Source organism: Ruegeria sp. BHSB196 (assembly GCF_059613135.1).
On the sequence record NZ_JBXWRY010000027.1, the window covers coordinates 1 to 53211 of the forward strand.

Below are 53211 nucleotides of genomic sequence, written 5' to 3' on the forward strand. Positions count from 1 at the left end.
TACGGCGTTCGCTCAAGCTCAGTTGCGTGTAAACGGCTCCCATGCCATGATCTCCTATTAGATAACCCATTGGTTTCTAATAGGAGTCGCACTTCAGGGTAGCGCGCTCCCTACATCGGTTTCGCACCGGATAACATGGTCTATGACAAGAGTGCGCGGACCTATGTCCGCGGCTCGGACTTCAAGGCGCAGTTCCTCGAGCCCGATGCGAGCCGCTACCTCGCGCAGCTACGCTCACTCTCTGACGGGATCCTCGACCGGGAGGACTCCTGGATAGCCAATCTCCCGCCCTACGCGTCCGCCCCGACGCCAGTACGTGGCGTCAACCCGGTGACGCTCCGCTCGGTCGTTGGCGCCATACGCCGGTCCGAGGCGGTCGAGGTGAAGTACCAGTCACTGTCCAACCCGGAGCCGCGCTGGCGGTGGATCGCGCCCCACGCCATCGCCTTCGATGGCTTCCGCTGGCACACACGGGCGTTTTGCCTGACTGACGAATGCTTCAAGGACTTCCTGCTCTCGCGAATGCTCAAAATCCGTGGCTCGCGAGAAGCCGAAGTCTCGCCCGGCGATGATCGCGACTGGCATTCCGAGGTCACCCTAGAGGTCGGCCCCCACCCTGACCTCTCCGAGACGCAGGCCAAGGTCATCGCGCTAGACTACGGCATGCGAGGCGGCAAGGCGAAGATCAGAGTTCGGCGCGCGCTTCTCTACTATGCGCTCAGGCGACTTGGGCTGGATACTGACCCAGGAGCACGGCGGGCCCACGACCAACAGATTGTGCTTTTGAATCCGGAAATAGTTATGCGAAACCATAGCTAAAACGATGCATTCGCCAATGGTTTATCTCGACAATAACGCCACTACTCGACCGGCACCTGAGGTCGTGGCTGCTGTAATTCAGGCGCTCGAAACAGATTGGGCTAACCCGTCAAGCGTGCACGGTCTTGGGCAGACCGTGGCGCGGGCGGTGGCTTTATCGCGTGAGAAGGTAGCGGGGCTGCTCGGAGTGCGAGCCGAGCGAGTGGTCTTCACCTCCGGTGCGACGGAAGCAAATGAAGCAGTGTTGCGTCATTATGCCAAGCAAGGTGCGTCTCTAATAACCTCGAAAGCAGAACACGCGGCGGTGGCGGGGTATTATTTTCGACACATGCCACAGCTGGTGCACACGGTGCCATTGGATGAGTCCGGGCGATGGCGATTGGATGCACTCGAGACAGCGTTAAACAGCATAAGTGGACCGAAACTTATTGCTTTCGCTTGGGCAAATGGCGAGACAGGCGTTTTGCAGGATTTGGCTGCGATCAAGGTCGTGGCAGAACAGTATGGCGCAGTTTGTCTAGTCGATGCCTCTCAAGCGGTGGGGCGGGTTAGTTTTGAGGCTAACATTGCAGCTTTTATCACCTTCTCCGGCCACAAACTGCACGGGCCGAAAGGAGTTGGGGTTTTGGTACAACCGGAATCCGTGCAACCTGTGGAAATTGCGGTTGGCGGCGGGCAGGAACGCGGTTGGCGGGGCGGAACATTAAACGTGCCCGGAATCGTTGGTCTTGGCGTCGCATGCGAGCTCCGACATCGTAACCTGAGCAGCGCGATCATACGGATGGCTCAACTACGCAACCAGTTTGAGGCCCAAGTGACTGCGGCGCTTCCTGGTGTGCGCGTAAATGGCGCAGATGCGCCGCGAGTGCCCAACACGAGCAATCTGACCGTTCCGGGTGTGGACGGCATGGCGCTAGTCGCCCGACTTGAGGCGCGCGGTATTCTCTGCTCTCAGGTCTCGGCATGTTCGTCTGGGCAACCAGAGCCGTCGCGCACCCTCTTGGCGATGGGAAGGACACCAGAGGCCGCCTTTGCCAGCCTCCGAGTAGCCGTTTCTGTCGACACTTTGGAGGCGGAAGTTGAAACTGCGGCACAAGCGATGGTGGATGAGGTCTTGTTTCTCCGAGAGACGATGGGTGGTTTGGTATGAAGCTCGGTGGGCATGAAACCTTCTATCCGCGCCCGGGATGGTTGACGAAAGGCCTCCTGCACCTCCGTGATGGTGGCATAGGTGTCTTTTCGGCGCCCGAGACAGCGGACCGGCTTGGGGTCGGTCGCAACATGGCCAAGTCGATTGGCTGGTGGCTTGACGCGACTGGTCTCGGGACACGGTCGAGTCGAAATAGCCCACTGGAACTGACGCTCTTTGGTGCCGTCGTAGCAGAGTACGATCCGTACATGGTCCGGCTGGGCACATGGTGGCTGGTGCATGCCAGCGCCATGACATGTGGGGCGGAGACGTCGTTGCCTTGGTTCTTCTCGCCTCGAAGACCAGAGCGCTGTAATCGAACAGTGTTGGCCGAAGCACTCACGCGCGACCTCTCACCGAACCGAGGGAAGACGCCGTCCGTGAAGACAGTGCAACGCGAGGTGGCGGCCGTGATGCAGACTTACGCCGTGCCGGTACCGCGGCCGCTCAACGACCCGGAGGATAATCTCGGGTCGCCAAACCCGCCCGCACCGGAGACGAGCCGGGTGAACTGGTGGACGAGCTCGCCCGCGCCGACGATCAGCGCGCCGATGCGGGTCCGGATCAGCGCGCCGCGCAGGACGACCAGCGCCGTGGCGAGGCCGCGAACCGACAATGCTGCGGCGGCCATGCCAGCCACCCACCGCCCCGCGAGGAAGGCCGCAAAGGTTGCGGTGTAGGTGGTCAGGCGGCCGATGTTGTCGAAGAGCCCGCGGATCGCGATGCCGAGCGGGCCCGTGCGGCTCGCGACCGCAGCCATGGCATCGGCGACGGCTTCGAGTGCTGGTGCTGCGGCGACCGCGAGCTGGTTGGACAACCCGCGCCAGATCAGCCCGAGCCGGGAGATGGCGTCGTTCGTCCGCTCGATCTGGTCGGCGTCCTGCTCGGAGACCACGACACCGAAGGCGAGGACGTCCTCCGTCGCCTGGCGCAGCGTCGCGGTATCGATGCGCGACATGGCGATGGAGCCTTCCTCGCCGAAAAGCTGGCCCGCGACGGCAGCGCGTTCGGCAGCGGGCACGAAATCCTCGATGGCGGCGTTGATCGCGCCGACGCGCTGGTCCAGCGGCAGCGCGATCAGGTCGGTGGCGGAAAGGCCAAGCCGGTCGAGCGCGTCGGCGGCCGGGCCGGTCCCGGCGGCCGCCTGGCTGAGACGGCGCGTCAGATCCTTCGTTGCCTGTTCGATGCCAGACATGGATACGCCCGCAAGCTCGCCCGCGCGCTCCAGCGTCTGGATCGAGGCGACAGTGGTGCCGAGGGACTGCGCCAGCTTGGCCTGCGCATCGACCGTCTGCAGGCCGGAGCGGATCATCGCCACGCCCGCGGCGGTGGCTGCGGCGACAGCGGCGGCGGCCGCCACGCGCGCCCGGCGCGAGAAGGCCGCGAGCCGGGCGTTGGCCGCCTCCATCTCACGGCTCAGTCGCCCGAAGCCGCGCGACCCGGCCTCTCCGACGCCTTCCAGCTCGGCGCGCACCTGCCGTCCGCCCACGGCCGCGAGGCGGACGCTGACCCGTTTTTCCGCCATGGCTCAGGCTCCTTGCGTTCGCCACGCGGGCGTCTTACGTTTTGGGTATCGATAAGGTGGAAGTATGATCATGGCTGAGACCGCGACCCTGTCCTCGAAGTTCCAGATCTCGATCCCCAAGGCGATCCGGACCGCTCATCATTGGGAGGCCGGGCTCACCTTCGCGTTCATCCCGAAGGGCACGGGCGTGTTGCTGGTCCCGATCCCGGAGAAGCAGAGCCTCAGGGGACTCGCGAAAGGCGCCCGGCCCGAAGACTTCCGCGATCGGTCGGATCGCATCTGATGATCCTCGTCGACACCTCGGCCTGGATCGAGTGGCTGATCGACTCCAGGACTGGGGCCCAGGTCGCCGAGCACCTGCCGGAACAGGCCGAGTGGCTGGTCCCGACCATGGTCCAGCTCGAGCTTTCCAAGTGGCTGACGCGCGAGGTCGGCGAGGACAAGGCGGACCAGGTGATTGCCTTCACCCAGGTCTGCAATGTGGTGCCGCTCGACACCGAAATTGCCCTTGCAGCGGCCGAAGCCTGCCGCGAGCACAAGCTTGCCACCGCCGACGCCATCATCTTCGCCACCGCCCGCGCACGCGGCGCGACGGTGCTGACCTGCGACAAGCACTTTGAGGGTCTGCCGGGTGTGACCCTTGTCGAGAAGATCACGCCCTGACCGCAGAGCCTGAATTCGCGGCCAGTTCTTCGTTCACCTTGCGCACCATCACCGCTTCGATGACGGGGAGCAGTTCAGCCGCGACGGCGGGCGGCACCGCCTCGACCGCCCGATCACTGCGCGTCGCGACCATCAGGGCGGTGGTCAGCGGACGCAGTTGCACCCGCACGTCAGGCGCGAGGTCGTGCCAGCGCGCTTCATTCGTCAGGTCGAGCGTCAGCATTTCAGTAGGTCTCCACATCGTTCACAAGGGTGGCAGTGCACATCCGGCCCACGACGCTGTCGCGGGCGGCCTGCCAGTCGAAGGTGGCCTGCACGCCCTGCGGCCCGGAAATCTCGATCCGCGGGCGCGGCAGGTAGACGGCATGCACGGTGAACGTGAAGCTCTCGCCCGACGGCAGAACGTAGGCGAATTCCATCTCGCAAGCCTCGCCGTTGATGGCCTGCGTCACCAGCGTCTGGTCGGCGAACCGCACCTCGATCCGCCCCGTGAGCGCGGCGATGGACGGGTCCGCGCCGTCGATGCGCCCGTCCGAGCGGATCGTCTCGATCCGGTCGAGGTTGTTGGCATAGGTGATCTCCGCCGAGACCACATTGCCGAGGGCGGTGCCGTTGCGGGTGATCGCCCCGTTGAAATGGCCAAAGCGCTTCAGCTCCAGTGCGGCGGGCGTTCCAACGCTGGTGGTCGTACCCACCGTTTCGCCCTGCGCCACCAGACGCGCGGTCGCGGTCAGGAGCCCCGAGCGCTGCATCTGCCAGGTGATCTGGTCGAGCACGCAGCCCGAGTACATCGCATAGCGCGGCACTTCCGGCATGCCGGTCTCGATCGACATCGAGGGCAGCGTCCAGGCGCCTGACTGGAACTCGTGCGTCCATGGGCCGGTGCCCGTGGTGGTCGGCGCACCGAAGGCCGCCTTCAGCCAGAAGCCGAAGGCCTCGGCGTCGAGCGGCACGACGACATCGCCATCCGCCGTCACCGCGTCCTTGATCGGCGCCAGCGGATCGCGGCCGTAGCCCAACAGCTCCGAGTTCAACAGCGGCTGCTCCGCCCCTAGCGAGGTGCTGGCGAAGGGCATGCGGGTGAAGCCGCTGACGGGCGGCGTTCCATAGGTCGTCTCGAACGCAAGCGCCATCAGCGCCCGCGCCCCCTGGGCTCGTGCCATGGTGTTCTCCTAGGGTTGTCGGGGTCAGGCCAGTTGGTCGGCCGTGGAATAGTGCAGCACCACCGGGATCACCGCCGCCTTCAGGCTGGCCGCGCCCTCGACCGGCAGATCGACCGGCCGTGGCGCTTCCGCCTCGATCCAGTCGCACAGCCCGCCCAGCGTGCGGTCGGCGGTGAGCGACGAGCCGATGCTGGCGCAGAGCGTGTCGAAGGCGGCGTCACGGTCGGTGCCCTGCACGACCGCCTCGATCTCGGCGCGGTGCTGGTAGTGGTAGGCCAGCGGCGAGAGCGTGACCTCGGGCTCCCCCGGCTCGCCATCGCGCAGGATCAGCAGTCCCTCGGCCGGAACGCGCTCGGGCAGCACCTCACCGCGGAGCGCGGTTGCGGGCATCGCCGAGAGCCGCGCGTGCAGCGCGGTGAGGATGGTCTCCCGGGGGGTGGGCATCACGATCAAGGCACCTCTGCTATGGAAAGCTTGGATCGAACATCGGATGCCCGATGGACTTTCTCGTGGACACAACTGAAACTGGCATAGGCCAAGTAGAGATGTGGAACTGCCGATGGAAGCATTTACGATAATAATCGCAGTCCTCACTCTGATGCTCACAGCAATTGGAATTCGAGTTGCAATAAGCATTGCAAAGCGGCAGGGCGCATTTCGACGTGAACGCCTACTGCTGACAGTTTCGATACCCCAGCTTCTGCCAATTGGAAATCGAGGGCCAGCATTTTCGAAGACCCTTGGGCCTCCGGGAACCGCCCGGATGGGATCAGTCTATCCCGTGGTGATGCACCCTCCACCATGCGTGGCGATCAACATCTCCCAGAACACTGGTAAGCACATCTTTTTTCTTCCAATCACCGTTTGCAACAACGGAGACAAACCTTCCAATGAAGTCACCCTTCGTCTCGTGACTTCAAGCAATCTCGCCGCAGAGAAGATAACCGAACTCGGGGAAATCAAAGGAATTGATACGGATAGGCGGATTGTTGAAGACCATGGCGAGATCCAGATCACTCACGATATGGGAACGATCAAGGCATTCAACTGTGAACTTATCGGTGAAGTTTTCTCCATCGACCCTGAGGAGCATGACATTGGAGAGCGAGCCATTCGGGTTCTGATGAACCTTCACGTTCAGAGCAATGACGCCTACGCGCAAGCTCAAATCATCCTCTTTCTGGTTAGGGCGGAGTCGAAAATCGATCTAATGCAAAGTCTTGCGTACCATGCGAAAATGGAACATCGAAATCGTACGACGGCACTTGGGCGGCTGCTCAGTTTTGGTCGTGCAAACAAAGGAAGGCCTTCTTTGTGGATTCTTCCAGATTATGAGACGATGCCGGATGGAGTACACGTCCATAAATTCAATCAATCGGGCGATAAAACTGAAGCAGGGCTGCTCCTTCCTGCACCATTTGGGCAGTTCATGGAGATCTAGAAAGAGCTCGCAGAATCCGTTCACCTGATTACAGATCGGCCCTCCACCCAGTTCGCCACAATCAGCCCCGGCACGTTGTCGAGCGCCCGCTCGGCGTCCCGGCCGAGATCCAGCCGCTTCGGCAGCTTGACCTGCGAGACGAGCAGGAAGATCGGCACCGTCGTGCGCCCTCGGCCGGTCTTCGACCGTGACGCGACGCCGAGCCCGCGGCTGTTCAACCGCCCTTCCGCCACCAGCAGGCTCGGGCCCCGTCGGCGATAAACGAAGCGCAGGCGGAGCCCACGGCGACGCTCCCATTCGCCGGGTGTTATATTGCCACCGCGCAGGCCACGGCCTGCAGCCTCGGTCGGGATCGCGAGCCAGAAGCCGTCTTTCGACCGGATCAGCGGGCCGGTGTCGTGGGCGCCGACAATGACCGGGGCCTTGGACCAGACGAGCGCTGCGGCGTTCAGGCTCTCGCCAGCCTTCGGGTAGAGCTGGCTTCGGATCGAGTTGGCGAGTCGTCGGCCGAGCCCCGCGCCGGTGATCTGGCCGCGCCAGGCGGTCTTGAGCCCGGTCCCCGCCTCGCGCATTGCCGCGGTGACGGCCTTCTCGCCCGCCTTCACCTCAGCGGCCATGGCGGCGACGAGGTTCGGCGTAATGTCGAGCTTCAGTTTCACGCGGGCCTCAGATCCACGGTCCAGACGAGCCGTTCACGGTCGCGGACGGGCTCGCCCTGGATGAGGAAGGCCTCGCCGTCGATTTCGATCCGGTCACCGGGACGCGGGCTCGCCACCTCGGTGAGGCGCAGATCCAGCCGGGTGGTCTCCGACCAGATGCGCGCCTCCCCGAAGTTGGTGACGTCGTCCGGCCGGCGCAGGATGGCGCGGAGCAGCGCAGACGCTCCGCCATCGGCGGTGTAGACGACGTCCCGCGCGAGGTTCTCGTCCGCAAAGAGCGCGTCGAGCGCCAATTCCAAAGCCTGCGGCATGTTCACTCTTCCCTGTGCAAGGAATGGTGTCTATCTTTCCACATGACAGGAGGACACCATGACCCAACCCCGCCATCTCGCGCCGGCGCCGGATCGCGGCACCGTGCTCACCAAGGCCGCCCTTCGCGCAGCCGAACGCCTCGGGATCTCAGGCCGTCAGCTTGCGGACATCGTCGGCGTATCGGAGGCGACCATTTCGCGGTGGAAGCGCAACGAAGCCGCCCTCGAAGCAGGCTCGAAGCCGTTTCAAATGGCGGCCCTCTTCGTTCGCGCCTTCCGATCGCTCGACGCCATCACCGGCGGCGATGACTCTGTCGCGCGGACCTGGATCAAGGCGCCGAACACCGCGCTCTCAGCCCGCCCGATCGAGCGGATGGTCACGGTTCAAGGACTCGTCGATGTCACCACCTACCTGGACGGCCGACGCGCTCCGATCTGAGGCACGCCCTTACGCGGCCTCGGCATGGCGCCTCGTCGAAGCCCAGCACATGGTCTCGACCATGAAGCTTGTGGACAGCACCGCGGAGCAGGCGATCCTTGAGGACATCCTCGAGGAGACCAAACCTCCGGTGCCCGAAGAGTGTCGTCATCTCGACTATCTGCTCTCGACCTCATTCCGGTATCGACCCTACCCCCACGGCTCGCGCTTTCGCCGGGCAGGGCTGACACCAGGTGTCTGGTATGGAGCCGAGCATCCGGAGACGGCCGCCGCGGAGATGGTGTTCTACCGCTTCCTTTTCTACGCCGAGAGCCCGGACACGCCGTTCCCTGACGATGCCGCGGAATACACCGCCTTCGCCGCATCGATATCGACGCCGGTTGCGATCGATCTGATGAACGGCCCGCTTGCCCTGGACGAGCCCCGTTGGGCCCATCTGACGGAGTACGGCCCCTGCCAAGACCTGGCAGATACGGCCCGCGTCATCGGAACCGAGGTGATCAGCTACATGTCCGTCAGGGACGCAGATCGGCGCTCGAACCTCGCCGTCCTGTCCTGCCGCGCCTTCGCGGACGCCCACCCGGTCGAGCGCCAGACCTGGCGGATCCGTATCGGACAGACCGGCGCCCAGGCCTTGCGTGAGCATCCGCGACTTGGCCTCGACTTCGGGCGAGACGCCTTTGCCCCGGACCCAAGGCTCGAGGGGATGGTTTGGGACAGGCCTCAGCCGCGCTGAGGCCTCACCCTCACGTCCGCCTTGCCGAGCGCAGCACCTGCGGCCGGGTGCAGATCGGAAGCGGGTTGCTCTCGATCTCGAGCCGCACCCACTCGTCGCGATCGCGGTCGGGGATCGTGCGGGCATAGAGCGGCTGGCCGAGCGTGTTCACCGTCTCGAAGGTGTCGGCGGGAGCATAGTAGATCTCGAAGAGCCCCTCGATGCCTTCGGGATAGAAGAACGCCTTGTCGGTCGGCACCGTGAAGCCCACCCCGCCCCGGTAACGGCGGAAGGTGATCCCGCCGAAGCTGACCTCGTCGGCGACGCGCCCCCGCAGATCGGCCGCCGCAGCGGTGTTGAGGTAGGTCTCCCGTACCTCCTTGTGCGCCACGAGATCGGCGAAGAAGGCCGAGCCGCATTCCGCGCGCACCTGCACGGCGCCGGCCGAGAGCCCCCCCATCGAGTCCTCGACGCTCTCGATCAGCGCCTGGCAGCGCTTGCGCAGCGCCCCGGAGGCCGGGCTCGCGTTGTCGAGGTCGAAATCGATCTCGGCCGCCGGCGTGATGCCGAACTCGGTGAAGTAGTTCACGACCGTCGCGTGGTCCTTCGGATCCTTCACCAGCCCCTGGATGCCGTTCAGGAGGTGGTACTCGAAGGTGGTCTCGGCGTCCTGGCGGAGCTTGCGCAGACGGTACGCCACCTCGGTCTGTACCTGCTGGGTAGCACTTTCCGAGCCGAAGTCGCGGACGGACTGGATCTCCGAGGCCCAGAGCACGTCCTGCTTCTTGAACTGACGGCAGACGAAGGCGCGCATCTCGCGCCGGTCGGGTACCTGCTGTTCGTAGGCCGAACCGCGCTCGGAAAACGGGATCAACGAGAGCGTGCCGTCGCGGCTCTCGATCACGACGGTGCGGGAGCGCACGCCTCGGGGGCTGAAGAGGGCCGAGCCCGAGAGCAACGCGGGCTTGTAGCCCCGGTCTTGCCCATCAGATTGTCAGAACCGCAGAAGCGCTTACCTATCGCCAACTGTGTTTGCTCAAGATCGCGGCGCTACGAGAGAATTATCAGCTAAGAGCAGGCGATTATCGGGGTCAACAGCGCTTCGATAAATCGCTATACGAACTTCTCTACGAGTGTCTCGATCTCTATCACCGTGCTCTTGTGAACTTTGGGGGCAACGTGGCCTTTGGTCCGACCGACATCAAGCCGGGTAGCATGACCGTACAAGGAATGGGTGCGGATCTTTTCAACCAAATGGGCCTCGTCACGATTCCGCAACCTGATCTCGATCCGATTATCGCTGAACTCTCGAAGTGATTTCGTTGGCTCGAAAGGCTTCGAACAGCCGCCGCAGGGCGAAGGACCGCGCGATGCTCACCACCGTGAACACCGCCCCCATCCCGCCCCGGCATCGACCGGCTGGCAGAGGTCGCGCGCGTTCTCAAGGTCGACCGCGAGTGGCTGATCCACGGGATCGGTGACGTCGAGGGAACGCCGCCCTTCATCGAGAACCCGGACGAGGCTTTCGTCTCGATCGCGCATGCGAGCCCCCGCCCGTCGATGGGCGGCGGCGCGGTGGTCGAGGAGCACGACGATCCCGCCGGCCGCGCCTACCACTTCCGCCGGTCCTGGATCCGGCACAGCCTGAAGGCCAGCCCCTCTCAGCTGCGGATCATGCATGTCGAGGGCGATAGCATGGCGCCCACGCTGCTCGACGGCGACACCGTGCTGGTCGACATGGCGCGCCGCGCGCCGAACCCGCCGGGGATCTTCGTGCTGGACGACGGGATGGGGCTGGTCGCCAAGCGGCTCGAGCACATCCCCAACAGCGACCCGCCGGCCGTGCGCGTCATCTCGGACAACGGCTTCTACAGCCCCTACGAGCGAACGGCCGAAGAGATCCACATCGTCGGCCGCATCCGTTGGTTCGCGCGGGAGATTTGACGCTCCGGCGTATTACTCTGACGCGCAGATCAGCTCACAAGCCGGCGCGAAGCTGTACCGATCGCCCTAACTCGAGGGTCCACATACAGTAAGAATTCATCGTTGTTGCGCAACCGCGCGGGCGCTAAGCTCCTGCCCGACAGACCTGCGAGAACGTGATGAGCGAATTAACACACACCGGCCTTCAATTTGAGGATGAGGTGCGCAATATCGCGCGCAATCTATATTCCAATAATCTCGGACAGGGCAGCCAAATAGTTGACGGCCGGGAGCGCGACGGCGTTTTCTTCAATGGGAGCTTTTATACAGTCGTTGAAGCCACCACACTTAAGACGAAAGCCAAAGCAGAACAAGATGCAAAGAAAACTCACGAGCTAGTTACAAAGCTGCGCCAGCAGGGAAACATGGCCCAAGGCTTTCTTGTGACCCTGCACGAGCCCACTGCAGACCAGAAAGCCGTCATTACCTCCAAAAGGTATGATCGCACCACAAAGATTATTAGCTTTGATGAATTGCGCTCACAATTATTTGACGCGCTATCTTACATAAACAATCGTGAGAAAAAGCGCTTCGGGAGTGTATATGATCATGTCGATAATAGTTTCGAAATTCCCCTATCAGACTTTGTGGAGCCAACGTTAACGCACATTGATTCGGGCGAATACCGCACCTTCGAGAGCCTGGCTGAAAGGGTGCAAAATGGAGATCGCCTAATCCTGGTAGCAGAGTACGGCGTGGGCAAGAGTATGGTGCTCCGACATCTTTTTCATCGACTAGTTCGCGCCGTTCGAACCAAGAAGCACTTCAGAACGCCTGTAGCCATCAATCTCCGCGAGCACCTTGGTCAATCGGATCCGATTGAGCTTCTCGAAAGGCATGCCAGAGCAAATGCAGCCAATCCCCAAAATCTAGTCGCCGCCTGGAATGCTGGATATGTAGATCTTCTAATTGACGGCTTTGACGAGCTTTCAACACGAGGATGGACCGGAGACATAAAGAGGCTGAAGGAGTATCGACGAAGCTCGCATTCCGTCGTTCGAAAGCTCATTAAAGAGACGCCGAAAGGATGTGGCATTGTTGTAACTGGAAGAGACGCTTACTTTGACTCCACAAAGGAAATGCGGGAGGCGCTTGGCGCGCCTGATCCAATGTTTTCGATACTGCAGATTCATCCGTTTGACACCAATCAGGCGATAGAATTCCTCAGAAAGAAAGACTTCAACGAAACCCTTCCTGAATGGATCCCAACCCGGCCGTTGTTGCTCACATACCTAGCCACAATGGGGCTGCTTCGTTCAGTTATGCAGGCGGAGGTTGCGGGAGACTTTCCGAAGGGGTCTGCATGGCTTTCGCTTCTTGACATGATCTCTGCCAGGGAAAGCGAGCAGTCGGAAGGTATCGACAAAGAGGCGCTAATTCAGTTCTTTGGTGCCCTTGGGATTCAAGCCCGCCATGTACCTGACAGCATGGCTAGTTTCTCGCCTCAACAAATGGAGAGCATATTTTTCAACATCAACGGCACGTCGATAATGGAAGATGAAAGAAATCTTCTACTCCGGCTTCCTGGGCTTGGTGCGGCGCAGGACAATGCACTTAATCGCTCATTCATAGACAAGGACTTTATGAATGCGTGCTGCGCTCTTCCCGTCCTCCGCTTCGTTGAGGATCCATACTTCGATTATTCCTCGACTTACGGATTTGAATCGATCCAGGCTCCAATGAATGAGGTCGGAATTGAAGCGCTTGCAACGGTCTTCACACGTAGGAACATTCAATGCGGCGTTCTATCTGCAGCGATGCAGCGCGCATTGTCACAAGAACAAGCGCAGTTGGCCTTTGATATCTTTCGAGCTTCGCGAAACATTTGCGAGCACTCAGAGTTCCTCACTTTTGAGGGAATTGAAATTGAAGAGATTGACCTCTCGAGCTCAGAGTTTGATGGCGTGAAAATTGACTTCTCGGGGTGCATTGTAAACCGAGTGACACTTCCGAGGCCGGAGGAAACAAATGAAAGTATAATTTTTTCGGAGTGTCTTATTGGGACACTTGAAGGGCGAGTGTCAATCGACGACTTGAACCCTGATCAGTTTATCCAATGCGAAATCAGTGAGCTTACCGACAAATATAGCGTGAACAGTGAGGTTCTGGATACTAGTCTGCCTCTTGGTGTCAGGGTACTTGTCGTTACCTTGCGTAAGCTATTTACACAGCACGGGTCTTCTCGACTTGAAAGCGCTTTGTACCGCGGGCTTGACCAACGGTCTAAACTCATTGTTCCGAAAGTGATTGATCAGTTGCTGCGCCATGGGTTCATAGTTCCCACTGGCAGAAAGGGCAAAATTACCTATTCGGGCACGAAGGCAAAGCGCGGGGAGGCTCTTAAGATTATTCAGTCGCCAAACACGGCGAATTCGGCTATTGTAAAGGATTGCTTTGACCTGGCGTAGCGAAGTGACTTGATCGCCCTACAAGACCGTCAAGGTTGAAAGACAGACGAGAGCATCTGTGCTGGACTAGTCTGTCACTCCTATTCTGTTTGCCGTAGCGGAGCCAAACCCGATCTTCTTCTCTCGGCTACGACGCGTTGCGACAACTACATGATTATCCTTGAGAATGGTGATCTTCAGAGGCGAACACGGAGCAAGCCGCCTCAGGAGGTTCGCTCCCCATGCCCAACGACATCACCTTCGCGCCGCCCGCCGACACGCTCAACACCGATGAGCGGCTGGCGGAACTGGCCGACATCCTCGCCGGCGCCATCGCGCGCACCAACCCAAGGGAAACGATCGAAAAACCTCCGCTCGACGGAGACAGTTCGCTGGACATCCTCGCCCTGAGACGCCGTCGTCGAAGACAGGTTCGTAACCGAGTTGGAGATGATGCATGAGGAAAAACGCAAGAAAATCAGGCGCGAAGGCCTCGCCCGCGCTTCAGGCGACGGGGATCGACGTCCTGACCGAACTGGCGGCGCTGAGGGCGATGACGGTGCCCGAACTGCAGGAGAAGTGGCAGGCCATCTTCGGGGAGCGCGCGCCGAACGCCAGCCGCGGCAACCTCGAGCTTCGGCTGGGCTACCGCATCCAGGAACTGGCCCATGGCGGGCTGCGCCGCGAGACGCGCCGCACGCTCGATGCGCTGGCCGACGAGGTCATGAACGGCAAGCTCTGCGGCCTAGTGGCGGACCCGCGCAAGCCCGCGACCGGCACGAAGCTGGTCCGCGAATGGGGTGGCGAGGAGCACATGGTCACCGTTCTGGCGGATGGCTTCGAATGGCAGGGCAGGCGCTTCAAGTCTGTGTCGGCCGCCGTCCGGGCGATCACCGGGGCGCACTGGAATGGCTGGCGCTTCTTCGGGCTCGACCAGACCGGAGGCGCCCGATGACCCGAAAAAGCCAGACCGAACCCACGCGCCGCCTGCGCTGTGCCATCTACACCCGCAAGTCGAGCGAGGAAGGGCTCGACATGGAATTCAACAGCCTCGACGCGCAGCGAGAGGCCTGCGAGGCCTACATCGCCAGTCAGCGCGCCGAGGGCTGGGCCTGCCTGCGCGAGCGCTACGACGACGGCGGAGTCTCCGGCGGGACGCTGGACCGCCCCGCGCTCAAGCAGCTGATCGCGGATGTCGAGGACGGGCTGGTCGACGTGGTCGTGGTCTACAAGATCGACCGTCTCAGCCGGGCGCTGATGGATTTCTCGAAGCTCGTCGAGATCTTCGACCGCCACGGCGTGACCTTCGTCTCGGTCACGCAGTCCTTCAACACCACGACCTCCATGGGCCGGCTCACGCTGAACATCCTGCTGAGCTTCGCCCAGTTCGAGCGCGAAGTGATCGGCGAACGGATCCGCGACAAGGTTGCGGCCTCGAAGAAGAAAGGCATGTGGATGGGCGGCTACGTCCCGCTCGGCTACGACGTGGTCGACCGCAAGCTAATCGTGAACGAGGCCGAGGCCGCGCAGGTCTGCACCATGTTCGAGCTCTTCGCGCGATCGGATTCCACCGCCGCCGTGATCCGGGAACTGAGCGCCCGCGGCATCCGATCCAAGCGCGGTCGGCCCATCGACCGCGGGGCGCTCTACAAGCTGCTGCACAACCGCATCTACCGCGGCGAAATCACCCACAAGGACAAGACCTATCCCGGCGTGCACGATTCCATCGTCGATGACGAGCTTTGGGACGCCGCCCATGCCGTGCTGGCCGGCAACCGCAACCAGCGGGCCGGACGCACCCGGAGCACCGAACCGGCGCTACTGCGCGGGCTGATCTTCACCGAGACCGGCGCTGCGATGACCCCGCACCACACGAAGAAGGGCAACCGGCGGTACTGCTACTACGTCTCGATGGACGTGATCCAGAAACGGCCGACAGCCGAGCTGCGCGGGCCCCAACGGCTCCCCGCCGCCATGGTCGAGGAAGCGGTCATCGGAGAAATCCGGCGACTGCTGCGCACGCCGGAAATCATCGCGCACACGGCGCGCGCCCTGAAGAAGGAGCGGCCCGATCTCGACGAGGGCACCGTGACCGCGGCGCTCACTCAGTTCGACGATCTGTGGAAGGCGCTGATCCCGGCCGAACAGGCCCGCGTCGTCCAGCTGCTCGTGGCGCGTGTGACGGTGGGCGAGGATGGGCTCGACATTGATCTGCGCCATGATGGACTCGGCGCACTGGCGAGCCTGATGACGCCCGCGCGGGAGGACGCCGCCTGATGCCCGGCACCAACACGATCCGCGTCCACGTGCCGCTCACCTTGCGCAAGCGCGGCGGGCGCCCGCGCATCCTGCCGCCCAAGGACGTGGAGGCCGCATCGCCCTCGGGTCAGGATCCCCGCCTCCTGCGCGCCATCGGACGGGCCTGGGGCTGGCGGAAAATGCTGGAGAATGGCGAGGTCGCCACGCTCGCCGATCTCGCCGCCGACGAGGGCCTCTCCGACCGCTACCTCAGCCGCCTCACACGCCTCGCCTGGCTGGCGCCCGAGGTGCTGGAACGCCTCGTCATCCACCGCGAACCCTGCGCGATCACCATCTACGATCTGTGCCTGATCGCCTCGCTGCCGTGGGAGGAACAGGTGGAAAGGGTGTTCGGCTGAAAGTCACCCAATTTAGTCCGAACTACTGTCGCCCTCACAGCACGCGTTGCATGCGAAAGCGGAGTATCTTGCCATTTCGACACGAGATGAACTCCACGCGGTAGGCGTCTTTCTTCTGCTCATCCTTTCGCAGCAGGAATGATGGCGCATCCCAGAAATCGTCTATCTTCACGCCTCCCTTCGCCATCGCCCTCTTCGAAAAGGATAGGTCCAGCCTAGCTCGTGTTCTCGAATTCCGAAACGTGAAGACATAGCGGCCCGGTTCATCCTGGAGGTCATCTAGGTCATATATGTCCAGAGTATGCCCGTGACGATCTTTTATGACGATCGAACCCCGGACAGCTCGCGGCGCCTTCAATGGACGGTTGCTGTTGTCGGTACACGGATGCTTCGGCCACGGCCAGCCGAGGTCGTCAAAGAATACCCGACCACCGTAGCGGCTCTGGTAGTAGAACACCTTCTCCCCGCATACCGGACAATATGCGTTGGGATTGACGTAGGACTCAACCGATCTGAAAGGCGCACTGGACAGAGGGCTGGACACTGCGCCCGAGCACCAGCCCCCATTGAGGTGTATCGGCTTGAGAACCCCATCTACGTGCCGAAACACGATTGGTTCGCCGCAAGTCCAACAAGTCGCCAAAGTCTACCTTTCAACCCAACTCCATATTTCCCAATGATACCGATGACTTATCTTTGCTGTCCACATTCGCAAAAATTATTGCCCGCCCTTCAATGAAAGCTCGCCTGAAATGTCGTCGGCGTCAGCGAGACATGGGCATCGAGCGGTGGGCGGAGTTCGAAGGCCTTCGGCTTGCGTGAAAACCGGTAGAGCCGGAATAGGCACCATTCCTTGCGCCGCTCCTCGGCCACGGCCAGTTCGTTGCGGCTGATGTAGAACGGCGTGCGCTCCCAGCCATTCGTCGTCTTCACCTCGATCAGACGGGGACGGCCATCTGGCGCGAAGCTGGCAATATCATAGCCCGCACCGTCGCCATCCTCCTCCGAAACCCAGCGCACCCTGCGCACCAGGTCATCCCGCCCGGCGGCCTTGAGTGTGGCCCGCTCGTGGGCCAGCACGCGTTCTTCGCCAGCACGACCCAAGGCCCGGTTGCGCTCGTCGCGGTCGGCGACGTCGAACTTCGCGGCCACATGCAGCATCTGCTCCAGCTCCTGCGGTGGCGGCTGGTTCGAGAGCGTCGGCGCCGGACCGACCCAGAGCGGCGCGGCCTCGCGCAATCCGGCGGCGGTTTTCGGCAACCGCCCCAGCCAAGCCGGGTTGAGCGCCAGCCACCGCGCCACCGCATCGATCAGGGATGTCTGGAAATTGAAGGCGGGCTTGTAGCCTGGGATCCAATCCTCGCCGAGGCCCTTCAGCACCGCGCTGATGTTCTGGTGCTTGAACTCGACCGATCCCTCGGACCGGCCGTTCAAAAGAGGCAGGAGCGCGCGGCGATGTTCGGCCTTGTTGTAAGGCCGTCCGGCCAGATCATCGGCCAGCATCGCGAAGTAATCCGCGACGATCAGGTCGTTTTCTTCATCGGTCCAGGGCGCTTTCGACATCGCGGCCAGGCTAAAGACGGAATACGCGTTTGTCATCAAGGCTTTCGCGGTCGGACGGGTGACATATGCCGTCATTCCTACGCACCAGCCTGCCATCAGCCCCAGCCACTACGCCTCCTGATTGTTCGGGCCATGTTCCGCTTGTAGGCATTGGAAACAGGGGGCGAAGTTTTGGCGGGATTGAAACTCAGGCCATTGAAAATGCTTGTGAAAATTACACCGAACCGAATTGCGCGAGGTTCGCTCGACCAGAGACTACGGGCGGTTCAGAGACCGAAATGGGGGGTGCGGCCTGTCTCAGAGGTTCGCACCCATCACGCAAACCCCTTTGAAAACAGGGAAAATTCCGGCGCTGGCCGGGGGCGTTCGATGTTTCGCAATGGTGATGGTGGCGGAGACGAAGGGATTCGAACCCTCGAGACGGTTTCCCGTCTACTCCCTTAGCAGGGGAGCGCCTTCGACCACTCGGCCACGTCTCCGCCGACCCGTTTATGGGGTTCGACGCTTGAGGACAAGAGTGAATTTCCCGATGGTAGCGATCCGCGGCAAGGCTGCTACCTGCTTGGATCATCTTCAGGAATGGCCAGCTTCTCCATGCTCGAGGACACCTGCGCCAGAAACTGTTCTCCGATGGCCGAGATCGGGCGGCCACGTGCCGTGACGATCACGACATCCAGCGCGATCTGCGGTTCGAACCTGCGCAGGACATAGCCAATACGGTCATCGCTCGACAGGGTGAACGGGTCGACAAGTGTCACGCCCAACCCCTGCTTGACCAGGTTCAGCGCATTTCTGAACAGATCCGTGTGGCAGCGGACGCGCATGTTCGCCCCTTCGCGGTGAAACGCCTCGCGCGCGCGCCGTGTCACCATGTGATCGGCGCCCATGACGATGAACGGAACGTCGTCCAGCAGCGTTGGCGTCAGGGTCTCATGCGCGACCAATGGGCTCTCTGAGGGAACGGCGCAGAGGATCTCGAAGAAGTAGGGGACATGGTCCAAACCGTCCTGGCGCAACGGCGGCTCGCAGATGCCGATCTCGAACAGCCCGGCGGCTACCCATTCCTGGATCTTCGACGAATACTGCGACTGGAAGGCGATGGTCAGGTTCGGCTTGTTCGCGGCAAAACGGGAAATCTCCTCGGGCATGAACCCGAAGGCCATGGCGTGGCTGGTCGCCACCTGCAACTGTCCGGCCTTCTGGTTCTGAAGATCGACGACTGCCTGGTTGACGTGATCGAGGCCCCGCACCACGGTGTCGATTTCTTCGTACAGAACCATGGCTTCAGGCGTCGGCGCAAGGCGCCCCCGGCTACGCTCGAACAGCTTAAGCTTGGTGTGCCGCTCCAGCTGACCCAGCAGATTTGAAATGGCGGGTTGGGATACCCCAAGCTGTTCGGCCGCCCGTGTCACCGTGCCGGTTTCGATGATGGCGTGAAAGGCCTGATAGTGGCGAAAGTATGAGACCATGAGTGACGAATATCATTTTTTCTAATGTATCGCAAAAATATTAGTATTGGAAATGATGTTACCGACTCAGCACACTGTCATTGCTTTCTGGGGAGGATGGCGTGGACCTGCTGCAAACCATCACCGGGTTCGATCTGTGGCATCTGGCGTTGCCGGTGGTTTCCGCCCGGGATCACGGTATCGGACGGGTCGAAGGTACCTGCGAGATCGTGGTTCTGCGACTGACCGCCGAGGGAGGCGCGCAGGGCTTTGGCGAAGCGTCACCCTGGTCGGTTTTCACGGGCACGCCCGAAGCGACCTACGCGGCACTGGACCGTTACTTGCGTCCGGTGGTCGCGGGCCGCAGGGTGGGTGATCGCGCGGCGATCATGACCGACGCGGCGCGGGCGGTTGCGCATTGCACCGAAGCCAAGGCGGCCCTGGAAACCGCCCTGCTGGATCTTACCGGCGTCATCACCGGGCAACCGGTCTGGGCGCTGCTGGGCGGGAAGCACCGCGACAGGATTCCGCTGAGCTGCTCGATCGCGAACCCGGATTTTTCCGCAGATATCGACCTGCTGGAACGGCTGCGGGCCGACGGTGTCGGCCTGATCAAGCTCAAGACGGGGTTCCGGGACCACGCCTTCGACATCATGCGGCTGGAACGGATCGCGCTGGACTTTCCCGAATTCAGTGTCCGTGTGGACTACAACCAGGGGCTTGAGATCGACGAGGCCATGCCCCGGGTTCTGGATGTCGCGCAGTTCAAGCCGGATTTCATCGAACAGCCTGTGCGGCACCATCACTTCGACCTGATGGCGCGGCTGCGGGATCAGATCGACGTTCCGTTGCTAGCCGATGAAAGCGTGTTCGGACCCGAGGACATGGTGCGCGCGGCGCGCGAGGGGATCTGCGACGGCGTGTCGGTCAAGATCATGAAATCCGGGGGGCCGACACGGGGTCAGACCGTCGCGCGTATCGCGGCGGCGCACGGTCTTTCGGCCTATGGCGGCGACATGTTCGAAGCAGGTCTGGCGCATCTGGCCGGCACCCACATGATCGCCGCAACACCCGAAATCACGCTGGGGTGCGAGTTCTACCAGACCTCCTATTTCCTGAAGGAGGACATTCTGGAAACACCCTTCGAGGTTCGCGGGGGACAGGTCATCGTCCCCGACCGGCCGGGGCTTGGCGCACGGCCCGACCTGGACAAGCTCGCGCATTATTGCGTCAGGGGCTCGCCGTGAAACGGCCGGTCTCAGTAGGCGGTGGCGGCACGCGCGGCCTGATCGTACTGGCCGGACATGAGCCGCATCAGACTCGACACGCGGCCAAGCTGGTCGGGTTCGACACCGATCTCCTGCATCGCCTCCAGCAACAGGGCTTCGCGAATCTCCCGGTACCGGCTGCACGCCGCGACACCCTCGGCCGTGGCCTCGACCGTCTTTTCCTTGCCTTCGCGGCCCTCTTTCACAAGTCCGGCCTTGCCCAGCTTCTTGATCGCGTAGTTGACGGTGTGCGTGTCCTCGACATTCAGGACAAGGCAGATGTCGGCCAGCTTCTTGGGTTTGTCCCGGTGCCTCACTGTGTGCAGAACCAGAACGTCCAGAGAGGACAACCCCGAATGGCCGGCAGCGGCCATCGCCCTTACGGTCCAGCGGGCAAAGGCATGACCCGCAATGATCAGGCCGAATTCGAACTCCGACACCTCGGGAAAGGTGCCTTCCGCAAGGTGGGCCGAAGAGACGACAGGGCCGAGTTTGGTGTGTGACATGGTGGAATCCTACAAATCAACAACACTATGTCAACAATTTGTTGACGTTTTGTTATTATGTGCCACTCTATGCGTTATCGAATCGCTGTCCGCGCCCTTGTTCGGCGCTGGGGGAAGGTCATGACGCAAGGCCGCAAGACCATAGCCATCATCGGCGCCGGAATTGTCGGCGTTTCGACGGCCATATGGCTGCAGCGTGACGGGCACGATGTCATTCTCATCGACCGAAAGGGGCCGGCCGAGGGCGCATCTTATGGCAATGGCGGCATACTCGCGTCCTGCTCGATCGTGCCGGTGACGGTTCCGGGCCTTCTGTCAAAGGCGCCGCACATGCTGTTCAGCCCGGAACAGCCCCTGTTCCTGAAATGGGGATACCTGCCGCGTCTGGCACCCTGGCTTCTGAAATACATCAGCAACGCAAATGCCGACGGGGCCAACCGCGCCGCGGCGGCGCTGGCGCCCATCGTCGGCGACAGTCTGCAGGACCATCTGGCGCTGGCCGAGGGAACCGGAGCGGAAAAGTGGATCGTGCCGTCCGACTATCTTTTCGTCTACGACGATCGCGCCCATTTCGAGCGAGACTCGTTCGGTTGGGGCCTGCGCCGCAAGCACGGGTTTACCTGGGATGAGTTCAACGCGCAGGAATTCCAAGACTACGATCCGGTCTTCGCGCCGGAGCTCGGGTTTGCCGTGCGGCTCAGAGATCATGGGCGGATTCGGGATCCCGGCCAATATGTCCGGGATCTGGCCGGGCATTTTCAGGCGCAGGGCGGGCAGTTGGTCCGGGCCGCAGCCGAAGACATCGTGCACGAGAACGGTCAAGTCGTCGCCGTGCGCGCGGCAGGGCAGAGCATCCGCTGCGACACGGCGGTGATCACCGCGGGTGTCTGGTCGGGACCGCTTGCCAGTAAGCTGGGCCTCAACGTGCCGCTCGAGGCCGAACGCGGGTACCACATCGAGTTTTGGGATCCGTCCCTCATGCCCAAGGCGCCGGTGATGGTCGCGGCGCGCAAGATCGTCGCCACCCCTATGGACGGTCGCCTGCGCCTGGCCGGCGTGGTCGAGTTCGGCGGCACCGAGGCCGGCCCGTCGGAGGCTCCGATCGAACTGCTGCACAAAAGCGCCAAGGCCGTTTTCCCGGATCTCAAGGCAGCTCATGTCACCGAGTGGCTCGGCCACCGGCCCGCGCCTGCGGACTCGATTCCGGTCATTGGCGAGCTGCCGCACGTCAAGGGCGCCTTCACCGGCTTTGGTCATCATCATGTGGGCCTTACGGGCGGGCCCAAGACGGGCCGTATCCTTGCCCAGCTTATCTCGGGGCGACAACCGAATGTTGACCTGAGCGTCTATTCACCGGCACGTTACACGAAGGCCGGGCTTCAAAGATCAGGCACATGAGAAACTCAACCAGGGAGAAAACCATGAAAAAACTTGCTCATCTGATGTCAGCCACCGCTCTCACGGCAGCGGCCGCAATGCCGGCAGCCGCTGAAAAGTGGGATATGCCGATGGCCTATTCCGGATCGAACTTCCATTCCGAAACGGGGGCCGCCTTCGCCAATTGCGTGACCACCGGCACTCAGGGCGAGATCGAAATCGTCACACATCCCTCGGGCTCGCTTTTCCCAGGCGCCCAGATCAAGCGTGCGGTTCAGACCGGGCAGGTGCCGATCGGCGAACGCCTGCTTTCGGGCCACCAGAATGAAAACGCGATCTTCGGGTTCGACTCGGTTCCGTTCCTCGCCACATCGTTCGACGATGCGGAGAAGCTGTGGAAAGCCGCCAAGCCGACCTTGGAAAAGGTGCTGGCCGACCAGAACCTGACCCTGCTCTATTCGGTGCCTTGGCCGCCGCAGGGTCTCTATTTCCGGGACGAAGTGAATTCGGTCGCGGACATGGAGGGGATCAAGTTCCGATCCTACAACAACGCCACCGCGCGTCTGGCCGAACTGACCGGTATGCTGCCGGTGACGATCGAGGCCGCCGAAATCAGCCAGGCCTTCGCCACCGGCGTGGCCGACTCGATGGTCAGCTCGGGCGCGACCGGCTATGACCGCAAGGTCTGGGAAAGCCTGAACTACTTCTACGAAGTGGATGCATGGCTGCCGCGCAACTACGTGATGGTGAATTCGGACACCTGGTCGGGCGTATCCGACAAGAACAAGGCCGTGATCCAGGGGTGCGCCGAACTGGCCGAGTATGCCGGCACCTGGCGCGCGATCCAGTATACCGACTTCACCCTCAAGGGCTTGCGCGATGGCGGAATGACCGTGGCCAAGGCCAGCGATCAGATGAAATCCGAGTTGCAACAGATCGGCGAAACCATGACCGCCGAATGGCTGGAAGCCGCCGGTGACGACGGCAAGGCCATCGTCGAAGCCTTCCAGGCGTCCAAGTCGGAATAATGTCGGACCGGGGCGGGCCAGGCGCCTGCCCCACTCCCAATCAGAACTTACGGGGGGCATCATGACAATGGCCCAGCGGCTTCGTTCCGCCCTAGATTTCCTTTACCTCGGCGCCGGCGTGCTGGCCGCGCTCTGCCTGATCGCGATCCTGGCTTTGATCGTGGTCCAGATGGTGGCCCGCTGGACGGGCGAGGTCTTTCCCGGTGCGCCGGACTATGCCGGCTACGCGATGGCCGCGGCCTCGTTCCTGGCCTTTGCCAACGCCTTGAATCGCGGCGCCCATATCCGCGTTTCGATCCTGCTGAACGCGGTGGGACCGAAGGCACAGCGCCTCATCAACATCTGGTGCTTTGCGATCGGCACCGCCATCGGTTGGTATTTTGTCTGGTACTGCGCCAAATTCGTCTTCTGGTCGTGGAAATTCAACGACATCAGCCAGGGACAGGACCGGACGCCCCTGTGGATCCCGCAATCCATCATGCTGATCGGCGCCGTGATCCTCGCCATCGCGCTCACCGATCACCTGATCAGCCTGATCCTGAAGGGCGATCACCGGATCAAGCGCGACCTTGTCGATCAGAGCTTCGGAGAGTGAGCCATGGAAGACTTCTCGATCATCGTCCTGTTTCTCTTCGTCCTCTTCCTTCTGCTGGGCACCGGCGTCTGGGTCGGCCTTGCGCTGATGGGTGTCGCCTGGGTGGGAATGGAACTGTTCACAACCCGGCCCGTGGGCGACGTGATGCTGACCACGATCTGGACGGCTTCCTCCTCGTGGACCCTGACCGCGCTGCCCCTGTTCATCTGGATGGGCGAGATCCTGTACCGGACCCGACTCAGTGAGGACATGTTCAAGGGTCTGGCGCCATGGATGGCCGGCCTCCCCGGTGGTTTGGTGCATACCAACATCGTCGGATGTACCGTGTTCGCGGCCGTGTCCGGTTCGTCGGCCGCGACATTGACCACTGTCGGCAAGATGTCGATCCCGGAACTGCGCAGGCGCGAATACCCCGAGCCGATGATCATCGGTACGCTGGCGGGGGCGGCGACCCTGGGCCTCATGATCCCGCCCTCGCTGACGCTGATCGTCTATGGCGTGACCATCAACGAGTCGATTTCCAAACTGTTCTTTGCGGGTATCCTGCCGGGCCTGGTGCTGGCGGCGATGTTCATGGCTTATGTGGCGATCACCTCTCGCGTGTCCCGGCAATGGAACCCGGCTCAGGAACCGCCTCTGACCTTCGGTCAGCGGCTTTCGAACTCGCGCTTCCTGCTGCCGGTGATCTGCCTGATCCTCGTCGTGATCGGGTCGATGTACCTGGGATACGCCACCGCGACCGAGGCGGCCGCCTTTGGCGTGATCGGCGGTTTGATCCTCGCCGCGTCGCAGGGCTCGCTCAACTGGAAGACGTTCACCGAAAGCCTGATGGGTGCGACCCGGACCAGCGCCATGATCGCGCTGATCCTGGCGGGCGCAGCGTTCCTGTCGCTGTCGATGGGCTTTACCGGACTGCCGCGCGGTCTGGCGGATCTGATCGCGCAGCTGGAACTCAGCCGGTTCGAATTGCTGATGGTTCTGCTGATCTTCTACATCGTGCTGGGGATGTTCCTCGACGGCATCTCGTCGGTGGTGCTGACCATGGCGGTGGTGGAACCGATGGTCCGGCAGGCGGGTATCGACCTGATCTGGTTCGGCATCTTCATCGTGGTGGTGGTCGAGATGGCCCAGATCACGCCGCCGATCGGGTTCAACCTGTTCGTACTGCAGGGCATGACCAATCATGAGATGGGCTTCATCGCGCGTGCCGCCTTTCCGATGTTCCTGATCATGGTGCTGATGGTCTTTGTTCTCATCGCCTTCCCCGAGATCGCCACCTGGCTGCCCGAGAACATCCGGCAGGCCCCCGGCGGCGGGTAGCCTCTTGAACCCGGTGTCGGCCCTTGCGGGCCGACGCCAGATCGCTGCGCCTATCGCACTGGCTGACACAGGCTCATGATCCTCTCCGCTCTCACATTCCTTGCGCGCCACGGCAAGCTGGTGCTGATCCTCGGTCTGGTGGCCGGTATCGCCTTGCCGGGGGTTGCCGGGGTGCTGCGCCATTGGATCCCCGAGATGGTGGCACTGTTGCTGTTTCTGACCGCCTTCCGGATCGGGCCGCGCGACACGGTGGAGAACCTGAGCGCCGTCGCGCGCACCTCGGTCACGGCAGTGGCGCTGCAACTTGCCTTGCCGCTGGGTTTTCTTGCGGCGCTGGCCGTGTTCGATGTGCCGCTGTCGCCTCTTGTGCTGGCCATCGTGCTGATGCTTGCGGCCCCGTCGGTGACCGGATCGGCCAATTTCTCGATCCTGTTGGGTCACGACCCGGCCCCGGCGCTGCGCCTGTTGATCCTTGGAACGGCGATCCTGCCGCTGACCTGTGTTCCGGTCTTTGCCCAATTGCCGCAGTTCGGCGCGTTGTCCTCGGTCCTCCAGGCGGCGGGGCGCTTGCTGGCCGTGATCCTGGCGGCGGCGGCATTGGGTTTTGCGCTGCGCCACTGGGGCATTCCGCGTCTTGGCGACCGGGGGCGCAGAGCGACGGACGGGCTGACCGCGCTGGTGCTGGCCGTGATCGTGATCGGCCTGATGGCCGCCGTCCGGCCTGCTTTCGTACAAGACCCCGCAGACCTGGCATTCTGGCTCGCCGCGGCCTTTGGCGCAAACTTTGGGTTGCAGGGTCTGACCTTTGCGATCCTGCGTGCCCTTGGCCATCCGGACGCCGTGCCCACCGCGATCGTCGCCGGCAATCGCAACTTTGCCCTGTTCTTCGTGGCGCTGCCCCCTGCGGCCACCGATCCGCTGTTGATCTTTCTTGGATGCTACCAGTTCCCCATGTATCTGACGCCGACCCTGTTGCGGAGGCTTTATGACCCACGCTGAACCCTTCCCCATCGTGCGCAATGTCGGCCTGGACGGGATGCTCGTGACCTTCGCGGACACCATGACCGAGCCTTCCAACCGCGCGGCGCTGGCCTTTCGCGGTGCCGTGGAAGCCGCCGGTTGGGACGGAGTGACCGAGACGTCGACCTCGCTGGCGTCGACCTATGTCCGGTTCGACTTTGCAAGGCTCCCCCATGTCGAAATCGAACGGCTTTTGCACACTCTGCTCGCGTCGCGCGACTGGTATGCCGCGCCTCTGCCGTCCGGGCGCAAGCTGTGGCGCGTGCCGACGGTGTATGGCTCCGACCTGGCCCCGCAATTGGACGAGGCCGCGGCGGCCGCCGGACTGTCGCCGGCTGAAGCGGTTCACCGCCTCAGCCGGACCCAGGTGCGGGTGCTGACCATCGGCTTTGCGCCGGGGCAGCCGTATCTCGGCCCGCTTGGTCCCGAATTCAACATCCCCCGGCTCAAGGAACTGAACCCGATGGTACCCGAAGGCGCGCTGGTGCTGGCCATATCGCAATTCGTCCTGTTCTCGGGGCCGACTCCTACCGGCTGGCGCCATGTCGGCCAGACCGCGTTCCGCTGCTTCCGGCCGGAGATGGAGCAGAGCTTCGTCCTCAACCCCGGCGACGAGATGTTGTTCGAACCGGTCTCGCGCGATGATCTGGAACGTATCCGCGCTGAAAACGACGACGGCACCGGTGGCGCCACGGTCGAGGAGATTGCGGCATGACGCTGATCGTTCGCCGCATCGGACCCGCCTGCACCATTCAGGATCAGGGACGCGAAGGGTTTCTGGACCAGGGACTTTCGCGGTCGGGGGCCGCCGATCCGCTGGCGTTGCACGAAGGCGCCGCGCTGCTGGGGCAAAGCCCCACGCTCGCCGCGCTGGAAATGGCCGGCATGGGCGGCGAGTTCGAAGCCACCAGCGACACCCGGATCGCCCTGACCGGCGCCCCGATGCAGGCCAGCATCGACGGCAGTCCGATCCTGTGGAATGCCTCTCACCTGTTGCTGAAGGGGCAGCGCCTGACCATCGGCGCGGTCCTGTCCGGAAGCTACGGGTATCTGCACCTTGGCGGCGGACTCGCGACGGAGCCAATGCTCGGGTCGCGCTCGGTCCACCTGACCGCCAAGCTCGGGCGGGCGATCGCGGCCGGGGACAGCTTGCCGTCCGGCCCGGACACCGGCGACGCGGGAAAAAAGATCGCCCCGACGGACCGGTTTTCCGGCGGCACACTCAGGATCGTGCCCAGCTTTCAGACACCGCTTTTCGACAATGAAACACTGGACCGGTTCAGTCAGACGGAGTTCCGCCGCGGCGCGCGGGCCAACCGCATGGGGATGCAACTGGAAAGCACGGGCGATGGGTTTGCCGCAAAGGGTCAGCTCGACATCCTGTCCGAAGTCATCACGCCCGGCGACATCCAGATGACGGGCTCGGGCAATCCGTTCATCCTGCTGCCCGAATGCCAGACCACTGGCGGCTATCCCCGCATCGCCACCGTCCTGCCCTGCGACCTGCCGCGCGCGGCCCAGACCCCGGCGGGCGGCAGGATCCGCTTCCAGTTCGTCACGCTGGATGAAGCTGCCGCGCTGCAGATCGCCCACCTCAAGGAGCTTGCCCGTCTGCCCCTGCGGGTCGAGCCGATGGTGCGCGACCCACATGACATTCCGGACCTGCTGTCCTACCAATTGATCGGCGGAGTGATCTCCGCCACCGACTGAGGAGGTACATCCATGAGCCGCGTCGATCTCAACGCCGATATGGGCGAAAGCTTTGGCCCCTGGAAGATGGGGGACGATGAAGCCCTGCTGAAGATCATCACCTCGGCCAACATCGCCTGCGGTTTTCACGCCGGCGACCCGGACGTGATGGCCAAGACGATGCGGCTCGCGGCGGAAAACGGTGTCGGCATCGGCGCGCATCCCGGCTTTCCGGATCTCCAGGGCTTCGGCCGGCGCAACATGAAAATACCGCATGAAAGCCTGCGAAACCTGGTCCGCTTTCAGTTGGGCGCGGCGCGGGGCATGGCCGCGGCGGTCGGCGCCGAAGTACGGCATCTGAAGCTGCACGGCGCGCTGGCCAACATGTGCTCGGCCGATGCCGACATGGCACGCGCCTGCTATCAGGGCGCGCTCGACGTGGATCCGGAGATCATCGTCATGGTTCTGGCCGCCACCAAACAGGAAGAGGCCGTGCGTGGCCTGGGCTGCAAATGGGTGGGCGAGATCTTTGCCGATCGGGCCTACAACGACGACGGAACCCTGGTTGACCGCTCCTTGCCGGGCGCGGTGATCCACGACCCCGAAATCGCGGGGCCGCGCATCGCGAAAATGGTGCAAGCCGGTGCGATCATCACCGAAAGCGGCAAGCGGCTGGAAACGTCCATCGACACCATCTGCCTGCATGGGGACGGCCCCACCGCTGTTCAGATCGCGACATCGGTGCGTGCCAGCCTAGTCGCAGCAGGCATCAACGTCACTCGGTTCGAGCGATAACCGACCGCGACACGCGTATCCAATCGGCGGCTCCGCCGTTTTTGGCCGATACGCGCAAGGTTTTGGCCGTTCATGACAAGCCCGGCGGGTCATGCCCGATCACATCGGCGGCAGGACAGATCCTGATCTGATTGCGGAGTGACCCGATGAACATCAAGGCGACACTGAACCACACCGAAACGCGACCGGCCAGCAGGGCCAAGGCTCTGGCCTGCCAGCCGCACAACCTGCGTGAAAAACTGGCGCTGGTCCGGCTTTCCGACGCCGAGGCCGGGCAATTGGCCGAGGGCGACATCGTCCGGCTATCGGTCGAAGCGTCGGCCGAAGAGATGAAGTCGCTGCGTCTTCATTCACTGCCCGCCTGTTGGCGCATCGTCCTGATCGAGGATCGCACCGACGGGCGTTTCGCCTACTGCCTGCCGGAGGCGCCGAACTGTGGCCGGCCCCTGTTGATCCTCTGACGTTCCGCACAAATCGGCCCGCCCTGCGCGCAAGAAAAAAGGCTGCGAAATATCGCAGCCAATCAGTCCGTGAGTGAGCGCCGGTCCTTAAGATGGCCCGATCATGAAACAGGTGACATTCCGTGCCTTGAGACGCCGGCAGGCCAGATCCGCCTGTTCCCGGGTCATGCCCTGGAATGTGGCGTCAAAGCCCCGTGAGCTTTGGTTGACCTTGCGCAGCGTTCCTTCCAGCGTGGTCATTTCCGCCAAGGCCGTCCTCAGCAGGATCTTTTCCGCCTCGTACCGCGTGGTGTAGCGCCCGACATTGATACCCCAATGATGCCCGCCCGAGGTGGACAGGCGCGTGACGACCTCCTGCTCGGGTTCCGGTTCCGGCTCGTCGGCAGGCGACACCGAAACGAGTACGAGGTTTTCCGGGCGCAGCGCGGGCCGGGTATCGGCAACTTCGACCGGCGGTGCGGTGGAGGCGAGGCTTGCCTCGGCGATCGCGGCTTCGATGCTGTCCTGGATCGCGTCGCGATTCCTGGCGGCATTCTCGGCGATTGCGCTGGCAACCTGAACCGCTCCCGCTCCGGGCCGCACGATGGGGCGCAGGCTTTTTTCCGGCGCACCGGCCAGGCGGATCGTCTTGCTGGTGACATCGTCGATGCCGGTGTTGCCCGCATAAAGCGGCCGCGGGGGCTTGCGGATCGGCGCCCGCGACGGAGCCTTGCGGAACCCGAGGTCGAGCAATTCAGCCACCTTGGCATTGCGCGAGGCGGTGGACTTGCCACCAAAGACGGTGGCGATGATGCGCTTGTCGCCACGCTTGGCCGACGCAACCAGGTTGAAACCCGCCGCGCGCGTGTAGCCGGTCTTGATCCCGTCGGCGCCCTTGTAGGCCGCTAGTAGGCGCCGATTGGTGTTCGAAACGGTCTTGATCCCGGCATGTGTCGATTGGCGGGAAAACAGGTTGTAGTACTGCGGGTAATCATAGAGCAGATGCCGCCCCAGCGTCGTCATGTCCCGCGCGGTCGAAAGGTGCCCGGATTCGGTCAGGCCGTGCGCGTTCTTGAAGGTGGTCCGGGTCATGCCCATCGCCTTGGCGGTTCGGGTCATGCGTCGGGCGAACGCGGCCTCGGAACCGCTGAGCGCGATGCCGATCGCCGAAGCGGCGTCATTGGCGGATTTGACCGCCGCCGCCCGGATCAGATAGCGGAACGCGATCTTTTGCCCGGCCCGCAATCCCAGTTTCGACGGCGGTTCCGCTGCGGCCTCCGCCGATACACGCACCATCGTGTCCAGGGTGATCTCGCCGTTTCGGACCGCCTCGAAGGCGATGTACAGCGTCATCATCTTGGTCAGCGATGCGGGGTGAAGGCGTGTGTCGGCGTTGCGGGAATGCAAGACCTCACCAGTTCTCGCGTCGATGACCATGGCCGCATACGGTGCCGCGGCCAGGCTGATCGGCAACAAGAAAAACAGCCAAAAGAATGCTAACGCATATAGGCCCATACGGGCCGGTAATCTACGCCGAACCTGCACGATCTTTGCCTCTGTCTGCCTCACGCCGCCGGTTTTCCGGTCGGCCAAATTCTCTTTATTTTCAGTCAGCGTAACACAGGCGAGTCTCGAAAGAAACCATGAGCTTGCGGCGGATCAAGTTGAACCACACAGGAAGCCTTGGCATATATAGCGGCCGCCGACCAACCAGACGCTAGATATGGAAAACCGGCAATATTGCGTCAAAACCGTCCGAGAATTTTCGGGATGTGGCGCTTATCTGCAACAAACCCATCTATTCCAGGGACTGCACCAGACGAACCAACCCGCCCAGGTCGGACAGTTCCCGATACCGGGCATTCTGCTCGGGCGGGTCGGCCTCTTCGTGGGTCCATACGAAACCGTGCGGAACATGAACCCCCCAGGCCCCTGCTCCGATGGCCGGCAGCACATCCGACCGCATCGAGTTTCCGACCATCATGGATTTTTCCGCGCCGTCGCCGTGGCGGGAGAAGACCGTGGCGTAGACCTCCGGCGTCTTCTCGGACACGATTTCGACTCCGTCAAAAAGCTCTCCCAGTCCTGACTGCGCAAGTTTTCTTTCCTGGTCGATCAGATCGCCCTTGGTGATGAGCAGAACCCGATGCGTCTCGGCGACGGCCTCGACAGCTGTCCGCGCATGGGGCAGCAGTTCGATCGGGTGGGCCAGCATTTCCTGACCCGCGGCGACCAACTCCCGGATCACCGAGGCGGGCACACGGTCTTCGGTCACTTCCAGTGCAGTTTCAATCATCGACAAGGTAAAGCCCTTGACGCCATAGCCATAGTGACGAATGTTCCGCTTTTCCGCCTCCAGCAGGCGCTGCATCAGATGATCCTTGTCCGCATGGTCGGACAACAGATCCGCAAAATGCGCCTGGGTCATCTGAAAGAACCGTTCGTTGTGCCAAAGGGTGTCGTCGGCATCGAAGCCGACCGTCGTGAGCATTTGTCCCATGCGAATTCGGGTGCTTCCTCTTTTGCATCGCCGCACTAACGTTATATAAGCCTTCTATTGAACCGGACACTGAATCGGAACACAGCGCATTATGGTGACGGAACCCCTGTTGATGTCGGACAAGTCGGACGAGGATGGCGACACCTCGGTCCTCGTTCAGACGCGTCCGAAGACCAAGCGCCCGCCGCTCTACAAGGTTCTTCTGCTGAATGACGACTACACGCCGATGGAGTTCGTGGTCCACGTGCTCGAACGCTTTTTCGGCATGAGCCATGCGCAGGCGTTCGAGATCATGCTGACCGTGCACAAGAAGGGCGTGGCCGTCGTTGGCGTCTTCAGCCATGAGATCGCTGAAACCAAGGTCGGGCAAGTCATGGATTTTGCCCGTCGCCATCAGCATCCGCTGCAATGCACCATGGAAAAAGAGGATTGACAGGCCGACGCGTGCGCTGGACCTGAAAGTTCCCGCGCAGGTCCGCGCCCGGTCTTCATCGGCCGCAATCGCACTGGAAGGCTGAATGTCCCCCCGCTTGTCTCTTGCCCTGCAACACGGTCTGGTCCTGTCGGAGTGCGTTTCGATACTGCTCCCGACGCCCGGGCACGATCTGTCTGACCTGCCGGATGGCGCCGAGGTGGTACAGCCTTTCAAACCCTATCACGACCACTTCGCGGCGCTCGGATATGCGGCGACGCCCGAAGCGACTGCGCCATGCACCGACGCGATCCTGTTCCTGCCCCGCTCCAAGGCACAGGCGCGCGCGCTTGTCCGGGCGGCCTGCACTCGGGAATCGGGTACCGTCGTGGTGGACGGGTCCAAGACCGACGGCGTGGACAGTCTGCTGAAGGAGATTCGCAGGACTCTCCCGGTCCAAGGGCCGATATCGAAGGCCCACGGCAAGATCTTCTGGTTTCGGGCCGACAAGAGCGCGTTTGCGGAATGGGAGCCTCCTCAGGACCAACGCGCAGACGGCTACGTGACCGCACCTGGCGTCTTTTCCGCCGACGGAATCGACCCGGCATCCGAACTGCTGGTCGCGGCGCTCCCGCAGACGCTTGGGCGGTCAATCGCGGATCTCGGCGCCGGCTGGGGATACATTTCGGCCAACCTGCTTGACCGGAGCGGGATCGAAACGCTCCATCTGGTCGAGGCCGACCATACCGCCCTCACCTGCGCGCGCCGCAATGTCCGGGACGCGCGGGCGAGATTTCACTGGGCGGACGCGCTGAGCTGGCAGGCGCCGGAACCGTTGGATGCGGTGGTGATGAACCCCCCGTTTCACACCTCGCGCAGCGCGGACCCGTCCCTAGGCCAGGGATTCATTGCCGCCGCTGCGCGAATCCTGAAGCGGTCGGGGCAACTGTGGATGGTCGCCAACCGGCACCTGCCCTATGAAACGGCCCTCGACGAAGCCTTTTCCAGTGTCGAAGAAACTGCCGGTGACACCCGGTTCAAGGTGCTTCATGCCTCTCGCCCCCGCCGCTGATCCCGGTTAACGTGCGCCGCAACCCAGGAGGAAAGACATGTCCTTTTCCATCGCAGGCAAAACCGCCATCGTCACCGGCGGGGCAAACGGCATCGGATTGTCGATTGGCCGCCAGTTCGCCGAAGCCGGTGCGAATGTCATGTTCGCGGACATGGACGAAGACCGCCTCGCCGACGAGTTGGGCGAACAGAGCGAGGACGGCAATATCCGCTATTTCGCAGGCGATCTGCGCGAGAAGCTGACCATTGCCAACCTCTTGTCCGCGACCATCGACGCCTTCGATCAGGTGGACATTCTGGTGAACGCCTCCCGGCAGGTCCTGCCAACCGATCCCTTGGACCTCGACGACGACTCGGTGCGCATTCTGCTGAACCAGAACCTCATGCCGGCCCTGCGGCTCAGCCAGCTGGTGGCCAAGCGGATGATCAAGCAGGCGGAAAAGGACGAAGAGGGGCAAGCGGGGTCGATCATCAACCTGTCCTCGATCGCCGCGCGGCGCACCCACCCCGAACTCATGGCCTATTCGGTCTCGACCGCCGCGCTGGATCAATTGACCCGTTCGCTTGCCGTGGCTCTCGCACCCCATCGCATCAGGGTCAACGCCATCGCGATGGGCTCGGTGATGAGCGCGTCGCTCCGTCAGGCCCTCAAGGACAATCGCGAATTCCGGTCGGATATCGAAAAACACACGCCGCTCGCCCGGATCGCGGCCCCCACGGAATTGAACGAGGCGGCGCAGTTCCTCGCTTCCGACGCGGCCGGTTTCATGACCGGCCAGGTTCTGACCATAGACGGAGGCCGGTCCCTGCTCGATTCCGTCGCAGCCCCGGCACATTGATCGATATGTTCGAAACGGAAAAATCCACCGCCTCTGCCTGGTTCCGCCAGTTGCGTGACGACATCGTTGCAGCCTTCGAAGCCCTGGAAGACAGCCATGACACCGGGCCGTTTTCCGACATGGCCGCGGGCCGGTTCGAGATCACGCAAACCCAACGCCAATCAGACGACGGGTCGGATGCGGGCGGCGGGCTCATGTCCGTCATGCGCGGCGGGCGCGTCTTCGAGAAGGTCGGGGTCAATGTCTCGACGGTCTACGGCAGTCTGGGCGAAACGGCACAGGCCGCGATGGCGGCGCGCAAGGGAATTCCCGGAATGGCGGAAGACCCGCGGTTCTGGGCTTCGGGGATCAGCCTGGTCGCCCATATGCAGAACCCGCACGTTCCCGCCGTGCACATGAATACGCGCATGTTCTGGACACCCCACGCCTGGTGGTTCGGCGGCGGATCGGATCTGAACCCCTGCATCGAATACGATGAGGACACCGCGCATTTCCATGCCACGCAAAAGGCGTTTCTGGACCCGCACGGTCCCGGCCACTACCCGCGGCTCAAGGAATGGGCGGACGAGTATTTCTACATTCCGCATCGGAAACGGGCGCGCGGTGTCGGGGGCATCTTCATGGACGACTATTGTACCGGCGACTGGCCGGCGGATTTCGCCCTGACCCAGGACATCGGCCGCGCCTTCCTGCCCGCGTTCCTGCCTTTGGTCGAAAAGCGGCGGGTGCAGCCGTTTACGGAAGAGGACAAGACCACCCAGCTGATCCATCGCGGACTCTATGCGGAATACAACCTCGTCTATGACCGTGGGACCAAATTCGGGCTGGCCACCGGGCACGACCCGGACGCCGTATTGATGAGCCTGCCGCCCCTCGCCAAATGGGTCTGACGGCTATTTCAGCCAGATTTCGTCGGCCGTGTTGTCATAGCAATAGTTCTGCGCCATCGACGCCGGCATGTTGTCGCCCACCCGTTTGACGGACACGGTAAACCCCGGAGTCGTATCGACGCCGGCAGGCGCGTTCAGCGAGAACTGTACGCCTTTCTTTCCGGGTTGCGACACCGAGGGCCCGACCGCTTTCCAAAGATAGATACGCTCGGATCCTTTCAGGCGCAGCTCGCGAATTCCATAGTCACCCGCGCCGCACCAATAGTCCCTCGGCACCGAGCCGAAGTAGTTCACGACCTCAAAGACGCCGTCACCGATCGGCGTCACGTCCGCGCGGTTCCAGGCGCGGAACGCCTGCGCAAGGCCCGGTGCGACGATCAACGCGGAAAAAATCGCTATCTTCACAATGCCTTTCATTCGGATCTCCTGAAATGCTGGCCATCTTGGGTTGAGATAGGTTCGCCACCTCGATTCTCCACGACGCAAAGCCTTGGGCCATTCAAATGCGATCACATGACTGCGCGGATGCGCTGAGGTCAGGCTGGCGTTCGCTTCGGCCACATGCCGCCCATCCATGCGATATGGGCGAAGCCTAACGCGATTGTTCGTCAGTGTATCCGGAAAATCACCACTTCGGAGGCGATCCACGTTATTGTGATGCCGGGTCAGAGGAGTGAGCAAGGAATACGTGTCGCAGAAGTTTCCCGAGGGCTGGTTCGACCTTACGCCCCAGACATATGCGGATTTCGGCGTGATGTTCTATTTGGCCTCGCTCACGGCGCGGCACAGATCGCGAACGCTGGGCCAGGTGCTCTATGCCTTCGAAACCCCGCTGCGGCTTGGTCAGTACCACATCTTTCGGCAAAACGGATTCCCGCGCGGTTTCGTCACCTTTGCTGGATTGAACCCCGAGGCCGAACACAGGTATGCCATTCAGGACAAGCCGTTGGAGGACAGGGATTTTGCCAGCGGCTCCTCGTTCTGGATCATCGACCTCGTGGCGCCGTTCGGCCAGACCCGGCAGATGGTCGAGATTCTCAAACGCGACATCCCGCACCCGCGCGTGCGCACCAACCGGATGGACAGCGATCTGGACAACAAACGTATCGTCGAGTGGACGCGCGATGCCGAAGGTAGCGTGCATATGCGCCTGTATCGTCCCAGAGACTTCGAGCGGCAATTGAAAACGGAAGGGCTCTAGCATGGTTTCAACCGTCATTACCGGAGATACCACCGGCTTTGTGACCGGCAACCCGCCGAACATGGCCACCGGGGACCTGGATGTCGAGGCAAACTCGGTGATCGGTACGTTCCAAGGCGCGCTTTGGGAAATCTCCACCGATCCCGGTCTGGGCACGGCCTCGATCGACCCGGATACCGGCGAATGGACCTATACGGTCGATCCCGCCGAGTTCGACGCGCTGGACGATGGGGAACTGGTTCAGGATACCTTCGAGGTGACGGTCACTGCGTTTTTCGACGGCCCACTCGGCCCCTTCACGGACACGGCCACGCAAACCATCACCATCGATATCGAGGGGGTGTGTTTCGCGGCTGGAACCCTGATCGAAACCGATGCAGGGGCCAAGCCCATCGAGCGGCTGGGAATCGGCGACCTTGTGGCGACAGTGGATCACGGCCTTAGACCCATCCGATGGATCGAAGGCAGCCGGATCAGCGCCGCGCAACAACGGCAAAACGCCGCGCTTCGCCCGGTCCGCATCCGGGCCGGGAGCCTTGGGCCGGGCACGCCGAAACGGGACTTGCTTGTCTCGCAACAGCATCGGATCCTGATATCCGGCCCCAAGGTCGAGCTTTTCTTCGGATCGGACGAAGTGCTGGTCGCCGCCAAGTCGCTGTGTTCCTGGCCCGGCATCTCGATCGAAGACCCGACGGAGCCGGTCGCGTACTATCACATTCTGCTGGATGACCACGAGATCCTCGTTGCCGACGGCGCGCGTGCGGAAAGCCTGTTTCTCGGCGAGGAGGCGTTGCAGACGATGTCGTCGGACGGCCTGCAGGAGTTGGCCGTCATCTTTTCCGATCGCGGGAACACCTCCAAGGCAGGATTCGGCACGGCCGCCCGGATGATCCTGCGCGATTTCGAGGCGGCCGCGCTGGTCTGACCGCAGGGGTTGGCACCCAGCGGCAACGCAGTCACCCCGCGCCGCTCCCGAGACGGCCACCGACGTCTTCGGGCGCGATGGCCACCGTCTTGACGATGGCGTGGCATTCGACCCCGACCGCAAGGCCCAGCGCGGACGCCGAGCGGCGCGTGACACGGGCCAGAACCGTCCCCGCCTCGGTCCGGACCGAAACGATCGCACCCGGCCCTTCTCCGGACCGGATGCCCGATACCGTACCCTTCAGAACATTCAGCGCCGACAACCCTTCGGGCCGGCGGTTGGACAGAATGACCTCCTGCGCGGCGATCCTGACGCGAAGGAACTCGCCGACGCGATGCGGAACTCGCGGCAGGAACAACCGGTCATGTCCGGCTTCCAATTCGGTCAGGCCGTCCGCGTGATGGGCCAGAACCCGCGCGCGCAACACGGCGCCGACGGCCCGGATTCCTGCTGGCGCGACCTCGGGATCCGACAGCACCTCTGCCGCGGGTCCGTGCCGGGCAACCTTGCCATCCTGCAAGGCAACAACCGACGTGGCGAGCCGGGCCACTTCGGCGGCGGAATGGGTCACGTAAAGGATCGGAATCGAGATTTCGTCCCGCAACCGTTCGAAATAGGGCAGGATCTCGGCCTTTCGGGCATCGTCCAGCGCCGCGAGCGGTTCGTCAGCAAGGATCATGCGGGGGCTTGCCAGCAAGGCGCGACCGATGGCGACCCGTTGCTTTTCCCCGCCTGACAGCCGGGCCGGCCGACGTTCCAGAAGATGTCCGATGCCCAGCATGTCGATCACGCGGTCTTCGTCTTCGCGACGCGCGCCACGCGGCGCAAACCAGCGCCCATAGGCGAGATTCTGACGTACCGAAAGATGCGGAAACAACCGGCCTTCCTGAAAAATGTAGCCCAGCCTTCGCCGATGCGGCGGCAGCCAATGGCCCCGATCCGTATCGAACAGCACCCAGTCTCCGACCGCGACCCGGCCGGCATCCGGTCTGAGCAACCCGGCCACCGCATTGACGACGGTCGTCTTGCCCGATCCCGAGCGTCCGAACAGCACCGTCACGCCCGGCGGCGCATCGAAGGCTACGTCCAGCTCCATCTCGGGAAGCTTGTGGGCGATGCGGACGGACAGGCTCATGCCCCGGCCACCCGTGTCGCGATCCGTCGACCGACATATTCCGACAACAGCAAGGCACCCATGGCCACGATGATCGAAACGACGACCAGCCGCATGGCCGCGGGTTCGCCGCCCGGCACCTGCAAGAAGGCGTAGACAGCCGAAGGCAGGGTCTGGGTCTGTCCGGGTATGTTCGACACGAAGGTGATCGTCGCACCGAACTCGCCCATCGCCTTGGCAAAGGCGAGTATGGCGCCCGCGATGATCCCCGGCATGATCATCGGAAGCGTCACCGTGGCAAACACCATTGGCCGGGACGCGCCGAGCGTGGCGCCCGCTTGTTCCAGCTTGGGATCGACGGCCTCGATCGACAGGCGTATGGCCCGAACCATCAAGGGAAAGGCCATGATTCCGGCGGCCAGGGCTGCACCCGTCCAGCGAAACGCGAACACGACCCCCATCCGCTCCAGAAACTCCCCGACCGGTGCCTGGGTGTTGAAGGTCAATAGCAGCAGGTAGCCGGTGACGACCGGCGGAAGGATCAGTGGAAGATGCACCAAACCGTTGACTAGCTGCCGCCCCGGAAACCGCCAGCGCGCCAGGGCATAAGCGACAAAGACACCAAAGGGCAGCGCGACCAGCGTTGCCCAGAACGACACGCGCAGCGACAGCTGCAATGCCGCCAGCTCCTCCGGCCCGAGCCAGCCCATGTCCTATTCGCCCGGCAGGGTGAACCCCTGCTCTCGGAACACACGGCGCGCGGTCTCGCCTTGCAGATGGTTCAACAGGCTTCGCGCCGCCGCGCCGCCCTTTGCCGTCACGGCCGCCGGATAAAGGATTTTCGGGTGGGTATTCGCCGGGAAACGACCCACGACCTGAACAGCCTCTTCCGCCTGCGCGTCAGAGGCATAGACAACCCCCAAGGGCGCAGCGCCGGAGGCCACCAGAGCAAGGGCGGCACGCACATTGTCCGCCTGCGCGACGCGATCGGCGACGGCCTCCCACAGCCCCAGATTCTCAAGCGCCGCCTTGCCGTATACCCCGGCCGGAACCGCATCCACCAACGCCATGGCAAGCCGGCCCTCGCCCAGGCGTTCCAACAGATCGAAACCCGCCCCGATTTCGACCGGCGCCTCTCCCGACGGGGCGCCGATCAGCACCAGGCTGTTTCCCAGCAGATCGACCCGGGAGTCGGGGTCGATCAAGCCCCCGGCTTCCAGAACGTCCATCCATTCGGCACTTGCGGAAATGAAGACATCGGCAGGCGCGCCAAGTTGGATCTGCCGGGCCAGAACCGAAGACGCGGCATAGGACACCACGACCTCCTGGCCCTTGTTTGCCTTGTATTCAACTACGATCTCTCCAAGCGCGGTCTTGAGACTGGAGGCGGCAAAGACCAGAACCTCCCCGGCGCTTGCAACGACGGGCGCGGCCAGCACGGCAAACAGACTACAAGCTGCGGCGCAGATACGGAGCATGGGCACAAATCGGATCTCGTTATGTTTCTTCGGAAATATCGGGGAGTTCCCATACAGGCAAGCCCTATTTTTGCGACCCGCGCGGTGCCAGCATGGCCTGCAATTCGGCTATTCCCGGTTCGGCCGCAGTACGCGCCTCGGATTCCAGCGAACGATATGCCGACAGAACCTCTCGCCCGGTTTCGGTCAACTCCGCCCCGCCACGACTGGCCCCGCCCCGCGTGCTGAGCACGACCGGTTCGGCGAACATCTCGTTCATCGTTTCCACCAGTTGCCAGGCGCGTTTGTAGCTCATCCCCATCTCGCGCCCGGCCGCCGCGATCGATCCGGTCCGGGAGATCTGATCCAGCAAATCGGCCTTTCCGGGCCCGATCATCTCTCCGGGTCCGAACACGATGCGCAATCGGAATCTGGGCTCAGGATATCGTTCTGTCATCTGGTGATATTGCTGGGTCAACACGTCGCCATCAACACGCAACCGTACCAAAGACAAAAGGCCCAGGCGATTTCGCCCGAGCCTTTTTGCCAAGTGGCGGACCGAGGAGGATTCGAACCCCCGACCCCTTGATTCGTAGTCAAGTACTCTATCCAGCTGAGCTATCGGTCCGCTTGGTGAAGGGCTATTTAGACCCAGCGCCAATAGGGCGCAACCCGAATCTTGAAAAATCGCTCAAAAAGTCCCGTCGCCGCGTGGAAGCCTTATTTCAAAGGTCGTTCCGTCCGGTCCCGTGCCTTTGAGAACCAGTTCGCCCCCGTGACCGCGAATGATTTCCGACGAAATCGCAAGTCCCAGACCCGATCCGCCCTTGCGCACGCCGCCCTGAAACGGGGTGAACAGGTTTTCCTGTGCCTTGGCGGGCAGCCCCGGGCCGGTGTCGCGCACTTCGATGCACCAATCGGTGTCATGTTCGCAGGCCGCGACCGTGATCGTTCCGGGTCGGCCCGACGCCTCGATCGCCTGACGGGCGTTGCGGACAAGGTTCATGATGACGCGGAACATCTGTTCGGGATCGGCGCGGATCACCAGGTCGCGCGGCACATCGTTGGTGATCTCGATGCAGCCCTCTTCCACCGCCAGCCGTTCGCTCGCCACCACGTCCGCCGCCACGTCGTGAACCCGCACCATCGTCAGTGTCGGGGCGGGTTCTTCCGCGCGGCCAAAGGCCAGGGTGCTTTCGCACAAGGACACCGCCCGTGTGATCGAATTCACCAGCTTTGGCGCCATGCGCCGCACCAGGGGATCCTCGCTCGCCTCGATCCGGTCCGTGAACAGTTGGGCCGATGTCAGAATGTTGCGCAGATCGTGGCTGACCTTGGCGACCGCCCCGCCCAGCTGCGCCAGCCTCTCCCGTTGCTTGAGTGCGTGGGTCATCTGCGTCTGCAGCATCTGCAACGCCTCTTCCGCCTCGCGCAACTCGGTTACGCCGGCGCGGGGCTGGATGATGCCGCGCGCATCTTCGGGCGCGCGCGCATAGCGTTGCATATAGCCCACCACGCCCTTGATCGGACGGACGATGAAGGCGCGAACCGCAAGGAACAGGAAAGAGGCGGTGATCACCGAGATCACCAGCGACAGCCAGAAGATGCGCACGCCATAGTCGAGCATGGCCATCCGCATGGGCGCGGTTTCCATCGTGACCTCGATCAGCAGCCCGGCCTCGCGAACCGGTTCGCCGATCACCCGGATGACCTCGTTTTCCGGTTCGGCCAGCCGCGCAAGCGCATCCCGGATCAGGATCCACGGCGTCGCCAGACGCAGATCGTAGGTGTCAGCAACCTGTTCGGGGATGGGCGAAGACAGCATGAGCTGCCGCATTTCATCGCGCCGCAGCACCACGTTGAACACGCCGGCGTTTTCCAGCAGTTCCGCTTCCAGCTCGTCGGTCAGCATGTCGTCCGCCAAGAGCGCCAGCGACGCGATCTGCGCCCGTTCCAGCCGGTTCAACAGGTAGTCCTCGCGAAATCGCGCGATGGAGGGAACGAAAATCAGCACTTCGGCCAACATCACGAAGACCGTGGTCAGGATCAGAAACCGGCCTGACAGCGAATTCAGCATGCGCTCCTTTTCCGGTCAGGGAACCCAGTGCTGGACGAACCTGACCACCCGTTTAACCACTTGATTCTCAAACAGCCTTGGCGAGAAATAAGCACCCGCAACACGTTTGTTAAGCTCTCCGATCGTCGGATAGGGAGATACCATCGCGGCAATCTGGCTCATCTTCAGATTATTGGCGAGTGCCAGCGACCACAAGTTGATCAGTTCGCCGGCCTGGTGCCCCACGATTGTGGCCCCCACCGGGCGGCCCTTGACGACCATGACCTTGACAAAGCCGGTGGTCCTGCGCTCGGCCACGGCGCGGTCGTTGTGATGGTAGTCGAAGCGCGCAACCTCCAGCCTGGCGCCGTGCTCCGCCCGCGCCTGCGCTTCGGTCAATCCGGCCTGCGCCAATTCCGGATCGGTATAGGTGGCCCAGGGAATATGCGCCGTTCCCGCCTTCGACGGCAGGCCGAACAGGGCCGAACGTATGACGACGCCGGCCTGGTACCCGGCCACATGGGTGAATTGCAGACCCCCGGCCACGTCCCCGATGGCATAGACCTTGCGGTTCGTGGTGCGCAGCGATGCATCCACCCGGACCCCGGTCGCCGTCGTTTCGATGCCGGCCGCATCCAGGTTCAATCGTTCGGTATTCGCCTTCCGTCCGACGGCCAGCAGCAGATGCGTGCCCTTGTGGATGTCGCCCCGTTCGGTGACGACCTCGATCGCGCCGGCCCGACCCCGCACCTGCGCCACGACGGCCTGCTCCACGATCTCGATCCCTTCGTCGCGCAGCGCATCCAGCACGACTGCCGCCGCTTCGGGGTCGTCTTTTCCAAGCGCTTTCGCCCCTTCGATGACCGTGACCCGGCAACCGAGACGAAGGTGGGCTTGCGCCATCTCGAGGCCGACGGGACCGCCGCCGATGATCAGCAGGTGCTCCGGCCTGTCGTGCAGATCGAAAACTGTTTCGTTGGTTTCGTAGGGAACGGTGTCGAGGCCAGGTATCGGCGGCACCAAGGGCGAAGACCCTGTGGCGATGACCGTTCGGCGGGCCGAAATGACGTGATCGCCAGCCTTGACTTCCGAGGGGGAAATGAAACTGCCGAATTCGCGGATCACCCGGACACCAAACCCCTCGAACCGTTCCTGGCTGTCCATCGGTTCGATCTGCCGGATGACATCCTGAACATGGTCCTTGGCGGCGGCATAGTCCACCTTGGGCACCACATCGGCAATCCCGAAGGCCGAGCTGTGCGACTGTCCATGTGCCGCCTTGCCGCTGGCGATCAGTGCCTTGGAGGGGACACAACCGAAATTGAGGCAATCGCCGCCCATCCTGTGCCCTTCCAGCAGGACCACCTGCGCGCCCATCTGCGCGGCGCCGGCGGCAACGGACAAACCGCCCGACCCGGCGCCGATCACCAGGAGGTCGGTTCTAATCCTGTTCATCGTCAGACACCCCTGCGGCCGCGGACCGCCCGGATCACGATGGGCAGGGCCGCCAGGGCACAAAGACCAAGGATAGGCCCGATCACGAAAGGCTCCCACAACAGCGACACGTCCGGCGTTCCGCCCCGGTCGAACACGCCACCCAATCCGACGCCGATCCAGGTGTAGACGATCCCGCCCGGAATGATGCCCAGAGCCGTGGTCAGAACAAAGTTGCGGAATTTGACGCCCACCAAGGCCGGAACAAGATTGGCGACGAAGAACGGAACCACCGGCACCAGCCGCAGAAGAAACAGCACCGGGATCTCGTTTTCCCGCAATCCTTCCTTGAGCCGCCCGACCGCGCCATCCGAGGCTTCCAGGCGCTCTGTCAGCATCCGTCCCAACCCCCAGCGCGCCGCCAGGAATATGGCCGATGCCCCGATTGTCGCGGCAAAGACATTAAAGACGGTTCCGGCGAACAGGCCGAACAGAAATCCACCGGCCATCGATGTCACCGCAGCCCCCGGCAGTGAAAAGGCGACGATCAGGACATAGAAGCCGACAAAGGACAAGGCGAGCGTCCAGTAATGCGTGTCCCGCCAGGCCAGCAGCGCCTCGCGATTGTCGCGCAGCGTCTCGAAGCTCAGAAAGTCCGCGAACGCGAAAAACCCGATCGCGGCGACGGTCAGAATTGCAATCAGTGGAATGTGGCGGGCCAGCCCACGGCGTGCCATGTGGGTCGTGTCGCTCATGCGCTCGCTGTCGTTCTTGTTCATGTTGCTTTCAAGATGCGCCGAGCGGTCCGAAAGCAACAGACCCTTCACGCCGCCTTGATGTACCCCGCCGCAAATGTGACTGTTTGCGCCCCTTCGGACCGGATTCTGAAATCTTGTGCCGCGCGCGCGGGCTTTTTTGTTGCAAAGGCGGACAGATTCCCGCCGTTGGGGGTTTGACTTACGCTTGACTTGCCAGTACAGCACGGGCTTCGAACACCACGGGCAGGCGAATCCGCGCCGCACCCGACCGCACGAGATTGGAGACGGAGCGATGAAACGCACCTATCAGCCTTCGAACCTGGTTCGCAAACGCCGCCACGGTTTCCGCGCGCGCATGGCCACCAAGGCCGGCCGCAAGATCCTGAACGCCCGCCGCGCCCGCGGCCGCAAGTCGCTGAGCGCATAAGCCGCGCGACCTTTCAGGTTTTGAACATGACGCCGCCGGAGGCCCCTGTGGATGGCACTGACCACCCCGGGGAATCGCCCCCGGCGGCGTCCGTTTGCGCGCCTGTCGCCTTGTCCGTGTTGCGGCATCGCTCGGATTTTCTGAGGGCCGCGCGCGCGCTGAGACAGGCAACCCCATCGATGATGCTGCAAGCGCGCAGGCGCGCGGAAGGCGAGGCCCAGGGCGTTCGCGTCGGTTTCACCTGTTCCCGAAAAGTCGGCAACGCGGTCGTGCGCAACCGCGCCAAGCGTCGGTTGCGCGAGGCCGCCCGCGCGGTGCTCCCGGCCGCAGGAAGGCCCGGTTGGGATTACGTGCTGATCGGGCGCGCGAACGCCACGATCGATCGACCCTTCGAAGCCCTGCTTCGCGACCTGAAAGCCGCATTGGACAGGATACACGGTCAAGGCACGCGCAGGATCGGCAAGACCGGGACCGGGCCGGCGAAACCCTGACGCTTATTGGGTTCCCAGGTTTGCACCCGTCCCTGGGTCGCAGGGGCGCTGCCCCTCTTGCCCTTCGGGCAATTCACCCCGGGGTATTTGAGACCAGAAAGAAGCAGGCACTCATTTCACCCTCTGGCTGGTCGCGGGCGTGCCTGGGGCGTTCGGAAGCGTGAGACTGCCCGGCACATCGCCAGCGGATCGAGGATGCCGAGATGCGTGCCGGCACCGATCACGATTGCAGGTAGAAGTCGTAGGTATAGACCGTCGAGAAGCCGATCCGCTCGTAGACCGGTTTTCCCATGTCGGTCGCCTGGAGAATTGACGCGGTGGCCCCACGCTGGCGGCCTTGCGACATCGCATGCAGGGTCATCGCGGCGCCGATCCCTCGGTTTCTGTAGTCCGGCAACGTGCCGACGGCAAACACCCCGGCCAGACCCTGGGCCATGCCCAGCGAACTTGCCGCGACCGGCCTTCCGTCGAGGTAGCCCACATAGCGCCATTGCTCGGACAGGGCATGGTCGGGAATTTCCGCTTCGGCGTTTGCCATCGCCTCTCGTACCGCCGGGTCGAGCTCGAACGCATCGGCCGTCAGCGCCGCCCAATCGCGGCGCTGGTCCCGACCCTTCACCGTTTCGATCCGCAACTCACCGGCATCTGCGGCAACGTCAACTTCGGCCAGATCGGCCAGCATTGCGGGTTGCGCACCGATATGCTGCACCCCCAGGCGTGCGAGCTTGGCCCTGACATCCTCGGTTGCCGCGGAAGGGCATGTGCGCCACAGCACCGGTGTTCCCCCGGCTTTGATGCACGCGCTCGCTGCCTCGTGAACGTCGTCGAGTGCATCCACATTCTGCCCGAAGACAAAGACATTGTTGAACAGAAACAGGGGAATTTTCGAATACATGAGCAATGCGCCGGGGAATTCACGGTAAGTGCCGCCAGGAACACGGGCATATTCCCCCCAGTACGAGGCGCAGTTGGCGTCCATTCTGGCCGTGAATTCCAGATCAAGGGGCATGCAAATCACCTTTCGCGTCAATGGTGCGGCTCGGGCATGCGGGGCCCCGAGACCGCCAGGTTGCGGAATGTCGAAGCGGCCTAACCGTTGCGCTGCCGAATGTAAGCCGGCACGGCGGATCGGGCACAAATCACTTTCATGAAGGCAACCTAGGGTTGTTCATTTGGGTTGGCAACTCCCTTGTTCATGGACGCCGCGCCGCTTGCAACTGGCGCCGTAGAAGTTAGATTGGAGTCATGACCCCCTTCGCGCAACTCGTCGCCATTCCCGTACGGGCCTACCGGCTGCTGTTCAGCCCCTGGGTCGGGTTCAATTGCCGGTACCAGCCCACCTGTTCGGCCTATGCGTTGGAAGCCCTTGAGAAATACGGTGCGATCAAGGGAACGTGGCTTGCGATCGCCAGGATCGGCCGGTGCCATCCGCTGGGCGGCCAGGGATATGACCCGGTGCCGGAGCAGCCTTCGGACCGGAACGACTGACGCATCCTGATTGGGTACGGCCGTGAATGACGGACCGTCAGCCTTGACCGGGCGTGCGGGCGGCGGGACAGTTGCCGCGATCCGTAACGAGGTTGCCATGCCGTCCGATGCCCGATCCCAGTTGCCCACGCATGATGTTCTGAACCAGCCGCCGCTGCGTGGTGACAGCGACCTGTGGCTGTCTGATCCAGTCCTGCGCGCTGGAATCGAGCGCACGGGTGGTCAGGCAGATCTGCTGGCGGCCTATGGGGCGACGCTGGGCAGCGCGGACATGCGCGAGGCCGGACGCGATGCAAACCGGCACCTGCCCGAACTGCTGCTTTTCGACCGCGGCGGGCGGCGGTTGGACGAGGTGCGTTTTCACCCTGCATATCACCGGTTGATGGAGACCAGCCAAACCGCCGGCTATGTCGCCGTCGCCTGGGAAGGACGTTCGGGCGGGCACGTGACCCACGCCGCGATGGTCTATCTGGCCAGCCAGGTGGAGCCGGGGCATTGCTGCCCCCTGACAATGACCTATGCCGCGGTCCCGGCACTGGAAGCCGATGCCGGCCTTGCCGGGCTCTGGCGGCCGAAACTGACCGCTCGCAACTATGATCCAACGACCCAACCCGTCGCCAAGAAACGGTCCGCGACACTGGGTATGGCGATGACCGAGAAACAGGGCGGGTCGGATGTGCGCGCCAACGCGACCATCGCCAGCCGGGATGGCGATCTTTGGCGCTTGCGCGGGCACAAGTGGTTCTGTTCCGCGCCGATGTCGGACGGCTTCCTGACGCTGGCGCAAGCTCCCGGCGGGCTGACCTGTTTCCTGCTGCCCCGGTGGCTGGATGACGAGCTCAACGCGATCCACATCATGCGGCTCAAGGACAAGCTCGGAAACAAGGCCAACGCATCGGCCGAGGTCGAGTTTCACGACGCCCTGGCCTGGCAACTCGGCGACGAGGGGGCCGGTATCCGCACGATCCTCGAAATGGTCCACCACACCCGGCTGGACACGGCGATGGCGCCGGCCGGACTGATGCGCGCGGCCCTGACCGAGGCACATCATTGGACCAACCATCGCAGCGCGTTCCAGCGGAGGCTGATCGACCAGCCCCTGATGCGAGCGGTGCTGGCCGATCTCGTGCTGGACTGGGAAGGCGCGGTGCCCCTCGGGTTACGCGTCGCACGGGCCTTTGACTTAGATACGCCCGAGGAGAAGGCTTTTGCCCGGATCGGCGTCGCACTGGCCAAGTTTCTGTCAAACAAACGCTGCCCGGTCGTAACGGCCGAAGCGATGGAGATCCTGGGGGGGATGGGCTACGTCGAGGATACTCCCTTGCCCCTGCTGTACCGCGAGGCGCCGCTGAACGGTATCTGGGAAGGGTCCGGGAACGTGATCTGCCTGGACATCCTGCGAAGCCTGGACCGAGATCCGCTCGCTGCGGAAGTCTTGAGGGCCGAACTCCGAAGCAGTCTGGGCGCGGATGCGCGATACGATGCCGCCCTGCAGGCGCACGAAGCCCGATGGCCTGCCCTGCCGCCGGAGGGCGAGGCACGCTGGTTCGCGGAACGAACCGCGCTCTTGCTGACTGCCTCGCTTCTGCTCCGCCAAGCGCCTGCGGCCGTGGCCGATGCCTTTGTCGCAACCCGCATAGCCGGTGAAGGAGGCAGGATCAGCGGCTCGATGGCCATGGCGGATGTCGGCGCGATCCTGGAGCGCCTGGAACCTGCCTGACTCCATGCTGCATGCAGCGGAACCGCTTCTTGTGGCCGCACCATAGTGCACCCGACGCTGGTTTCGGGCAGCCGGCGGAGCCTCCGACGGAGGGGCTCTGCCCCTCTTGCCCTTCGGGCAATTCACCCCGGGGTATTTTTGACCAGAAAGAAGCCGGTTTGTCCGCTTCCGGCTTCTTTCTGGTTTGAAGTACCCCAGGGAGTTTGAGGGACAGCGTCCCTCAACAAAATCAAAGGAGCGCGCCGAAGGCGCACATTATGGACAATCGGGAATTCAGGGAAGCGTTCGTGCGCGATGTCGGGGAAATGGGTCACTTGCCCGGTTGCGGCAAAGACTGTAGACGCCAACCATGTTCGACGAAGCCGAAGAAATCCATCCGCTTCTGGCCGGTGCGCCCACGACCACCGAATTCAAGAAGCTGCGCAAACGCATCGTGAGGCAGACCCGCGAAGCGATCGAACAATACGGGATGGTCGAACGCGGCGCGAAATGGCTTGTTTGCCTGTCCGGGGGCAAGGACAGCTATACATTGCTGGCGGTTCTATATGAGCTGAAATGGCGGGGCCTGCTGCCTGTGGACTTGCTGGCCTGCAACCTCGACCAGGGACAGCCCGGGTTTCCCGCGACCGTTCTTCCCGAGTTTCTGCAGCGCATGGGCGTGCCACATCGGATCGAGTATCAGGACACCTATTCAATCGTTGTCGACAAGGTGCCGCAGGGCCGGACGTATTGCGCGCTCTGCTCTCGTCTCCGGCGCGGCAATCTCTATCGGATCGCGCGGGAAGAAGGGTGTACGGCCGTGGTGCTCGGACATCACCGCGACGACATACTCGAAACCTTCTTCATGAACCTCTTTCATGGCGGCCGCCTTGCGACGATGCCGCCCAAGCTGGTGAACGAAGAGGGGGATCTGTTCGTCTACCGCCCGCTGGCGCATGTGGCCGAGGCGGATTGCGAGAAATTTGCGGCGGCGATGGATTATCCGATCATTCCCTGCGACCTGTGCGGCAGCCAGGACGGGCTGCAGCGTCAGCAGGTGAAACGCATTCTCGATCAATGGGAAAGGAACATGCCGGGGCGCCGCCAGGTGATGTTTCGGGCGCTGACCAATGCCCGTCCCTCGCACTTGCTGGACCCCAAACTGTTCGACTTTCAAGGCTTGGCGCTGGCCGCCGGCGCTGGCGACGAAAGTTCGGACGAAATTCCGCGGCTGCGTTAACGTCTCACTCAGAGAGGTTTTCTAGGCTCGGCGAGCGCGCATGATGCGCGGGCCGGATGCTGAAGAGACCGATGCGGAATCACCCTCTGCTGAACCAACTTTGCCACCAGATCGTGCCGGTTTTGACCGGTCCGCCGATTCTCGCCTTCATCCCTGCGATGACCCTCGGGGCGTTTTGGCTGGGGGGTGAGTTGGCCCTGCTGCTGACATCTCTGGGACTGCCATTGCTGTTCGCCTTTGCCGGGGCCCTGAAACGATGGCCGCCGTCTCCAACGATTGCGCGGGACAGCGTCACGGGCTTGATGCAGCGCGGGGAGTTCCGTGACAGGGTGTCGGAACTGCTGGCCGAACTGCGACAATCCGGGCGACAATCCGCGTGTTTCATGATCGCGCTGGACGAATTGGACAGGATCGAGGAGCGTCACGGCGCCGCGGCTGCGGACCTGATCGTCCGGCGCAGCGGAGAGCGCATTCGGGCGGCGGTTCGAGCCGGCGACATCGTCGCGCGGCTGGCGAATGATCGCTTCGGCGTCTGCCTGTCCGCAGCCGACGAGCTGGATCTGGAATTGTGCATCCAGCTGTCCGGGCGCATCCAGAGCGCCGTGGAAGATCCGGTGTCGCTGGATGGCGCCACGCTTTATGTCTCATGCTCTCTGGGATTCTGCCTGGATCGGCGCGCGCCCGGGGCCGGTGTCGATGACTGGATCGGCGCTTCGATGGCCGCATTGAACGAGGCCAGGCAATACGGTCGGTCATCGATCCGCGCGTATTCGAGCCACGCCCGCAGCAAGATCCACACTCCCGGCGATCTGCGTCTGGAATTCCGGCGTGCGCTGGAAGGCGGTCAAGTCGTGCCCTGGTTCCAGCCGCAGATATCGACCGATTCCGGTGCGCTGACCGGGTTTGAGGCACTTGCCCGGTGGGAGCATCCGACGCTTGGTGTGCTTGCGCCGGACACGTTCCTGCCGATTGCCGAAGAGGCCGGTCTGATGGAGCGATTGGGTCAGGTCATCCTGCAACAGGCGCTGACGGCGCTGACGGCCTGGGACCGGGCGGCGGTGAAAGTGCCGCGCGTCGGGGTCAACTTTTCGTCCGAAGAATTGCGCAATCCCGGTCTCGTGGACCGGATCCGCTGGGAACTGGATTGCCTGGACCTGACACCGGACCGTCTGGCCATCGAGGTTCTGGAGACCGTGATCTGCCACAGGCCCGACGACATGGTCAGCCGCAATGTCGCGGCGCTGAACGGTCTGGGCTGCTGGATCGATCTTGACGACTTCGGCACCGGCCATGCATCGATCGCATCCCTGAAACGGTTCCGCGTTTCGCGCATCAAGATCGACCGGTCCTTCGTCACCAGATCGGATCGCGATCCGGCGCAGCGGCGACTGCTGACCGCCGTGCTGTCCATGGCCGAGCAGCTGAATCTGGAAACGCTTGGCGAAGGGGTGGAGACCGCCGGCGAGCATTCGCTTCTGGCGCAGTTGGGATGTGGCCATGTGCAGGGATACGAAATCGGCCGGCCGATGCCCTTCGATCAGACGCTCGACTGGATCAAGGCCCATGACGCAAAGCTGCCGCAGACGCCGACAATCGGTCGAAAAACCCAGTGAAACACGCGCCAGCGCGGCGGATCGAGCCCGATTACCCGGCGAATTGAGGGCGAATCTGCTTGACCTTTTGGGCTGCACTCTGTTGAACCCACCGGTGTCAATCAAAGCACAAGGTGGCTGTCCCCGATGGACGATCAGAACAAGAACCTCATCCTCGCAACCGTGCTCAGCTTTCTCGTGATTCTGGTCTGGTTCGTGCTGTTCCCCCCGCCGGAACCCGAATCCCCTACCGAGGATACGGCGATCAGCGCGACCGAAGGCGATGTGGTTCAGACTCCGACGGCTGCAAGCACCGACGGCGCCGCACCGGCCTCCGACGTGGCGGCCGAGGCTCAGCCCGACGCACAGGCCCCTCGGGTCAAGATCGACACCCCGCGCCTGACCGGCAGCCTGTCGCTGTCCGGCGGCCGGATCGACGAGCTGTCGCTCAAGGACTATCGGGTCACGCTGGCCAAGGATTCCCCGATCGTCGATCTGCTGTCACCTGTCGGGTCGCAGTCGGCCTATTACGCGCTGTATGGCTGGGCACCTGGCGCGGGGCTGACCGGCGCGGACGTACCGGGCCCGAACACCTTGTGGCAACTGGAATCCGGAGACGCCCTCGGCGTGGACAGCGCCGTGACGCTGGTGTGGGACAACGGCAACGGGTTGACCTTCCGCCGCACCATCTCGGTGGACGACAATTACATGTTCACCGTCACGCAATCGGTCGAGAACGCCTCGCAGGCCGAAGTCGGCATGGCGCCCTATGGCATCCTGGCCCGGCACGGCATCGGGGAAGACGCGGACCTGCCGGGGCTGAAGAACTTCTTCATCCTGCATGAAGGTGTCATCGCGATGGCCGACGGCACCCTGACCGAAATCGATTACGGCGACATGCGCGATTTCGACATCGATCCGAACGAGCGTGCGCAGGCCGAGGTTCTTCAGGTCAAGGAGAACGGCTGGATCGGGTTCACGGACCACTACTGGATGTCCACGCTGATCCCGGAGCCGGGCTCTGCCTTCAAGGCCGCAGCAAAGTTTGACCAGCGCCGCGGTATCTATCAGACGGAAGCCGTGCTGCCGACGTTGACCGTTGCCCCGGGTGAGACCGCGCAGGTCGAAACGCGCCTGTTTGCCGGCGCCAAGGAATGGGAAACCATCCGCGAATACCAGTCGCAGGGCGTTCAGAGATTCATCGACAGCATCGACTGGGGCTGGTTCTTCTTCCTGACCAAGCCGATCTTCTGGCTGCTGCACAATATCAACGTGCTGATCGGCAACATGGGCTGGTCCATCATCGGCCTGACTCTGATCATCAAGGCGATCCTGTTCCCGCTGGCGCTGAAATCCTATGTCTCGATGGCCAAGATGAAGGAATTGCAGCCGCAGATGGAGGCCCTGAAGGAAGCCGCCGGCGACGACCGTCAGAAGATGCAGCAGGGCATGATGGAACTCTACAAGAAGGAGAAGGTCAATCCGGCCGCAGGCTGTTTGCCCATCCTTCTGCAGATCCCGATCTTCTTCTCGCTCTACAAGGTGATCTTCGTCACGATCGAACTGCGCCACGCGCCCTGGTTCGGTCCGTTCCAGGATCTGAGCGCCCCCGACCCGACCTCGATCATGAACTTCTTCGGCTGGCTGCCCTGGGCCGGACCCGAGCCCGGCACGCTCATGGCCACCATCTTCATCGGCATTCTGCCGCTGCTGCTGGGCATCTCGATGTGGCTGCAGCAAAAGCTGAACCCGGCGCCGACCGACCCGACCCAGGCGATGATCTTTGCCTGGTTGCCCTGGGTGTTCATGTTCATGCTCGGCAGCTTTGCCAGCGGCCTGGTGGTGTACTGGATCGCCAACAACACGATCACGTTCATCCAGCAATACCTGATAATGCGCAGCCACGGCTATTCGCCGGACGTGTTCGGCAACATCAAGTCAGGCTTCAAACGCACGCCGAAAACGGACAAGAAATGAACCAGCGGGTCACGAGCCTCTGGCGGTATCCGATCAAGAGCCATGGCCGCGAAGCCCTTGAGGAAGTGACCTTGAACTCCGGGCAGACCATGCCCGGAGACCGCGTTTGGGCGGTTGCGCATGAAAAGTCCGGTGCCGACGGAACGGAATGGGTGCCCTGCGTCCATTTCACCCGTGTCGCCAAGGCACCGGAACTCATGGCCATCTCGGCGCGTCTCGACGGCGAAACGGTCACGTTGAGCCATCCCCGCAGGCCGGATCTTGTATTCCGGCCGGACAGCGACCAGGCGGCGTTTCTGGATTGGGTGCGCCCGTTGATGCCCGCGGACCGCGCCGCGCCCGCCCGCATCGTCCGCGTGCCGGGACGCGGAATGACCGACAGCGACTTTCCCTCCGTCACGCTGTGCAACATGTCCTCGCACCGGGCGGTGGCGCAGAGGCTCGGGCGCGACCTGTCGATCGCCCGCTGGCGCGGCAACGTCTGGTTCGACGGATTCGCGCCCTGGGAAGAGTTCGATTGGCTGGGCCGCAAGGTACAGATCGGCGATGCCGTATTCCTCATCCGCGAACGCACCGACCGCTGCGCGGCAACGACCGCAAACCCCGAGACCGGCAGGCGCGACACCGACACGTTGGGCGT

Annotated in this window: 61 protein-coding genes, 2 tRNA genes and 2 pseudogenes (1 of these 65 only partly in view); 39 read left to right on the top strand and 26 right to left on the bottom strand. The window is 62.9% G+C overall.

Features of this window, described 5'->3' with window-relative positions:
• The first annotated feature begins 114 nt into the window (after positions 1-114).
• From AC2FNJ_RS13710 to AC2FNJ_RS13720, 3 genes and pseudogenes are all read left to right on the top strand, one after another.
• Positions 115-819 carry a BrxR family transcriptional regulator gene (locus AC2FNJ_RS13710; RefSeq protein WP_496765067.1) on the top strand — a complete coding sequence of 235 codons (705 nt, stop codon included), beginning with the start codon at positions 115-117 and terminating at the stop codon, positions 817-819.
• A gap of 16 nt (positions 820-835) precedes the next feature.
• Positions 836-1969 carry a cysteine desulfurase family protein gene (locus tag AC2FNJ_RS13715; protein WP_496764983.1) on the top strand — a complete coding sequence of 378 codons (1134 nt, stop codon included), beginning with the start codon at positions 836-838 and terminating at the stop codon, positions 1967-1969.
• Positions 1966-2427 (top strand): annotated as a pseudogene (locus AC2FNJ_RS13720) (DUF4007 family protein); the annotation flags it as partial. The gene AC2FNJ_RS13715 and the pseudogene AC2FNJ_RS13720, both read left to right, overlap by 4 nt.
• 53 nt (positions 2428-2480) lie before the next feature.
• On the opposite strand, the pseudogene AC2FNJ_RS13725 reads toward AC2FNJ_RS13720, so the two are convergent.
• Positions 2481-3533, bottom strand: a pseudogene (locus AC2FNJ_RS13725) (phage tail tape measure protein); the annotation flags it as partial.
• Positions 3534-3603: 70 nt separating this feature from the next.
• On the opposite strand from AC2FNJ_RS13725, the gene AC2FNJ_RS13730 reads away from it, so the two are divergent.
• Both AC2FNJ_RS13730 and AC2FNJ_RS13735 read left to right on the top strand, forming a co-directional pair.
• Positions 3604-3816: an AbrB/MazE/SpoVT family DNA-binding domain-containing protein gene (locus AC2FNJ_RS13730; RefSeq protein WP_496764984.1), complete on the top strand. Its 213-nt coding sequence runs from the start codon at positions 3604-3606 to the stop codon at positions 3814-3816.
• Positions 3816-4196 (top strand): type II toxin-antitoxin system VapC family toxin, encoded by a 381-nt coding sequence (locus tag AC2FNJ_RS13735; protein ID WP_496764985.1) that lies wholly within the window; start codon positions 3816-3818, stop codon positions 4194-4196. The genes AC2FNJ_RS13730 and AC2FNJ_RS13735 overlap by 1 nt, the downstream gene beginning before the upstream one ends.
• On the opposite strand, the gene AC2FNJ_RS13740 is transcribed toward AC2FNJ_RS13735, so the two are convergent.
• Genes AC2FNJ_RS13740 through AC2FNJ_RS13750 form a run of 3 tightly spaced genes read right to left on the bottom strand, consistent with a single transcriptional unit; the run spans position 4186 to position 5803 of the window.
• Entirely contained in the window at positions 4186-4419 is a 234-nt protein-coding gene (locus AC2FNJ_RS13740; RefSeq protein ID WP_496764987.1) for a DUF7697 family protein, read from the bottom strand. The genes AC2FNJ_RS13735 and AC2FNJ_RS13740 overlap by 11 nt on opposite strands.
• 1 nt (position 4420) lies before the next feature.
• Positions 4421-5359, bottom strand: a complete 939-nt coding sequence (locus tag AC2FNJ_RS13745; RefSeq protein WP_496764989.1) for a phage tail tube protein — start codon at positions 5357-5359, stop codon at positions 4421-4423.
• Between the two features lie 24 nt (positions 5360-5383).
• Positions 5384-5803 (bottom strand): acyl-CoA transferase, encoded by a 420-nt coding sequence (locus tag AC2FNJ_RS13750; protein ID WP_496764991.1) that lies wholly within the window; start codon positions 5801-5803, stop codon positions 5384-5386.
• Between the two features lie 115 nt (positions 5804-5918).
• Here AC2FNJ_RS13750 and AC2FNJ_RS13755 point away from each other — a divergent pair, with 115 nt between their 5' ends.
• Positions 5919-6800 carry a hypothetical protein gene (locus AC2FNJ_RS13755; protein WP_496764992.1) on the top strand — a complete coding sequence of 294 codons (882 nt, stop codon included), beginning with the start codon at positions 5919-5921 and terminating at the stop codon, positions 6798-6800.
• A 20-nt stretch (positions 6801-6820) separates the two neighbouring features.
• On the opposite strand, the gene AC2FNJ_RS13760 is transcribed toward AC2FNJ_RS13755, so the two are convergent.
• Both AC2FNJ_RS13760 and AC2FNJ_RS13765 read right to left on the bottom strand, forming a co-directional pair.
• On the bottom strand, positions 6821-7459 hold the full coding sequence (locus AC2FNJ_RS13760) for a DUF6441 family protein (RefSeq protein WP_496764993.1): 639 nt from the start codon (positions 7457-7459) through the stop codon (positions 6821-6823).
• Positions 7456-7770 carry a head-tail joining protein gene (locus AC2FNJ_RS13765; RefSeq protein ID WP_496764994.1) on the bottom strand — a complete coding sequence of 105 codons (315 nt, stop codon included), beginning with the start codon at positions 7768-7770 and terminating at the stop codon, positions 7456-7458. Before AC2FNJ_RS13765 ends, AC2FNJ_RS13760 begins: the two co-directional genes overlap by 4 nt.
• Positions 7771-7828: 58 nt before the next feature.
• On the opposite strand from AC2FNJ_RS13765, the gene AC2FNJ_RS13770 reads away from it, so the two are divergent.
• Positions 7829-8209 (top strand): MbcA/ParS/Xre antitoxin family protein, encoded by a 381-nt coding sequence (locus AC2FNJ_RS13770; RefSeq protein WP_496764995.1) that lies wholly within the window; start codon positions 7829-7831, stop codon positions 8207-8209.
• Positions 8169-8945, top strand: coding sequence for an RES family NAD+ phosphorylase (locus AC2FNJ_RS13775; RefSeq protein ID WP_496764996.1), 777 nt, complete (start codon positions 8169-8171; stop codon positions 8943-8945). The genes AC2FNJ_RS13770 and AC2FNJ_RS13775 overlap by 41 nt, the downstream gene beginning before the upstream one ends.
• Positions 8946-8955: 10 nt before the next feature.
• Here AC2FNJ_RS13775 and AC2FNJ_RS13780 read toward each other — a convergent pair whose 3' ends face one another.
• The gene (locus AC2FNJ_RS13780) at positions 8956-9882 is read right to left on the bottom strand and encodes a major capsid protein (RefSeq protein WP_496764998.1); all 927 of its coding nucleotides are present in this window, start codon (positions 9880-9882) and stop codon (positions 8956-8958) included.
• A 74-nt stretch (positions 9883-9956) separates the two neighbouring features.
• Here AC2FNJ_RS13780 and AC2FNJ_RS13785 point away from each other — a divergent pair, with 74 nt between their 5' ends.
• Entirely contained in the window at positions 9957-10241 is a 285-nt protein-coding gene (locus AC2FNJ_RS13785) for a hypothetical protein (RefSeq protein ID WP_496765000.1), read from the top strand.
• Here the strand turns inward: AC2FNJ_RS13785 and AC2FNJ_RS13790 are convergent.
• Positions 10219-10323, bottom strand: coding sequence for a DUF7220 family protein (locus AC2FNJ_RS13790; protein WP_496765002.1), 105 nt, complete (start codon positions 10321-10323; stop codon positions 10219-10221). The two genes, AC2FNJ_RS13785 and AC2FNJ_RS13790, sit on opposite strands and share 23 nt — an antisense overlap.
• Positions 10299-10466: a hypothetical protein gene (locus AC2FNJ_RS13795; RefSeq protein ID WP_496765070.1), complete on the bottom strand. Its 168-nt coding sequence runs from the start codon at positions 10464-10466 to the stop codon at positions 10299-10301. The genes AC2FNJ_RS13790 and AC2FNJ_RS13795 overlap by 25 nt, the downstream gene beginning before the upstream one ends.
• Before the next feature lie 33 nt (positions 10467-10499).
• Between AC2FNJ_RS13795 and AC2FNJ_RS13800 the strand changes: the two genes are divergently transcribed.
• The 6 genes from AC2FNJ_RS13800 (at position 10500) to AC2FNJ_RS13825 (ending at position 15951) form a co-directional block, all read left to right on the top strand.
• The gene (locus AC2FNJ_RS13800) at positions 10500-10868 is read left to right on the top strand and encodes a S24 family peptidase (RefSeq protein ID WP_496765003.1); all 369 of its coding nucleotides are present in this window, start codon (positions 10500-10502) and stop codon (positions 10866-10868) included.
• Positions 10869-11026: 158 nt separating this feature from the next.
• On the top strand, positions 11027-13315 hold the full coding sequence (locus AC2FNJ_RS13805) for an NACHT domain-containing protein (RefSeq protein WP_496765004.1): 2289 nt from the start codon (positions 11027-11029) through the stop codon (positions 13313-13315).
• A gap of 221 nt (positions 13316-13536) precedes the next feature.
• The gene (locus AC2FNJ_RS13810; RefSeq protein WP_496765005.1) at positions 13537-13755 is read left to right on the top strand and encodes a hypothetical protein; all 219 of its coding nucleotides are present in this window, start codon (positions 13537-13539) and stop codon (positions 13753-13755) included.
• Positions 13752-14249 (top strand): DUF2924 domain-containing protein, encoded by a 498-nt coding sequence (locus AC2FNJ_RS13815; protein ID WP_496765007.1) that lies wholly within the window; start codon positions 13752-13754, stop codon positions 14247-14249. The genes AC2FNJ_RS13810 and AC2FNJ_RS13815 overlap by 4 nt, the downstream gene beginning before the upstream one ends.
• On the top strand, positions 14246-15571 hold the full coding sequence (locus AC2FNJ_RS13820) for a recombinase family protein (protein ID WP_496765009.1): 1326 nt from the start codon (positions 14246-14248) through the stop codon (positions 15569-15571). Before AC2FNJ_RS13815 ends, AC2FNJ_RS13820 begins: the two co-directional genes overlap by 4 nt.
• Positions 15571-15951, top strand: a complete 381-nt coding sequence (locus AC2FNJ_RS13825; protein WP_496765010.1) for a hypothetical protein — start codon at positions 15571-15573, stop codon at positions 15949-15951. The genes AC2FNJ_RS13820 and AC2FNJ_RS13825 overlap by 1 nt, the downstream gene beginning before the upstream one ends.
• 34 nt (positions 15952-15985) lie before the next feature.
• On the opposite strand, the gene AC2FNJ_RS13830 is transcribed toward AC2FNJ_RS13825, so the two are convergent.
• The 4 genes from AC2FNJ_RS13830 to AC2FNJ_RS13845 form a co-directional block, all read right to left on the bottom strand.
• Positions 15986-16408: a hypothetical protein gene (locus AC2FNJ_RS13830; protein WP_496765011.1), complete on the bottom strand. Its 423-nt coding sequence runs from the start codon at positions 16406-16408 to the stop codon at positions 15986-15988.
• Positions 16409-16683: 275 nt separating this feature from the next.
• Positions 16684-17514 carry a protein NO VEIN domain-containing protein gene (locus tag AC2FNJ_RS13835; protein ID WP_496765069.1) on the bottom strand — a complete coding sequence of 277 codons (831 nt, stop codon included), beginning with the start codon at positions 17512-17514 and terminating at the stop codon, positions 16684-16686.
• Between the two features lie 389 nt (positions 17515-17903).
• A tRNA-Ser gene (locus AC2FNJ_RS13840) sits at positions 17904-17993 on the bottom strand.
• 75 nt (positions 17994-18068) lie between these two features.
• A complete protein-coding gene (locus tag AC2FNJ_RS13845; protein ID WP_496765013.1) occupies positions 18069-18983 on the bottom strand; it encodes a LysR family transcriptional regulator in 915 nt (304 codons plus the stop codon).
• 101 nt (positions 18984-19084) lie between these two features.
• On the opposite strand from AC2FNJ_RS13845, the gene AC2FNJ_RS13850 reads away from it, so the two are divergent.
• Positions 19085-20209 carry an enolase C-terminal domain-like protein gene (locus AC2FNJ_RS13850; protein ID WP_496765014.1) on the top strand — a complete coding sequence of 375 codons (1125 nt, stop codon included), beginning with the start codon at positions 19085-19087 and terminating at the stop codon, positions 20207-20209.
• 11 nt (positions 20210-20220) lie between these two features.
• Here the strand turns inward: AC2FNJ_RS13850 and AC2FNJ_RS13855 are convergent, their stop codons facing one another.
• Positions 20221-20736, bottom strand: coding sequence for a winged helix DNA-binding protein (locus AC2FNJ_RS13855; RefSeq protein ID WP_496765016.1), 516 nt, complete (start codon positions 20734-20736; stop codon positions 20221-20223).
• A 120-nt stretch (positions 20737-20856) separates the two neighbouring features.
• Between AC2FNJ_RS13855 and AC2FNJ_RS13860 the strand changes: the two genes are divergently transcribed.
• From AC2FNJ_RS13860 to AC2FNJ_RS13900, 9 genes are all read left to right on the top strand, one after another.
• Positions 20857-22134: an NAD(P)/FAD-dependent oxidoreductase gene (locus AC2FNJ_RS13860; RefSeq protein ID WP_496765017.1), complete on the top strand. Its 1278-nt coding sequence runs from the start codon at positions 20857-20859 to the stop codon at positions 22132-22134.
• Between the two features lie 23 nt (positions 22135-22157).
• Complete coding sequence (locus AC2FNJ_RS13865) at positions 22158-23141, top strand: TRAP transporter substrate-binding protein (RefSeq protein WP_496765018.1); 984 nt, start codon at positions 22158-22160, stop codon at positions 23139-23141.
• A gap of 61 nt (positions 23142-23202) precedes the next feature.
• Positions 23203-23736 (top strand): TRAP transporter small permease, encoded by a 534-nt coding sequence (locus AC2FNJ_RS13870; protein ID WP_496765019.1) that lies wholly within the window; start codon positions 23203-23205, stop codon positions 23734-23736.
• A gap of 3 nt (positions 23737-23739) precedes the next feature.
• A complete protein-coding gene (locus AC2FNJ_RS13875) occupies positions 23740-25056 on the top strand; it encodes a TRAP transporter large permease (RefSeq protein ID WP_496765021.1) in 1317 nt (438 codons plus the stop codon).
• A gap of 75 nt (positions 25057-25131) precedes the next feature.
• A complete protein-coding gene (locus AC2FNJ_RS13880; protein ID WP_496765022.1) occupies positions 25132-26055 on the top strand; it encodes a hypothetical protein in 924 nt (307 codons plus the stop codon).
• Entirely contained in the window at positions 26042-26791 is a 750-nt protein-coding gene (locus tag AC2FNJ_RS13885; protein ID WP_496765023.1) for a 5-oxoprolinase subunit B family protein, read from the top strand. Before AC2FNJ_RS13880 ends, AC2FNJ_RS13885 begins: the two co-directional genes overlap by 14 nt.
• Positions 26788-27786, top strand: coding sequence for a 5-oxoprolinase subunit C family protein (locus AC2FNJ_RS13890; protein WP_496765024.1), 999 nt, complete (start codon positions 26788-26790; stop codon positions 27784-27786). The genes AC2FNJ_RS13885 and AC2FNJ_RS13890 overlap by 4 nt, the downstream gene beginning before the upstream one ends.
• 12 nt (positions 27787-27798) lie before the next feature.
• Positions 27799-28560, top strand: a complete 762-nt coding sequence (locus AC2FNJ_RS13895) for a LamB/YcsF family protein (RefSeq protein ID WP_496765026.1) — start codon at positions 27799-27801, stop codon at positions 28558-28560.
• A gap of 146 nt (positions 28561-28706) precedes the next feature.
• Positions 28707-29021 (top strand): hypothetical protein, encoded by a 315-nt coding sequence (locus AC2FNJ_RS13900; protein ID WP_496765027.1) that lies wholly within the window; start codon positions 28707-28709, stop codon positions 29019-29021.
• A gap of 87 nt (positions 29022-29108) precedes the next feature.
• Here the strand turns inward: AC2FNJ_RS13900 and AC2FNJ_RS13905 are convergent, their stop codons facing one another.
• A complete protein-coding gene (locus tag AC2FNJ_RS13905) occupies positions 29109-30515 on the bottom strand; it encodes a D-alanyl-D-alanine carboxypeptidase family protein (protein ID WP_496765028.1) in 1407 nt (468 codons plus the stop codon).
• Positions 30516-30798: 283 nt separating this feature from the next.
• Positions 30799-31500 carry an HAD family hydrolase gene (locus AC2FNJ_RS13910; RefSeq protein WP_496765030.1) on the bottom strand — a complete coding sequence of 234 codons (702 nt, stop codon included), beginning with the start codon at positions 31498-31500 and terminating at the stop codon, positions 30799-30801.
• A gap of 91 nt (positions 31501-31591) precedes the next feature.
• Between AC2FNJ_RS13910 and clpS the strand changes: the two genes are divergently transcribed.
• From clpS to hemF, 4 genes are all read left to right on the top strand, one after another.
• On the top strand, positions 31592-31933 hold the full coding sequence (gene clpS, locus AC2FNJ_RS13915; protein ID WP_496765031.1) for an ATP-dependent Clp protease adapter ClpS: 342 nt from the start codon (positions 31592-31594) through the stop codon (positions 31931-31933).
• Positions 31934-32018: 85 nt separating this feature from the next.
• The gene (locus AC2FNJ_RS13920; RefSeq protein ID WP_496765032.1) at positions 32019-32984 is read left to right on the top strand and encodes a class I SAM-dependent methyltransferase; all 966 of its coding nucleotides are present in this window, start codon (positions 32019-32021) and stop codon (positions 32982-32984) included.
• A 37-nt stretch (positions 32985-33021) separates the two neighbouring features.
• Positions 33022-33822: an SDR family NAD(P)-dependent oxidoreductase gene (locus AC2FNJ_RS13925; protein ID WP_496765033.1), complete on the top strand. Its 801-nt coding sequence runs from the start codon at positions 33022-33024 to the stop codon at positions 33820-33822.
• 5 nt (positions 33823-33827) lie between these two features.
• Positions 33828-34712: an oxygen-dependent coproporphyrinogen oxidase gene (gene hemF, locus AC2FNJ_RS13930; RefSeq protein ID WP_496765034.1), complete on the top strand. Its 885-nt coding sequence runs from the start codon at positions 33828-33830 to the stop codon at positions 34710-34712.
• A 3-nt stretch (positions 34713-34715) separates the two neighbouring features.
• On the opposite strand, the gene AC2FNJ_RS13935 is transcribed toward hemF, so the two are convergent.
• Positions 34716-35129, bottom strand: coding sequence for a hypothetical protein (locus tag AC2FNJ_RS13935; protein ID WP_496765036.1), 414 nt, complete (start codon positions 35127-35129; stop codon positions 34716-34718).
• Positions 35130-35385: 256 nt separating this feature from the next.
• Here AC2FNJ_RS13935 and AC2FNJ_RS13940 point away from each other — a divergent pair, with 256 nt between their 5' ends.
• Both AC2FNJ_RS13940 and AC2FNJ_RS13945 read left to right on the top strand, forming a co-directional pair.
• On the top strand, positions 35386-35913 hold the full coding sequence (locus AC2FNJ_RS13940) for a toxin-activating lysine-acyltransferase (protein WP_496765037.1): 528 nt from the start codon (positions 35386-35388) through the stop codon (positions 35911-35913).
• A gap of 1 nt (position 35914) precedes the next feature.
• Positions 35915-36838, top strand: coding sequence for a Hint domain-containing protein (locus tag AC2FNJ_RS13945; protein WP_496765039.1), 924 nt, complete (start codon positions 35915-35917; stop codon positions 36836-36838).
• A 31-nt stretch (positions 36839-36869) separates the two neighbouring features.
• Here the strand turns inward: AC2FNJ_RS13945 and modC are convergent, their stop codons facing one another.
• The 8 genes from modC to AC2FNJ_RS13985 all read right to left on the bottom strand — a co-directional run bounded on the left by modC (position 36870) and on the right by AC2FNJ_RS13985 (position 43678).
• Entirely contained in the window at positions 36870-37973 is a 1104-nt protein-coding gene (gene modC / locus AC2FNJ_RS13950; protein WP_496765040.1) for a molybdenum ABC transporter ATP-binding protein, read from the bottom strand.
• Positions 37970-38662, bottom strand: coding sequence for a molybdate ABC transporter permease subunit (gene modB / locus AC2FNJ_RS13955; protein WP_496765042.1), 693 nt, complete (start codon positions 38660-38662; stop codon positions 37970-37972). The genes modC and modB overlap by 4 nt, the downstream gene beginning before the upstream one ends.
• Before the next feature lie 3 nt (positions 38663-38665).
• Positions 38666-39430, bottom strand: coding sequence for a molybdate ABC transporter substrate-binding protein (gene modA, locus AC2FNJ_RS13960; RefSeq protein WP_496765044.1), 765 nt, complete (start codon positions 39428-39430; stop codon positions 38666-38668).
• Between the two features lie 64 nt (positions 39431-39494).
• On the bottom strand, positions 39495-39806 hold the full coding sequence (locus AC2FNJ_RS13965) for a winged helix-turn-helix domain-containing protein (RefSeq protein WP_496765045.1): 312 nt from the start codon (positions 39804-39806) through the stop codon (positions 39495-39497).
• A gap of 154 nt (positions 39807-39960) precedes the next feature.
• Positions 39961-40037 (bottom strand) — tRNA-Arg (locus AC2FNJ_RS13970).
• 63 nt (positions 40038-40100) lie between these two features.
• Entirely contained in the window at positions 40101-41486 is a 1386-nt protein-coding gene (locus AC2FNJ_RS13975) for a sensor histidine kinase (RefSeq protein WP_496765047.1), read from the bottom strand.
• Positions 41487-41501: 15 nt separating this feature from the next.
• On the bottom strand, positions 41502-42920 hold the full coding sequence (locus AC2FNJ_RS13980; RefSeq protein ID WP_496765049.1) for a dihydrolipoyl dehydrogenase family protein: 1419 nt from the start codon (positions 42918-42920) through the stop codon (positions 41502-41504).
• 2 nt (positions 42921-42922) lie between these two features.
• Positions 42923-43678 (bottom strand): TVP38/TMEM64 family protein, encoded by a 756-nt coding sequence (locus AC2FNJ_RS13985; protein ID WP_496765051.1) that lies wholly within the window; start codon positions 43676-43678, stop codon positions 42923-42925.
• A gap of 271 nt (positions 43679-43949) precedes the next feature.
• Between AC2FNJ_RS13985 and rpmH the strand changes: the two genes are divergently transcribed.
• Complete coding sequence (gene rpmH, locus AC2FNJ_RS13990) at positions 43950-44084, top strand: 50S ribosomal protein L34 (RefSeq protein WP_005980833.1); 135 nt, start codon at positions 43950-43952, stop codon at positions 44082-44084.
• 26 nt (positions 44085-44110) lie between these two features.
• The gene (gene rnpA / locus AC2FNJ_RS13995) at positions 44111-44575 is read left to right on the top strand and encodes a ribonuclease P protein component (RefSeq protein WP_496765053.1); all 465 of its coding nucleotides are present in this window, start codon (positions 44111-44113) and stop codon (positions 44573-44575) included.
• 220 nt (positions 44576-44795) lie between these two features.
• On the opposite strand, the gene AC2FNJ_RS14000 is transcribed toward rnpA, so the two are convergent.
• Positions 44796-45584: a GNAT family N-acetyltransferase gene (locus AC2FNJ_RS14000; RefSeq protein ID WP_496765054.1), complete on the bottom strand. Its 789-nt coding sequence runs from the start codon at positions 45582-45584 to the stop codon at positions 44796-44798.
• Between the two features lie 236 nt (positions 45585-45820).
• On the opposite strand from AC2FNJ_RS14000, the gene yidD reads away from it, so the two are divergent.
• The 6 genes from yidD to AC2FNJ_RS14030 form a co-directional block, all read left to right on the top strand.
• The gene (gene yidD / locus AC2FNJ_RS14005; protein WP_496765055.1) at positions 45821-46063 is read left to right on the top strand and encodes a membrane protein insertion efficiency factor YidD; all 243 of its coding nucleotides are present in this window, start codon (positions 45821-45823) and stop codon (positions 46061-46063) included.
• 97 nt (positions 46064-46160) lie between these two features.
• On the top strand, positions 46161-47783 hold the full coding sequence (locus tag AC2FNJ_RS14010; RefSeq protein WP_496765056.1) for an acyl-CoA dehydrogenase family protein: 1623 nt from the start codon (positions 46161-46163) through the stop codon (positions 47781-47783).
• A gap of 349 nt (positions 47784-48132) precedes the next feature.
• Positions 48133-49002 carry a tRNA 2-thiocytidine(32) synthetase TtcA gene (gene ttcA, locus AC2FNJ_RS14015; RefSeq protein ID WP_496765058.1) on the top strand — a complete coding sequence of 290 codons (870 nt, stop codon included), beginning with the start codon at positions 48133-48135 and terminating at the stop codon, positions 49000-49002.
• A gap of 71 nt (positions 49003-49073) precedes the next feature.
• Positions 49074-50615: a putative bifunctional diguanylate cyclase/phosphodiesterase gene (locus tag AC2FNJ_RS14020; protein ID WP_496765059.1), complete on the top strand. Its 1542-nt coding sequence runs from the start codon at positions 49074-49076 to the stop codon at positions 50613-50615.
• Positions 50616-50741: 126 nt separating this feature from the next.
• Entirely contained in the window at positions 50742-52571 is a 1830-nt protein-coding gene (gene yidC, locus AC2FNJ_RS14025; protein WP_496765060.1) for a membrane protein insertase YidC, read from the top strand.
• Positions 52568-53211, top strand: partial view of an MOSC domain-containing protein gene (locus AC2FNJ_RS14030; protein ID WP_496765061.1) — the 5' portion only. The gene runs 94 nt beyond the window's last position; the window shows 644 of its 738 coding nt (coding positions 1-644); it begins with the start codon at positions 52568-52570; its stop codon lies off the right edge, out of view. Before yidC ends, AC2FNJ_RS14030 begins: the two co-directional genes overlap by 4 nt.

What these genes read in the sequence shown, in the direction of transcription:
- AC2FNJ_RS13715 (WP_496764983.1), top strand. Translation starts at nt 836, where the DNA reads ATGGTTTATCTCGACAATAACGCCACTACTCGACCGGCACCTGAGGTC.
- AC2FNJ_RS13730 (WP_496764984.1), top strand. Translation starts at nt 3,604, where the DNA reads ATGGCTGAGACCGCGACCCTGTCCTCGAAGTTCCAGATCTCGATCCCC.
- AC2FNJ_RS13735 (WP_496764985.1), top strand. Translation starts at nt 3,816, where the DNA reads ATGATCCTCGTCGACACCTCGGCCTGGATCGAGTGGCTGATCGACTCC.
- AC2FNJ_RS13740 (WP_496764987.1), bottom strand. Translation starts at nt 4,419, where the DNA reads ATGCTGACGCTCGACCTGACGAATGAAGCGCGCTGGCACGACCTCGCG.
- AC2FNJ_RS13745 (WP_496764989.1), bottom strand. Translation starts at nt 5,359, where the DNA reads ATGGCACGAGCCCAGGGGGCGCGGGCGCTGATGGCGCTTGCGTTCGAG.
- AC2FNJ_RS13750 (WP_496764991.1), bottom strand. Translation starts at nt 5,803, where the DNA reads ATGCCCACCCCCCGGGAGACCATCCTCACCGCGCTGCACGCGCGGCTC.
- AC2FNJ_RS13755 (WP_496764992.1), top strand. Translation starts at nt 5,919, where the DNA reads ATGGAAGCATTTACGATAATAATCGCAGTCCTCACTCTGATGCTCACA.
- AC2FNJ_RS13765 (WP_496764994.1), bottom strand. Translation starts at nt 7,770, where the DNA reads ATGCCGCAGGCTTTGGAATTGGCGCTCGACGCGCTCTTTGCGGACGAG.
- AC2FNJ_RS13770 (WP_496764995.1), top strand. Translation starts at nt 7,829, where the DNA reads ATGACCCAACCCCGCCATCTCGCGCCGGCGCCGGATCGCGGCACCGTG.
- AC2FNJ_RS13775 (WP_496764996.1), top strand. Translation starts at nt 8,169, where the DNA reads ATGTCACCACCTACCTGGACGGCCGACGCGCTCCGATCTGAGGCACGC.
- AC2FNJ_RS13790 (WP_496765002.1), bottom strand. Translation starts at nt 10,323, where the DNA reads ATGGGGGCGGTGTTCACGGTGGTGAGCATCGCGCGGTCCTTCGCCCTG.
- AC2FNJ_RS13795 (WP_496765070.1), bottom strand. Translation starts at nt 10,466, where the DNA reads ATGCGCGATCGAGACGAAAGCCTCGTCCGGGTTCTCGATGAAGGGCGG.
- AC2FNJ_RS13805 (WP_496765004.1), top strand. Translation starts at nt 11,027, where the DNA reads ATGAGCGAATTAACACACACCGGCCTTCAATTTGAGGATGAGGTGCGC.
- AC2FNJ_RS13810 (WP_496765005.1), top strand. Translation starts at nt 13,537, where the DNA reads ATGCCCAACGACATCACCTTCGCGCCGCCCGCCGACACGCTCAACACC.
- AC2FNJ_RS13815 (WP_496765007.1), top strand. Translation starts at nt 13,752, where the DNA reads ATGAGGAAAAACGCAAGAAAATCAGGCGCGAAGGCCTCGCCCGCGCTT.
- AC2FNJ_RS13820 (WP_496765009.1), top strand. Translation starts at nt 14,246, where the DNA reads ATGACCCGAAAAAGCCAGACCGAACCCACGCGCCGCCTGCGCTGTGCC.
- AC2FNJ_RS13825 (WP_496765010.1), top strand. Translation starts at nt 15,571, where the DNA reads ATGCCCGGCACCAACACGATCCGCGTCCACGTGCCGCTCACCTTGCGC.
- AC2FNJ_RS13835 (WP_496765069.1), bottom strand. Translation starts at nt 17,514, where the DNA reads ATGTCGAAAGCGCCCTGGACCGATGAAGAAAACGACCTGATCGTCGCG.
- AC2FNJ_RS13845 (WP_496765013.1), bottom strand. Translation starts at nt 18,983, where the DNA reads ATGGTCTCATACTTTCGCCACTATCAGGCCTTTCACGCCATCATCGAA.
- AC2FNJ_RS13855 (WP_496765016.1), bottom strand. Translation starts at nt 20,736, where the DNA reads ATGTCACACACCAAACTCGGCCCTGTCGTCTCTTCGGCCCACCTTGCG.
- AC2FNJ_RS13860 (WP_496765017.1), top strand. Translation starts at nt 20,857, where the DNA reads ATGACGCAAGGCCGCAAGACCATAGCCATCATCGGCGCCGGAATTGTC.
- AC2FNJ_RS13865 (WP_496765018.1), top strand. Translation starts at nt 22,158, where the DNA reads ATGAAAAAACTTGCTCATCTGATGTCAGCCACCGCTCTCACGGCAGCG.
- AC2FNJ_RS13870 (WP_496765019.1), top strand. Translation starts at nt 23,203, where the DNA reads ATGACAATGGCCCAGCGGCTTCGTTCCGCCCTAGATTTCCTTTACCTC.
- AC2FNJ_RS13875 (WP_496765021.1), top strand. Translation starts at nt 23,740, where the DNA reads ATGGAAGACTTCTCGATCATCGTCCTGTTTCTCTTCGTCCTCTTCCTT.
- AC2FNJ_RS13880 (WP_496765022.1), top strand. Translation starts at nt 25,132, where the DNA reads ATGATCCTCTCCGCTCTCACATTCCTTGCGCGCCACGGCAAGCTGGTG.
- AC2FNJ_RS13885 (WP_496765023.1), top strand. Translation starts at nt 26,042, where the DNA reads ATGACCCACGCTGAACCCTTCCCCATCGTGCGCAATGTCGGCCTGGAC.
- AC2FNJ_RS13890 (WP_496765024.1), top strand. Translation starts at nt 26,788, where the DNA reads ATGACGCTGATCGTTCGCCGCATCGGACCCGCCTGCACCATTCAGGAT.
- AC2FNJ_RS13895 (WP_496765026.1), top strand. Translation starts at nt 27,799, where the DNA reads ATGAGCCGCGTCGATCTCAACGCCGATATGGGCGAAAGCTTTGGCCCC.
- AC2FNJ_RS13900 (WP_496765027.1), top strand. Translation starts at nt 28,707, where the DNA reads ATGAACATCAAGGCGACACTGAACCACACCGAAACGCGACCGGCCAGC.
- AC2FNJ_RS13905 (WP_496765028.1), bottom strand. Translation starts at nt 30,515, where the DNA reads ATGGGCCTATATGCGTTAGCATTCTTTTGGCTGTTTTTCTTGTTGCCG.
- AC2FNJ_RS13910 (WP_496765030.1), bottom strand. Translation starts at nt 31,500, where the DNA reads ATGGGACAAATGCTCACGACGGTCGGCTTCGATGCCGACGACACCCTT.
- clpS (WP_496765031.1), top strand. Translation starts at nt 31,592, where the DNA reads ATGGTGACGGAACCCCTGTTGATGTCGGACAAGTCGGACGAGGATGGC.
- AC2FNJ_RS13920 (WP_496765032.1), top strand. Translation starts at nt 32,019, where the DNA reads ATGTCCCCCCGCTTGTCTCTTGCCCTGCAACACGGTCTGGTCCTGTCG.
- AC2FNJ_RS13925 (WP_496765033.1), top strand. Translation starts at nt 33,022, where the DNA reads ATGTCCTTTTCCATCGCAGGCAAAACCGCCATCGTCACCGGCGGGGCA.
- hemF (WP_496765034.1), top strand. Translation starts at nt 33,828, where the DNA reads ATGTTCGAAACGGAAAAATCCACCGCCTCTGCCTGGTTCCGCCAGTTG.
- AC2FNJ_RS13935 (WP_496765036.1), bottom strand. Translation starts at nt 35,129, where the DNA reads ATGAAAGGCATTGTGAAGATAGCGATTTTTTCCGCGTTGATCGTCGCA.
- AC2FNJ_RS13945 (WP_496765039.1), top strand. Translation starts at nt 35,915, where the DNA reads ATGGTTTCAACCGTCATTACCGGAGATACCACCGGCTTTGTGACCGGC.
- modC (WP_496765040.1), bottom strand. Translation starts at nt 37,973, where the DNA reads ATGAGCCTGTCCGTCCGCATCGCCCACAAGCTTCCCGAGATGGAGCTG.
- modB (WP_496765042.1), bottom strand. Translation starts at nt 38,662, where the DNA reads ATGGGCTGGCTCGGGCCGGAGGAGCTGGCGGCATTGCAGCTGTCGCTG.
- modA (WP_496765044.1), bottom strand. Translation starts at nt 39,430, where the DNA reads ATGCTCCGTATCTGCGCCGCAGCTTGTAGTCTGTTTGCCGTGCTGGCC.
- AC2FNJ_RS13965 (WP_496765045.1), bottom strand. Translation starts at nt 39,806, where the DNA reads ATGATCGGGCCCGGAAAGGCCGATTTGCTGGATCAGATCTCCCGGACC.
- AC2FNJ_RS13975 (WP_496765047.1), bottom strand. Translation starts at nt 41,486, where the DNA reads ATGCTGAATTCGCTGTCAGGCCGGTTTCTGATCCTGACCACGGTCTTC.
- AC2FNJ_RS13980 (WP_496765049.1), bottom strand. Translation starts at nt 42,920, where the DNA reads ATGAACAGGATTAGAACCGACCTCCTGGTGATCGGCGCCGGGTCGGGC.
- AC2FNJ_RS13985 (WP_496765051.1), bottom strand. Translation starts at nt 43,678, where the DNA reads ATGAACAAGAACGACAGCGAGCGCATGAGCGACACGACCCACATGGCA.
- rpmH (WP_005980833.1), top strand. Translation starts at nt 43,950, where the DNA reads ATGAAACGCACCTATCAGCCTTCGAACCTGGTTCGCAAACGCCGCCAC.
- rnpA (WP_496765053.1), top strand. Translation starts at nt 44,111, where the DNA reads ATGACGCCGCCGGAGGCCCCTGTGGATGGCACTGACCACCCCGGGGAA.
- AC2FNJ_RS14000 (WP_496765054.1), bottom strand. Translation starts at nt 45,584, where the DNA reads ATGCCCCTTGATCTGGAATTCACGGCCAGAATGGACGCCAACTGCGCC.
- yidD (WP_496765055.1), top strand. Translation starts at nt 45,821, where the DNA reads ATGACCCCCTTCGCGCAACTCGTCGCCATTCCCGTACGGGCCTACCGG.
- AC2FNJ_RS14010 (WP_496765056.1), top strand. Translation starts at nt 46,161, where the DNA reads ATGCCGTCCGATGCCCGATCCCAGTTGCCCACGCATGATGTTCTGAAC.
- ttcA (WP_496765058.1), top strand. Translation starts at nt 48,133, where the DNA reads ATGTTCGACGAAGCCGAAGAAATCCATCCGCTTCTGGCCGGTGCGCCC.
- AC2FNJ_RS14020 (WP_496765059.1), top strand. Translation starts at nt 49,074, where the DNA reads ATGCGGAATCACCCTCTGCTGAACCAACTTTGCCACCAGATCGTGCCG.
- yidC (WP_496765060.1), top strand. Translation starts at nt 50,742, where the DNA reads ATGGACGATCAGAACAAGAACCTCATCCTCGCAACCGTGCTCAGCTTT.